This window comes from Flavobacterium poyangense (genome assembly GCF_011751075.1).
Lineage (GTDB): Bacteria > Bacteroidota > Bacteroidia > Flavobacteriales > Flavobacteriaceae > Flavobacterium > Flavobacterium poyangense.
Genome location: NZ_JAALLN010000008.1, coordinates 115,344 through 173,014, shown reverse-complemented (window position 1 = coordinate 173,014; position 57,671 = coordinate 115,344). Strand labels below are relative to the sequence as shown.

The 57,671-nt window shown below is 33.1% G+C and carries 53 protein-coding genes (2 of these 53 cut by a window edge); 43 read left to right on the top strand and 10 right to left on the bottom strand.

All coding sequences use genetic code 11. From position 1 onward, the window contains the following. Positions 1-6, top strand: the 3' portion of a protein-coding gene (locus G3A47_RS14310; protein WP_166923473.1) for a hypothetical protein. 291 nt of this gene lie to the left of the window's left edge; only the last 6 of its 297 coding nucleotides appear in the window; its start codon lies beyond the left edge, outside the window; it ends in the stop codon at positions 4-6. 126 nt (positions 7-132) lie between these two features. Then, positions 133-603, top strand: a complete 471-nt coding sequence (locus G3A47_RS14305) for a hypothetical protein (protein ID WP_166923471.1) — start codon at positions 133-135, stop codon at positions 601-603. A 160-nt stretch (positions 604-763) separates the two neighbouring features. On the opposite strand, the gene G3A47_RS14300 is transcribed toward G3A47_RS14305, so the two are convergent. Further along, positions 764-1,636, bottom strand: a complete 873-nt coding sequence (locus G3A47_RS14300) for a lysophospholipid acyltransferase family protein (RefSeq protein ID WP_166923469.1) — start codon at positions 1,634-1,636, stop codon at positions 764-766. Between the two features lie 139 nt (positions 1,637-1,775). On the opposite strand from G3A47_RS14300, the gene G3A47_RS14295 reads away from it, so the two are divergent. The 4 genes from G3A47_RS14295 (at position 1,776) to G3A47_RS14280 (ending at position 4,592) form a co-directional block, all read left to right on the top strand. Further along, complete coding sequence (locus G3A47_RS14295) at positions 1,776-2,414, top strand: rhomboid family intramembrane serine protease (RefSeq protein ID WP_166923467.1); 639 nt, start codon at positions 1,776-1,778, stop codon at positions 2,412-2,414. Between the two features lie 53 nt (positions 2,415-2,467). Continuing rightward, positions 2,468-3,160, top strand: a complete 693-nt coding sequence (locus G3A47_RS14290) for an SIMPL domain-containing protein (protein ID WP_166923465.1) — start codon at positions 2,468-2,470, stop codon at positions 3,158-3,160. A gap of 184 nt (positions 3,161-3,344) precedes the next feature. Beyond that, entirely contained in the window at positions 3,345-4,007 is a 663-nt protein-coding gene (gene ribB, locus G3A47_RS14285) for a 3,4-dihydroxy-2-butanone-4-phosphate synthase (protein ID WP_166923463.1), read from the top strand. Positions 4,008-4,010: 3 nt separating this feature from the next. Continuing rightward, a complete protein-coding gene (locus G3A47_RS14280; protein ID WP_166923461.1) occupies positions 4,011-4,592 on the top strand; it encodes a Crp/Fnr family transcriptional regulator in 582 nt (193 codons plus the stop codon). Positions 4,593-4,725: 133 nt separating this feature from the next. Here the strand turns inward: G3A47_RS14280 and G3A47_RS14275 are convergent, their stop codons facing one another. Continuing rightward, positions 4,726-5,256 (bottom strand): AidA/PixA family protein, encoded by a 531-nt coding sequence (locus tag G3A47_RS14275; RefSeq protein ID WP_166923459.1) that lies wholly within the window; start codon positions 5,254-5,256, stop codon positions 4,726-4,728. Positions 5,257-5,877: 621 nt separating this feature from the next. Here G3A47_RS14275 and G3A47_RS14270 point away from each other — a divergent pair. Genes G3A47_RS14270 through G3A47_RS14260 form a run of 3 tightly spaced genes read left to right on the top strand, consistent with a single transcriptional unit; the run spans position 5,878 to position 8,847 of the window. Beyond that, positions 5,878-6,330, top strand: coding sequence for a hypothetical protein (locus G3A47_RS14270; protein WP_166923457.1), 453 nt, complete (start codon positions 5,878-5,880; stop codon positions 6,328-6,330). Between the two features lie 21 nt (positions 6,331-6,351). Beyond that, complete coding sequence (locus G3A47_RS14265; RefSeq protein WP_166923455.1) at positions 6,352-8,187, top strand: tetratricopeptide repeat-containing sensor histidine kinase; 1,836 nt, start codon at positions 6,352-6,354, stop codon at positions 8,185-8,187. 27 nt (positions 8,188-8,214) lie between these two features. Then, positions 8,215-8,847, top strand: coding sequence for a response regulator (locus G3A47_RS14260; protein WP_166923453.1), 633 nt, complete (start codon positions 8,215-8,217; stop codon positions 8,845-8,847). A gap of 81 nt (positions 8,848-8,928) precedes the next feature. Here G3A47_RS14260 and G3A47_RS14255 read toward each other — a convergent pair whose 3' ends face one another. Next, complete coding sequence (locus G3A47_RS14255) at positions 8,929-9,936, bottom strand: bestrophin family protein (RefSeq protein ID WP_166923451.1); 1,008 nt, start codon at positions 9,934-9,936, stop codon at positions 8,929-8,931. Positions 9,937-10,374: 438 nt separating this feature from the next. Here G3A47_RS14255 and G3A47_RS14250 point away from each other — a divergent pair, with 438 nt between their 5' ends. The 19 genes from G3A47_RS14250 to G3A47_RS14160 all read left to right on the top strand — a co-directional run bounded on the left by G3A47_RS14250 (position 10,375) and on the right by G3A47_RS14160 (position 26,883). Then, positions 10,375-11,745, top strand: coding sequence for a hypothetical protein (locus tag G3A47_RS14250; RefSeq protein ID WP_166923449.1), 1,371 nt, complete (start codon positions 10,375-10,377; stop codon positions 11,743-11,745). Between the two features lie 166 nt (positions 11,746-11,911). Then, entirely contained in the window at positions 11,912-12,160 is a 249-nt protein-coding gene (locus G3A47_RS14245; protein ID WP_166923447.1) for a hypothetical protein, read from the top strand. Between the two features lie 97 nt (positions 12,161-12,257). Next, positions 12,258-13,664: a hypothetical protein gene (locus G3A47_RS14240; RefSeq protein ID WP_166923444.1), complete on the top strand. Its 1,407-nt coding sequence runs from the start codon at positions 12,258-12,260 to the stop codon at positions 13,662-13,664. Positions 13,665-13,834: 170 nt separating this feature from the next. Next, positions 13,835-14,770 (top strand): tetratricopeptide repeat protein, encoded by a 936-nt coding sequence (locus G3A47_RS14235; protein ID WP_166923442.1) that lies wholly within the window; start codon positions 13,835-13,837, stop codon positions 14,768-14,770. Between the two features lie 128 nt (positions 14,771-14,898). After that, positions 14,899-15,519 (top strand): VirB8/TrbF family protein, encoded by a 621-nt coding sequence (locus G3A47_RS14230; protein ID WP_166923440.1) that lies wholly within the window; start codon positions 14,899-14,901, stop codon positions 15,517-15,519. Further along, the gene (gene traM, locus G3A47_RS14225) at positions 15,506-16,705 is read left to right on the top strand and encodes a conjugative transposon protein TraM (RefSeq protein WP_166923438.1); all 1,200 of its coding nucleotides are present in this window, start codon (positions 15,506-15,508) and stop codon (positions 16,703-16,705) included. Before G3A47_RS14230 ends, traM begins: the two co-directional genes overlap by 14 nt. A 3-nt stretch (positions 16,706-16,708) precedes the next feature. Beyond that, complete coding sequence (locus G3A47_RS14220; protein ID WP_166923436.1) at positions 16,709-17,539, top strand: DUF4138 domain-containing protein; 831 nt, start codon at positions 16,709-16,711, stop codon at positions 17,537-17,539. Between the two features lie 81 nt (positions 17,540-17,620). Next, positions 17,621-18,082: a hypothetical protein gene (locus tag G3A47_RS14215; RefSeq protein WP_166923426.1), complete on the top strand. Its 462-nt coding sequence runs from the start codon at positions 17,621-17,623 to the stop codon at positions 18,080-18,082. Between the two features lies 1 nt (position 18,083). After that, positions 18,084-20,423: a TraG family conjugative transposon ATPase gene (locus G3A47_RS14210; RefSeq protein WP_166923424.1), complete on the top strand. Its 2,340-nt coding sequence runs from the start codon at positions 18,084-18,086 to the stop codon at positions 20,421-20,423. Positions 20,424-20,426: 3 nt separating this feature from the next. Then, the gene (locus tag G3A47_RS14205) at positions 20,427-20,900 is read left to right on the top strand and encodes a hypothetical protein (protein ID WP_166923422.1); all 474 of its coding nucleotides are present in this window, start codon (positions 20,427-20,429) and stop codon (positions 20,898-20,900) included. 12 nt (positions 20,901-20,912) lie between these two features. Then, positions 20,913-21,467: a hypothetical protein gene (locus G3A47_RS14200; protein WP_166923420.1), complete on the top strand. Its 555-nt coding sequence runs from the start codon at positions 20,913-20,915 to the stop codon at positions 21,465-21,467. A 3-nt stretch (positions 21,468-21,470) separates the two neighbouring features. After that, positions 21,471-22,079, top strand: a complete 609-nt coding sequence (locus tag G3A47_RS14195) for a hypothetical protein (RefSeq protein ID WP_166923418.1) — start codon at positions 21,471-21,473, stop codon at positions 22,077-22,079. Continuing rightward, positions 22,076-22,432, top strand: coding sequence for a hypothetical protein (locus G3A47_RS14190; RefSeq protein ID WP_166923416.1), 357 nt, complete (start codon positions 22,076-22,078; stop codon positions 22,430-22,432). The genes G3A47_RS14195 and G3A47_RS14190 overlap by 4 nt, the downstream gene beginning before the upstream one ends. Next, positions 22,432-22,608, top strand: a complete 177-nt coding sequence (locus G3A47_RS14185) for a hypothetical protein (protein WP_166923414.1) — start codon at positions 22,432-22,434, stop codon at positions 22,606-22,608. Before G3A47_RS14190 ends, G3A47_RS14185 begins: the two co-directional genes overlap by 1 nt. A gap of 9 nt (positions 22,609-22,617) precedes the next feature. Next, positions 22,618-23,118: a hypothetical protein gene (locus tag G3A47_RS14180; protein ID WP_166923412.1), complete on the top strand. Its 501-nt coding sequence runs from the start codon at positions 22,618-22,620 to the stop codon at positions 23,116-23,118. Positions 23,119-23,198: 80 nt separating this feature from the next. After that, positions 23,199-23,789: a hypothetical protein gene (locus tag G3A47_RS14175; RefSeq protein ID WP_166923410.1), complete on the top strand. Its 591-nt coding sequence runs from the start codon at positions 23,199-23,201 to the stop codon at positions 23,787-23,789. Next, positions 23,786-24,637: a hypothetical protein gene (locus G3A47_RS14170; RefSeq protein ID WP_166923408.1), complete on the top strand. Its 852-nt coding sequence runs from the start codon at positions 23,786-23,788 to the stop codon at positions 24,635-24,637. Before G3A47_RS14175 ends, G3A47_RS14170 begins: the two co-directional genes overlap by 4 nt. Before the next feature lie 7 nt (positions 24,638-24,644). Then, positions 24,645-24,968 (top strand): hypothetical protein, encoded by a 324-nt coding sequence (locus G3A47_RS14165; protein ID WP_166923406.1) that lies wholly within the window; start codon positions 24,645-24,647, stop codon positions 24,966-24,968. Then, positions 24,958-26,883 (top strand): type IV secretory system conjugative DNA transfer family protein, encoded by a 1,926-nt coding sequence (locus G3A47_RS14160; RefSeq protein ID WP_166923404.1) that lies wholly within the window; start codon positions 24,958-24,960, stop codon positions 26,881-26,883. The genes G3A47_RS14165 and G3A47_RS14160 overlap by 11 nt, the downstream gene beginning before the upstream one ends. 370 nt (positions 26,884-27,253) lie before the next feature. On the opposite strand, the gene G3A47_RS14155 is transcribed toward G3A47_RS14160, so the two are convergent. Both G3A47_RS14155 and G3A47_RS14150 read right to left on the bottom strand, forming a co-directional pair. Further along, complete coding sequence (locus G3A47_RS14155) at positions 27,254-27,889, bottom strand: response regulator (protein WP_166923402.1); 636 nt, start codon at positions 27,887-27,889, stop codon at positions 27,254-27,256. 382 nt (positions 27,890-28,271) lie between these two features. Next, positions 28,272-30,476 (bottom strand): leucine-rich repeat domain-containing protein, encoded by a 2,205-nt coding sequence (locus G3A47_RS14150; RefSeq protein ID WP_166923400.1) that lies wholly within the window; start codon positions 30,474-30,476, stop codon positions 28,272-28,274. Positions 30,477-30,957: 481 nt separating this feature from the next. Here G3A47_RS14150 and G3A47_RS14145 point away from each other — a divergent pair, with 481 nt between their 5' ends. From G3A47_RS14145 to G3A47_RS14115, 7 genes are all read left to right on the top strand, one after another. Beyond that, entirely contained in the window at positions 30,958-31,854 is an 897-nt protein-coding gene (locus tag G3A47_RS14145) for a helix-turn-helix domain-containing protein (protein WP_166923398.1), read from the top strand. A 116-nt stretch (positions 31,855-31,970) separates the two neighbouring features. Continuing rightward, positions 31,971-32,879, top strand: coding sequence for a DUF6268 family outer membrane beta-barrel protein (locus tag G3A47_RS14140; protein ID WP_243860468.1), 909 nt, complete (start codon positions 31,971-31,973; stop codon positions 32,877-32,879). A 56-nt stretch (positions 32,880-32,935) separates the two neighbouring features. Continuing rightward, positions 32,936-33,346: a DUF2141 domain-containing protein gene (locus G3A47_RS14135; protein WP_166923393.1), complete on the top strand. Its 411-nt coding sequence runs from the start codon at positions 32,936-32,938 to the stop codon at positions 33,344-33,346. Positions 33,347-33,849: 503 nt separating this feature from the next. Next, the gene (locus G3A47_RS14130) at positions 33,850-35,154 is read left to right on the top strand and encodes a sensor histidine kinase (RefSeq protein ID WP_166923391.1); all 1,305 of its coding nucleotides are present in this window, start codon (positions 33,850-33,852) and stop codon (positions 35,152-35,154) included. 17 nt (positions 35,155-35,171) lie between these two features. Beyond that, positions 35,172-35,606, top strand: a complete 435-nt coding sequence (locus G3A47_RS14125) for a response regulator (RefSeq protein WP_166923389.1) — start codon at positions 35,172-35,174, stop codon at positions 35,604-35,606. Between the two features lie 56 nt (positions 35,607-35,662). Then, entirely contained in the window at positions 35,663-36,484 is an 822-nt protein-coding gene (locus G3A47_RS14120) for a helix-turn-helix domain-containing protein (protein WP_166923387.1), read from the top strand. Between the two features lie 80 nt (positions 36,485-36,564). Next, a complete protein-coding gene (locus G3A47_RS14115) occupies positions 36,565-36,960 on the top strand; it encodes an MmpS family transport accessory protein (protein WP_166923385.1) in 396 nt (131 codons plus the stop codon). A 159-nt stretch (positions 36,961-37,119) separates the two neighbouring features. Here G3A47_RS14115 and G3A47_RS14110 read toward each other — a convergent pair whose 3' ends face one another. Beyond that, positions 37,120-37,800, bottom strand: coding sequence for a hypothetical protein (locus G3A47_RS14110; protein ID WP_166923383.1), 681 nt, complete (start codon positions 37,798-37,800; stop codon positions 37,120-37,122). 347 nt (positions 37,801-38,147) lie between these two features. Here G3A47_RS14110 and G3A47_RS14105 point away from each other — a divergent pair, with 347 nt between their 5' ends. Next, complete coding sequence (locus G3A47_RS14105) at positions 38,148-39,719, top strand: murein L,D-transpeptidase catalytic domain-containing protein (protein WP_166923382.1); 1,572 nt, start codon at positions 38,148-38,150, stop codon at positions 39,717-39,719. A gap of 208 nt (positions 39,720-39,927) precedes the next feature. Here the strand turns inward: G3A47_RS14105 and G3A47_RS14100 are convergent, their stop codons facing one another. Both G3A47_RS14100 and G3A47_RS14095 read right to left on the bottom strand, forming a co-directional pair. Then, positions 39,928-41,841, bottom strand: coding sequence for a leucine-rich repeat domain-containing protein (locus G3A47_RS14100; protein ID WP_166923380.1), 1,914 nt, complete (start codon positions 41,839-41,841; stop codon positions 39,928-39,930). Between the two features lie 80 nt (positions 41,842-41,921). Next, positions 41,922-43,496: a leucine-rich repeat domain-containing protein gene (locus G3A47_RS14095; RefSeq protein ID WP_166923377.1), complete on the bottom strand. Its 1,575-nt coding sequence runs from the start codon at positions 43,494-43,496 to the stop codon at positions 41,922-41,924. A 620-nt stretch (positions 43,497-44,116) separates the two neighbouring features. Here G3A47_RS14095 and G3A47_RS14090 point away from each other — a divergent pair. Beyond that, the gene (locus tag G3A47_RS14090; protein WP_166923375.1) at positions 44,117-45,202 is read left to right on the top strand and encodes a hypothetical protein; all 1,086 of its coding nucleotides are present in this window, start codon (positions 44,117-44,119) and stop codon (positions 45,200-45,202) included. Positions 45,203-45,361: 159 nt separating this feature from the next. On the opposite strand, the gene G3A47_RS14085 is transcribed toward G3A47_RS14090, so the two are convergent. Further along, positions 45,362-46,075 (bottom strand): LytR/AlgR family response regulator transcription factor, encoded by a 714-nt coding sequence (locus G3A47_RS14085; protein ID WP_166923373.1) that lies wholly within the window; start codon positions 46,073-46,075, stop codon positions 45,362-45,364. Positions 46,076-46,157: 82 nt separating this feature from the next. Further along, complete coding sequence (locus G3A47_RS14080) at positions 46,158-47,216, bottom strand: sensor histidine kinase (protein WP_166923371.1); 1,059 nt, start codon at positions 47,214-47,216, stop codon at positions 46,158-46,160. 486 nt (positions 47,217-47,702) lie between these two features. Between G3A47_RS14080 and G3A47_RS14075 the strand changes: the two genes are divergently transcribed. From G3A47_RS14075 to G3A47_RS14050, 6 genes are all read left to right on the top strand, one after another. After that, positions 47,703-49,580: a sodium:solute symporter family protein gene (locus G3A47_RS14075; protein WP_166923369.1), complete on the top strand. Its 1,878-nt coding sequence runs from the start codon at positions 47,703-47,705 to the stop codon at positions 49,578-49,580. Positions 49,581-49,885: 305 nt separating this feature from the next. Next, entirely contained in the window at positions 49,886-50,851 is a 966-nt protein-coding gene (locus tag G3A47_RS14070) for a glycoside hydrolase family 130 protein (RefSeq protein ID WP_166923367.1), read from the top strand. 6 nt (positions 50,852-50,857) lie between these two features. Beyond that, positions 50,858-51,925, top strand: a complete 1,068-nt coding sequence (locus G3A47_RS14065; RefSeq protein WP_166923365.1) for a carbohydrate-binding family 9-like protein — start codon at positions 50,858-50,860, stop codon at positions 51,923-51,925. Between the two features lie 6 nt (positions 51,926-51,931). Continuing rightward, positions 51,932-53,008: a putative glycoside hydrolase gene (locus G3A47_RS14060; RefSeq protein WP_166923363.1), complete on the top strand. Its 1,077-nt coding sequence runs from the start codon at positions 51,932-51,934 to the stop codon at positions 53,006-53,008. A 316-nt stretch (positions 53,009-53,324) separates the two neighbouring features. Next, positions 53,325-56,465 (top strand): glycoside hydrolase family 2 TIM barrel-domain containing protein, encoded by a 3,141-nt coding sequence (locus tag G3A47_RS14055; RefSeq protein WP_166923361.1) that lies wholly within the window; start codon positions 53,325-53,327, stop codon positions 56,463-56,465. Between the two features lie 5 nt (positions 56,466-56,470). Beyond that, positions 56,471-57,671, top strand: partial view of a glycoside hydrolase family 20 protein gene (locus G3A47_RS14050; protein WP_166923359.1) — the 5' portion only. 1,124 nt of this gene lie beyond the right edge of the window; only the first 1,201 of its 2,325 coding nucleotides appear in the window; the start codon lies at positions 56,471-56,473; its stop codon lies off the right edge, out of view.

Here is a 57,671-nt window from a genome sequence, read left to right as displayed (position 1 = left end):
AGATAATTATCAATGATGTAGTTTTAGTTTTTCTCGTCAGAAACGATTTATTTTGTATTGCAATTAACCAAATGGCAGAGGAATTAAACTTCATGGCAATTTCGAGTTTAAAGGATTTTTAGATTAATATATATGATAAATAAACTATTGGTTGACTTACTATTTAAAGGCAAATTATCGAAAATTGATTTTTCTTTCATCGATAAGATGTTAGAAAACAGTAGAGAAATTCGATTTAGTTATCCTGAAAATAGTAGTGCTTCGGATTATTCTGAAATTATAAAAATATTATATTCTAATGATTACGTAGATTTTGTAGTAACAACAGATGTTTTGAATAGTGATGGAATTAGAATTGAGAATGTTTTTATAAACATAGGAAAAGATAATGAAGAAGTAGAAGTATTACTTTTTTTTGACCTATTCGATATCGGATACAAAACGGCAACGGATAATTTTTTAATTTTAGATAATTGGGCAAAGAAAAATCAAGCGAACTATAATTTTGAGTTAATGATTTGTCAAATGGACAATGGGAATGAAAATGAATATTATTTTGATAGTAATGGTTTTGGGCCTCTTTGGGATAGTGTTTCAGAATAGATCGTGTTTCAAAATTTAGCGAAAAGAGAATACTCAATCGCTCGAATCAATAGACAAATATAGTATGGGGATTTTTTTCATCCCCGCAAAGAGAATCAAGAAAAGACATAGACATAAAAAAAACTCGCAGCAATGCGAGTTTTTTTATGTCTTAATTTACTTACGACACCCGATGTTTCCATCTCTTATGCGTCCATAAATAGTATTCAGGAGTTTCGTAAATTTGTTTTTCGACTTCTTTTAAGTACTTTTCTGTGATTTCGAAGTTCTCGTATTCGTTAGGATCATCTGCAAGAGATTCGAAAGTAGCTTCGTAGTACCCTCTTCCAACTTTTTTTACTTTTACAAAAATAACACTTAAATTGTATTTTTTAGCCAGCATTTCTGCACCCGTATGCACAGGGACTTGTATGCCCATAAATTGCATGGAGTGAAAAATTCGGTCCAGTTTAGGAGACTGATCACTTGCTAATCCGTACATGCTTAAAATTCCATCACGTTGATTTTGAGCCATGGTCGGAATAGCTTTTTTTGTTTCAACCAATTCCGTATCATATTTGGAACGTATTTTTCGCACTAACTTATCGAAATAAGGATTTGCAACCTTTTTGTAAACGGCAATTCCCTTAAAATCAATTTTTGGGTTAATGGTCAGAAGCCATTCATAACTCGCATAGTGCGAAGCTACAAGGATAACACTTTTATTCTTTTTTGCGTATTCATTTACAAGTTCAAGATTGGTAACACGAAACCTTTTATCCATCTCTTCCGGAGAAATACTCATTGTCTTGATGGTTTCGAGAAACATATCACACATATGCTGATAAAATTTCTTTTCGATTACTTTTCTTTCGGCATCACTTAAATGGGGAAGTGTAAGGGTTAGATTTTCACGAACCACTTTTCTTCTGTAGCCTAAAACATAATAGACCAGAAAGAATACAAAATCAGAGAACCAATAAAACAATCGAAATGGAAGTATAGAGATAAGCCAGAGAATAGGATAGGCTAATATATAAACGAGAAATTGCATGTATTTTTTTTTACAAATATAAAGTAAAAATGAATAACGACCGATATTTTGCTTTCTTACTCACTTGTATAAAAGAATGATTATATTTACATTTCACATTTTACAGTAAACATTTCACACTAAACATTAAACATTTTTTATGAATACCATTTTGATTGGGATAATAGTTGCCAACGTACTAATAAGTTACAAGGGTTTTAATGATTTTGCATTTTTTAGAAAATTCGAATTTCACGTTGGAAGTATTCGTTCCGGAGAGCAAATCAGAATGCTTTCATCAGGTTTTTTGCATGCCGATATGATGCATTTGATTTTTAACATGTTAACATTGTGGTTTTTTGCTCCTGTAGTTTTAAATTGGTTGGGTAATTTTTCTTTTATCTTAGTATATTTCGGAAGTTTAATTTTCGGTAGTTTGCTTACGATGTTGTTTCATAAAAACGATTACAGTTATCGTGCGGTTGGAGCCTCCGGAGCAGTAACGGGTGTGTTATATTCAGCCATTTTATTGCAGCCGGATATGATGTTGGGAATCTTTTTTGTGATTCCGATACCGGCCTATCTTTTTGGAATTTTATATTTATTATACTCTATTTATGGTATGAGAGCAAAAAACGATAACATAGGCCATACAGCACATTTTGGAGGCGCTGTAGGCGGTTATTTAATTACGTTGATAAAAGAGCCTACTTTATTTGTAGATCATACAGTAATGGTTATTCTGTTGGCGATTCCGATTATTGTACTTTTCGGAATGGCAAAATTAGGAAAGCTGTAAAGCTGGCACAACTTTTGAAAAGCAATCTTTTAAATAATTTAAATATCACGAAAATGAAGAAACTAGTATTATTATTAACAATTATGTTTATGACTATGTCTTACGGCCAGGAAAGCAAACAAATTCCTCAAATTAATGTAAATGGGGAAGGAAAAGTAAAAGTAGCACCCGATAAGGTTTGTATTTCAGCTACCGTTGAAACAAAGGGGAATAATGCTAAGGATGTCAAAAAGCAAAATGACGAAAAAATGGATGCTGTTTTAAAATTCATTAAAAAAATGAATGTTCCAACAGCTGATTTTAAAACAAAACAAGTGGCTCTTAATCCGCAATACGATTACGAGAAAAAGAAAACAAGTTACAATGCAACTCAGACTGTAGAAATTGTATTAAAAGATTTGTCTAAATACGATGAAGTAATGGAAGGTTTAGTTCAACAAGGAATTAATCGTTTAGATAATGTTTCTTTTGAATCTTCTAAATTAGCACAACTTGAGTCAGAAGCCAGAAAATTAGCGATTAAAGATGCTAAAGCAAAAGCAGAGGATTATGTGTCTGTTTTAGGACAAAAAGTAGGTAAGGCAATTAACATCTCTGATAACTCACAAATCTATCGTCCGCAACCCATGTATGCAGCGATGAGAATGAAAGAGTCTTCAGATGCAGCCGGAGCTTCAAACGAAACTTTAGCAATTGGTGAAATTGAGATTACGGCAAACGTTAGTGTTAGTTTTATCCTAGAATAAACTCAGGAAGAAATTCCAATATTTAAAATACCAGATTCCAAGTCTTAAATTTTAAATTCCAATAGTATCAAATTGGAATTTGGAATTTAAGGTTTGGAATTTTTTTATTGACTTAGATCAAACTTTGTGAGGTCAAACAATTTTAGATTTGCTAAATATAGAAATTTTAAAACTTTAGACTAAAATGATAGATATAGCAACACATCCATTAGAAAAATTTGGGGTAACCAGTAAGGAACGTGTCGAAAATGCATTAAAACAGCTTCAAAAGGGGAAAGGAATTATTTTAACGGATGATAAAGACAGAGAAAATGAAGGAGATATGATTTTTTCTGCCAATAGTCTAACCGTTAAAGATATGGCATTGATGATTAGGGAGGGTAGTGGTATTGTTTGTCTTTGTTTGACTAATGAAAAAGCAGATCAATTGGATTTGCCTTATATGGTAAAAGAAAATTCAAGTAGTTTTCAGACGCCATTCACTATTACTATCGAAGCAAAAGAAGGGGTAACAACAGGTGTTTCTGCAGCAGACAGAGTTAAAACGATACAAACAGCTTGTCATGATCAGGCAAAGGGCTCAGATTTGGCAAGACCGGGACATATTTTTCCACTGAGAGCAAAATCAAATGGGGTATTAGGCAGAAACGGACATACGGAAGGCAGTGTAGATTTGATGAAACTGGCTGGTCTAAAACCGGAGGCAGTACTGTGTGAATTAATGAATCCGGATGGGACTATGGCTAAAATAGATAAAATTATCAGCTTTGCAAACGAGCATGATTTAACGGTGCTATCAATAGAAGATATTATCTATTACCGTAAATTTGTGCAAGACTATAATTAAATCATGGCATACGAGGAACTTTGTAAGTATATAAAAAAAAATATTGATGTTACTGATGATGAATTGAAAATCATTGTTTCTTATTTCAAGACGATAAAAAATAATAAAAACGATATTTTGCTTTCACAAGGGCAAGTAAGTCAGTACAGTTATTTTGTAAGTAAAGGCTGCCTGAGATTTTTTTTTATAAATGATGAAGGAAAAGATATTACGCGATATATTGCTTTTGAAAATCAATTTGCAACAGCTCTTGTGAGTTACATTACGAAACAGCCGTCACAGGAAGTTATTCAGGTGGTAGAAAAGTCAGAACTTCTTTTTATTAGCCATGGTGACTTCGATCATTTAATGAAAATCATGCCTAAATGGCGAGAATTCTATTCCGTATATTTAGAAAAAGCATATGTTAATAATTCAAATAGGTTACTGTCTTTTACCACATTAGATGCGTTGGAAAGGTATAATCAATTACTAAAAGTAAATCCAAAAATAGTCAAGAGATTGCCAAACAAAATAGTGGCGTCCTATATTAATGTTTCGCAAGAGACATTAAGCAGAATTAAATCAAAAAAAATAATATTCTAAATTCCAATGTTATAAAATTGGAATTTGGAATTTAAAATATTAGACTTTTCACCTTCTGTTATAGTAAAAACTTCAATCGGCTTGAGCTAATTGAAGTTTTTTTGGTAGAATATTGGCATTGATTTTTTGTTTTTTATCCCGGATTTACATTGATGAATGGGTCCCATGAAAAATAACCTATAACATTCCCGTTAGCATTGTTTACCAACTGAAATGAAAGGGTGTACTGGATTTTTACTCCAACCTCTATAACTGTTCCCTGTGCAACATATACATTGTTGCTGTATTCTTGTATAGTACCGCTGTTGTTTGGAAGTTGTTCTGAAGTCTGCGTATTGAAATAAAGCAATCCGTTCGGAACGATCGCCCCCTGAGGACTAAAGGTTCCTGCATACAAGAATGCGGTATGATCTACGTTGTTTCCAAAAGTGGTCATCGCCCACTGGATGCTGTCACCGGAGTTTGCCGAAATAGTTAATTCAGATTGTCCTCCGTTATTTACAACATTGTTGTGTTGTGAAATCATTGCAATATACACGTCCGATTGTGACCATGCACCTAACGAAGTTGGTGAACTTTGAGTTCCTGGTTTGATACTACCATCAGCAACTTGTTGTGCCAGTTGAGTTCCGTCAACTGCTACTAAAATGTTAATTAATCCCATGATATTTAAATTTATATGATTTGTTTTCCTACTCTGTTTAAGGCTTTTCAGATTCCGCCTTGTCTTATAGTATAGCTATACGATTTGGAGACATGACAAAGTTGGGGAAGTTATGTTGTTGATTTATAGGTATAAAGAGTGATTTTTTTCGATACCCCATAATAGGTAGTGGGGTACTTAAGTGTTACTTTTTTAAAGTTTCAATTGTCAGTCTGGGTGAAGTTGAAAATCTAATGGGTTGATTATGTGATAGAAAAATAGTTCTCTTTTGTGCTTTTTTTCTGAAGTAAAGTTTATATTTTTCCTACTATGTTGTGGAGAAATTTTTTCAGACAGATTTATTCAGATCGGTTTTATTAGGAATCACAAAACAAATCTTTAGATATAATTTTGCGAACTCTATGCATTAAGTATAATTTTTATAAATTGCAATCAATAGCTTAGTAAATAGAGTAGTTGATCAGCTGCCTTGGACAATAGGACTATTTATTGCGCTAAAAAATGAAACAGAGCTTAACGGATAAGAAAGAGGTATTTTATCAAATACCTCTTTTGGGGTATTACGCCTAAGAAATTTCCAATTAGATTTGTTGAAAATAAAACCTACAAAACAAATCAACTATGAAAAAATCGAGAAACATTTTTGTCCAGGTCGATACCGATCGTGTTATTAAAGAATTAAAATTTGATTTGCGTACTCCGGTAAATGTAAGCATGAGTTCCTTTATTTACGATCAGGGATTAATGGCAATGGGACATGCAGAGAAAAGCTTTAATATAGAAATTGAAACGGGTGAAAATATTTTTTTTACAATTGTTCCTCTTCATCTTTATTCCTATCACAAAATATATTTTACTGAATTTAAGATCCTGAGCAATAGCAACGGAATTAGTGTGACGTCTTCATTGATTGGTAAACAGGTAAGTTTTGACGTGTATATTGATAAAGCGGATGAAGGTGGTATTATAAACTTTGATCTTATTGCTACTATTGAATTTTACGATGCTTTAGGTAGAACAGTAAATCTTCCGATACTGATTGATCCTGTCCTGAGAGCGAATCAGGGCAATTGATAATTTATAAATTTCGCACCTATGAGTAGAGGCAGGATAGCAGTTATCTTTTGTTTTTTATTGTTTGGCATTAGCTACAGAACCCTGGCGCAAAACCAGGCCAAAGCTGATAGCCTTAAATTGCTGTTGGTTAAAAACGATGCGATTTCCCCTCAGGCCAAAATGGGGATTTACGCTAAGATAGCTGCTCATTCCTCCTCGCCGGATGAGGTTTTGCTATACGCCAATAAATTATTGGAACTGGCTTCGAGTACTAAACAATCGACTTATATAATTGAAGCGTATCAGTCTAAAGGAGTAGCGTATCGACTAAAGGGCAATTTAAAAATGGCTTTAAAAAATCTTTTTAAAAGTGCTGATCTTGCTATCGAATATAAGAATGACAAGCTGTTAACAAGTGATTATCTCGAAATTGCCAATACCTATACGTCTAATAACGATTTCAAAAATGCAATTGTTTACAACAAGAAAGCCATTGCTGTTATAAGGCTGCATGGTAACAAAGAGCAATTGGCTATCAACCTCCTCAATACAGGATTTAGTTATTATAGGTTACATGAACTCGAGTCGGCTTTATCGCTTTACAACGAAGCAGCGCCCATTTTTGAGGAGATCGGTCTGGAAATCGGTAAAGCCTATACCATCGGAAATCGGGCATTGGTGTATTGGAAACAAGGAAAACATACCATAGCCGAACAAGATCTTCTGAAAGCGATTAAAATGCTTGATTTGCTTGGCGATACATTTGGCATGGCAGATTATCACAACCAGTTGGGACGGATCTATTCTGAACTGAGACAGACCGAGAAAGCGATTGATCATACACTCAAGGCACTCAACATGGCAAAAGTTCTTGACCTCAAAGAGCAGATAAGAGATGCTGCGCTGCTTTTATCTGAATTGTACGAGGTAGAGAAAGACTACCCAAAAGCATTCGTCTATCAATCTCAATATATTGCTTACAAAGACAGTATAGAAAATACCGAAGCGACCAAACAACTGGCCAACCTCCGCACAGATTTTGAGGTAAGTCAGAAAGAAAAAGAAATCGCACTTTTAGAAAAGAAACAGCTAAGCAACCGGATTTATATTATCGTTACTGTTTTTTTGTTGCTTTTTGCTGTATTGTTGTTACTGTATTTTCGACAACGGTTTAAAAATACCCGGCTTATGGCCCATAATGAGCGTAGCCGACATGATGAAAAAATAAAAAAACTACTAAACACACAAGAAACCAAAGCGCTCCAGTCTATGGTGCAGGGACAGGAAAATGAACGCAAACGAATCGCTCGGGAATTGCACAATCATTTCGGAAGTCTGCTGGCCACCATAAAAGTGAACCTAAATGCCATCGATGAAAAGACTATTTCCAATCATCATACATTGTCAATATTGGTAGATCAGGCCTGCACCGATATACGAAATTTGTCACATGAACTCAATATGGGGATATCGGATAATTTTGGGTTGGTACCGGCCTTAAAAGAACTGACATCACATTTGCAACAAGCCAATGAGCTGGAAATTGAGTTTACAGCTTCCATGTGTCAGGAACAGTTGAGTTCTGAAAATGAAATAATAGTATACCGCATTGTTCAGGAACTTGTGAGCAATGTATTGAAACATGCTGCAGCCACCAAACTATCCATATTACTGACCTGTTTTGATGATGAAAATCTGATGAATATAATTGTGCAGGACAATGGAAAAGGATTTAATGTAACCGAAAAATTAAAAAGTATTTCAGGTATGGGCCTTAAAACGCTGAGAGAAATAATTTTGGATTTGCAAGGTGATATTAAATTTGACAGCAATCCGGCAAGCGGAACCACTGTAAATATTGATTTACCTTTTTAGTAGTATCGAATTAAATAATTACTGATTATGATAAAAGTATTAATAGTAGACGACCACCATCTCTTTGCGGAAGGCGTAAAATCGATGTTCAAACCCGAAGACGGTATTGAAATTGTAGAACATACAAAAAACGGAAATGTCATTCCGTCTATTCTGGATACTACAGCAATTGACGCTATCCTTATGGATATTGATATGCCAATACTGGACGGAATTGCGAGCATGGAATTACTGAAAAGCAAAGGGTATGATGTGCCGATATTAATGCTGACCATGCACCAATCCATGAAACAAATCAAGAGCGCGCTTGAAAAAGGTGCACAAGGTTATATATTAAAAGACGCTTCAAAAGCCGAACTTGTACAGGCGATTATTGACACCAGTCAGCGCAAGAATTATTTTCACAGTAAAATCAACGAGCAGTTGTTTAATTATTTCCGCGGCAAGAACTTAAATAAAAACAACGTGCAGGAACTTTCGGAACGCGAAAAAGAAATCATTAAATGCGTTGCTGACGGGATGAACACTAAAGCCATATCCGGCATTCTTTTTATCAGCGAACACACTGTAAAAACGCATCGTAGAAATATCATGCACAAGTTACAGGTAAAAACATCACCCGAACTGATTAAACTTGCCATTGAAAAAGGAATTATTTGATAAGATTTTTTAATTACTCATTCCTTTTTTTGTTGGAATATGGGCTAAGATTGTCACAAGTTCTGGATGTCTCATTTATATTTAAAGTACAATATCGTTTATCGGTGTAATTGGATCCGGGAGATTAGATTCATCCAACATATCTTTCATATCAATTTCTATAGTACGACTAATTTGAGTGATGGGGATATCATTGGCGCTTCCTTCAAAAGGGTTTACTGAACTTTCTCCAATAACATCAAGAGTATGGAATGCCCAGGTGATAATAGCTGAGAACGGAATGTTAAACCAAATAGTATAACCTTCCAGAAATGTTCCGTCGCCCAATTTATCCAGTTCCTTTAGGAGTCCAAATGGAACCAGAACTACAAAAATAAAAATCAAATAGGTGGCAATAGAAGCAAAGTTTCTCGGATAAGGAAAATTTTTAATACGTTCCGATTTCCCCTGACTGTCTGTAAATTTTGATAGTGATTGTTGTAATAAAGTCCACTCAAAATCATCGATTTGACCTTTTCTTTTCAACTCTGTAATTTCTTCTGATTGTAATGCAGTGAGTTGTGTCGCTTTATTTTTTTTAGACAAAATATAGTCCAACTCCGTTTCCGACAAATAGTGTTGTAACTCTTCTTTTAAATTTTGCTTTCTTTCCGGAATAGCATAGTTTTTATTTCGATATTGCGTATCGCTCTTTTTGGTGGTATTTTCCCAACTTTTTGGTTCACGCAATTGAAACCTCAGTGCAGTCAGCCAGGCGATATGCCGATAGAAAATCCGTTTTACAGTTTCAGAGTTTTTGCCACCCAAACTATCTCTTACAGTATAGCCAAAACTCCTGCTATCGTTAATAATTGAACCATAAATTTGTCGGGCTTCCCATATTCTATTGTAGCTGGCATTGTTTTTAAATCCAATTACAAATGCCACTACAGTACCTACAATGGCAATTGGTGGCCAGGGTAGTCCTAAGAATTTCCATCCGAAATGATACAAAATAGTGGGTATTGCAGCTAAAAATAGTAAAACAAGTGTACTTCTAAATGTCCATTTAAAAAACTCAATTGGTTTATAACGATTTCCTGTATGCATAGTCTATGGTAAAAATTTTAATAATTTGAAACTATTCTGTTACTTCTAAAACTTGTTTTTTACATCTGGCGTTACTGCAATAGGAATCATTGCCGGATATAATTCTTTTAAAGGTAAAGAATATTTAGATGTATTATATGAGAGTTGAGAAAAATCATAAATACATTATCTAAAGCAGTTACTAATTAATGCCAAACATTATAGGAAGTGACAAATTATTGATATCGAATTAGTTTGATAAAAACGTAAAAATTAGTTCTACATATAAAACTTTTTTTGATTTTTATATTTGTAAGACAAGACTTATAATTTAAAGCTGTGGCGCATCTTTTTTAAGCGCATCTTTAAAGAAAGTACTTCCAAAAGATTAATTTATTCTATGGTTTAGAGTTGCATAATAGTAACAAAATATAAATTCTTTAATTTTAAAAATATAGTATGGGAACACTGAAGGTTTACGCATTCGCGCGAGTTTTAATGCAGGGTGGGGAAAATTTTGGCAAGCTAATAATTGAAGCAGTAAGAGAGGGTTCATATCCTAAAGGAGTTTCTGGTGGTAAAGGTCAAGCTTTTGATTTGCTTAAAGCAAAGTCTCTTGGAGAGGAAGCGAAAGAATGGGTAGATATGGTTTTTAGAAAAAAAGGAGTGAGTTTTACTAAATCCGAAGCATTTAGAGCTGCTCTTAATTATACACAAGATAATGAAGGTACTTCAATTATTGTTTCAGCTTCTCCGTTTGTAGGAGTGATTAATTACATGATTGAGAAAGAAGGTTTGACTGATTTTATTCCGCCGAAAAATGTTTTTACTGTAGATAATAATATGGATTTGATTCCTTCGTCAAAAGCCCATTGTATAAAACAGGCAGCTGAAGATTTTAAACACACAAATATTGTATTTCTGGATGATGATAAAAGAAATGTTGAAGAGGTTGCGAAATTAGACGGTAGTAGCACGGGGAAAGGACGATTGTTTGTCACGGCTATGAGAGTTAACCATAATAAGGGTATAGAAGATTCAGCTTTGCTTGAAAGGGCTAAGGCGAAAGAAATAGAGTATAATAAGTTCGGTATTTATAGTACTATAGGGGATTATAACGATAAAGAATCTATTTATGCGACTATATGTGAGGAACAACCTATTTATGTAGATAGGACCAATTTGGAGTCGGATAAAAAAAATGAAGCTACTACTGATGATTTGCTAAGTAAGAAATTTAATAAAACAAGTGGTGGCTTAGACTTTGCTAATAGTAGGGTAGTTGGAGAGAAATCGAATACACAGCGTGATAGAGTTACAGCGGTAAGAGGAACAAATGTGGAAGGCCCATCTGCCGTATCAGATTTAAGTAAATTTACTCAAGCATCGGTAGAATCAAGAAAAAGGACACCCGCTACTGATGCTATTACTGAGGTGCAGGATTCGATAAATAGGAAGGTAGAGAACTCTAAAATAAATCGTGATGACAGGTTGCAACCACCACCACTTCCTCGAAGAAGGAATCATAAAGATAAGTTGCAAAGAATAGTACCTACCGCCCCTCCACTTAGTCTTGAGGTACAGAATTGGGAAAAAGGGGGAGAAGAATTACAAGGAATAGTACCTACTGCTCCTCCGCTTAGTCTTGAGGTGCAGAATTGGGAAAATGGGAAAGAACTACAAAGAATAATAATACCTACTGCTCCTCCACTTAGTCTTGAGGTACAAAATTTAGAAAATAGGAGGGAAGTGAAACCTAAAATCAATCCTAAAGAGGAATTGCAACCACCATCTGTGGCATCTAAACCAACAGTTCCAAAATTTAGATAATAAAAGGAAGGTTGTGTTGTAAGTGTTTAATATTTAGTTATATAATGGGGGTTTAACAAGTAAATTTAGTGATGTCGAATTAGTTTTATAAAAACGCAAAAAATAATTCTACATATAATACCTTTTAGATACTAGATATTTGTAATATAAATTTTAAAACAAAAATATGATACATTTTTTATATCAGGCTACTATTGATTCTCAGTTGATTACTTGGGGTGCTTCTATCAGGAAAATTATAAATGTTGTTACAGCAATTTTTGCAATAGTCGGAGGGTTTTTGGTTTTCTTTCAGTACATGCAAGGAAATGATCAGGCACAAAAGAACTTTATCAAATTCATTATTGGTTTGGGTATTGTTGGTTTGGTAAATGTTATTGTTACCTTTTTTCTTCCTAATGCGGATGTTTTTTAGAAATAGAAATTTTTAATAAAAGTATTTCTGAATTAATAGTACGATGATGTAGTACTGTATAGAGATAGGTAATGTAAAATGTTTAATAAAAAATAGTATGGGAACGCTAAGAGTTTATGATTTTGATGGAGTGCTGATTCCGGATAAAAAAAATCATAATAATATTATAGTGATATCAATAAGGAGTGGAAAATACCCTGATGGAGTTTCTAATGCTGATGATGCTTATGCTTTACTTAAAGCAAATCCTCTTGGAAAGGAAGCAAGAGAATGGGTGGATATGGTTTTTAGTAATAATGGTGTGAGGTTTGTTAAGTCTGAGCCATTTAGATCTGCTCTTGAATACACATCACAGAATGGTGGTACTTCAATCATTGTTTCAGCTTCTTCGTTTGAAGGAGTGATTAATTATATGCTTGAGAAAGAAGGCTTAAGTCATATTATTCCGCCTGAAAATGTATTTACTGTGAGTAGTTTGAATCAAGCTCTTATTCCTGGTTTAAAAGCTGAACGTATAAAAGAGTTTGCTGAAATTTTGGAATATACAAATATTGTGTTTTTAGATGATAATAAAAATAATGTGCAAAAAGTTGAGCAATTAGATGGTGTTATAACAGAGAAGGGAAGATTGTTTGTTACGGCCGTAAAAGTTGATAACAAGCTAGGCTTGGAAGATAAAGATGTAGTTGAGATAGCCAGGGCAAAAGAAATGGAGTATAATGAAAGAGAAAACCATGTTTATGTAAATTCAGGTGTTGAAGAATCAATTAATACAGATGCAACTAGCGAAGAAGCAATTTATGAAGACCTAAATTATTCGAGTAATAGAGTTGAAGAAGCTTTAAATATTCAGCGTAATGAAGGTGCAGCGGCAAAAGAAGTTGATTTGTATGAAAAGGTGGAAAAGGCGGATGTAGGGATACAAGCGGAGCGAAAGGCAGTAAAAGAGCAAATAAAAATGCTTAAAGAAGTTTTGAAATCTGCTAAAAAAAAGGATAGGTCAGCAGATCCCGCTCTTAAGGATTATCTGGAAAATGTTACTAAAGTTCTTTCTGAGCTTAGATTTAAATTAGATAACGATTTGGAAGTTCAGAATGGCCCAAACTTTTTGCAGAAAGTTCGTAATGTTTTTAAAACTAAAAAGATACCGGAACAGGATCGCAGATTAGCTGATATAAAAAGAAGGGAGTCTTTAAAGATAATGAAAAGTAGGGAAGTGCGACCGGAAAGTAAATTTGCTGATTTGGTCACTCAATTGAGCTCGTCTGATTCGGATGATGCTATCAAAGTCGGCTTTGCTGATGGGGGATTAGATTTAAGTAAATTCACTAAATCATCAGTTGAATTAAGAAAAGGATCATCGGAATTACCGCCACCACTAGCTCCAAAAAAGAATCGTAAAGAGGAGCAGCTGCAAATACCTCCTTTACCACCAAAAAAGAATAATAGTAAAACATCACCACCAGCTGTGGCACCTAAAGCAACTGTTCCAAAGTTTAGATAATAAAGGAGGGAAAGTGTTTGATGTTTGAGGATATCACTAAGTTTTTCTTTTAATCAAAATCTAAAGTTCTAAAGCAGTAGGTTAAAGCTGTTTTATAAATTGTAAAATTTTAAGAATAATGGTGTTAGGCAGCATAAGCTTAAACTAAAAAACGCAAATTGATTAATATTTTGAAAAGTACTATTTGGATTTTTGCATTGTTTTTTTGTTTAAATACAGTAGGGCAAAATAATAATGAATTTTATCAAAAAGCGCTTAAGTATGCTTCAATTAATAATATTGAAGAAGCTTTGAGTACTATTGAAAAGGCAATAAATTTAGAAGGAGATAAGACTCCTGAATTGTTTTATTTTCATAAATACGAATATCTAGTTAAACTGCAAAAAATCGATTTAGGGCTTCAGACATTAAATCATGCGCTCTATAAATTACCGAATTCCGTTCTTTTACTAAATACGAGGGCTGAGCATTTTTTGGTTTTCAAAGTATATAAAAAAGCAGTTTTAGATTATCAAAAAATTACCACTCTTGTTAAGGGTAAAGATTTTGTTGGCTACAAATTAAAGTTAGCAAGTTGTAAGTTTTCAATTAGAGATTTTGAAGGTGTGGCTCTTGTACTTCAGGAAATTTTTAAAGAAGATCCATCAAATGTAGAGGCCCTAAATTTATTAGCCTCTTTGTATGTTGAACTTTTAAATTATACAAAGGCCGAACAAATTTTGTACAAACTTATCAATGAAAATAATTCGCAGATTTTTGCAATTATAAATTTAGGATATGTTTATCAAAAAAAAGGAAAACATCAGGAAGCTGTTTCTTGTTTTAATCGTGCCTTGAAATTAGATCCGAATAATCCTATTGCACTTTCAAATAGAGCTTACAGTGAATTAATAATGTCAAATATTGACGAAGCTTTTTTAGATATTAATAAGTCAATTGATTTACTTCCTTCCAATACCTATGCTTATATGATAAGAGGGAAAATTTATTTAAGTATAAATAATATCAGAGAAGCGTGTATGAATTTTGCCATCGCAAAACACTTGAATTTTTCGGAACAGTATGGAGGGGAAGTGAATGAATTAATAGTTAAAAATTGCCAATAACTTGGATCAATTCCTGCTTGAACACTGACTTTTGATTTATAAGTTAATTTCATGTTTAGGCGTTTTATACATAAATCACAAAGTGGTTAGATTAAAAGGTTCTATAATTTAAAATTTATAAAAAATCCGTGAGAACACTGCTAAAAATTGATGGTCTGTTGAAATTTTCAAAGATCATAACAATAGTTTCATTAAGTATTACACTTTGTTCAGTTATTGCAAGTCTGGCCTATTCTTTTTATTTAAATAAGACTTTAGTAAAAGAGAAAATTTATTTACTGAATGGAGCAAATGGAGAAGTGTATACAGCTAAGATCATAAAAGAAGAATTTACCTATAGGGAGCCTGAAATTTATAATCATTTGGTGAATTTTCATAAATATTTTTTTGATCTCGATCAGTATAATTATGAATTGAACACTGAAAAAGCATTAAATCTTATAGATGACAGTGGTAAAAATTATTATCAAACTTTAGTCAATGATGGATGGTATAATACATTGAAATTGAATAATCTGGTTCAGAAATTAGAGATTGATTCTATAAATATACAGTCAGACGTATATCCTTATAAAGCTTCAGTTTATGGAAAAACATTTGTTTATAGATTCGGTCAGGAAAGCGAAAAGGAAAAACAGGAAAAGAAAATACAGGCACATTGTATTCTTTTAGATGTTGGCAGAACCAGAGAGAATCCTCACGGATTAATAATTTCTAATTACAATATTGAGTATAGTGGAAAAAAATAAAAAAATATTAGTAATTGGCGCTTTTGTTGGCTGTATGGCATTACTAGCGGGTTCTGTTTATATGATTTTTTCTAAAGAAAAGGTAGAAAATGAAAAGCCTAAGGTTGAATTTGAAGTTCCTAAAGTGAATAAAAATGAAAAACCTGCTTCAAAATTTGATTATTACAATAAGCAGGTTGATCGAGAAAATAGTGAAGACGGCTTTTTATTGGAAAAAGAGGATTTGGAAAAAGAGAATGTAGATTTAGTACAGCAGGAAGGTTTTTACAAAGAAGAAGATTTTCAGAACCCGTACAAAAAAAAATATCAAAATGATTATTCGGAGAAAAGTTATAATAAAGTAGGAAATCAGGGAAATTTAAACAGGTTGTTAAATGTTATGGAATCAAACTCCAAATATTTGAATAATATTGAAAAGGAGCAACCCCCTTTTGATGCTTCTCAAGTTTTAAATAACCCCCAAGATTTGTTTTCAAAAACTATTGAAAGTGTATCTATAGGTAATAATAAGATTAAGGAAGCTATCGAAGAGAACACACCCGGAAATAAAGGAAATACTGAAACAAATGAAAATTCATCAGGTAGAGTAATATATAAAAAGATACCTAAAGAGGAAGATTTATCTATGCGCGCTTTTTTAGGGGTTTCAAAAAATAAGAATGTTTTCAGTGGAGTGGTTTCAGATAACAAGTCATTAAAAAAAGAATTAACTAAAGCTGAAATTTACACCAATCAGGTGATAGGGAATGGAGGACTTGTGATGATTAATTTATTGGAAGATTTAGTTTTTGAAGAAGATTTTGTTATCCCTAAAAGCACTGTTTTGTATGGAACTGTAAGATTTTCACCAACAAGAATGTTTATCAGCATAAGCCCAAATGTTTTCAAAAACGATAAAAGATTGTTGCGTCCTGTAATTGTATTTGATTTTGATGGATTAGAAGGTGTTTTTATTGAAACAAATTTATTGACTTCCATTCCAGTTGAAACCGCTCAAGAGCTTACAGAATTGGTAAAAGATAGTTATAAGAATGCTAATCCTCTTACAGGAAGTTCATCAGCTGTGCCTCTAAAAGAGGCCTCAATTATAATTGGTTCGGAGAAAATTTTGAAATATTTAAATCGATTAAAATTAAAAATTAATGGGGGGTATAAAATATGGATTTCAGTAGAAAAAGAAAAATAAGTTATGAGTTGTATTAGATTTTTATACGTTGTTGTTTTTAATACTTTTTTCATTAGTGTTTATTCACAAAATAAAATAATAGATAGTGTATCCTATGATTGTTCCTCTATCGATGTATCTGACAAGCTAACGACCCATTTAATCTTTAGCAATGAAGTTAATTATATAGATATTGGATCTGCCGCATTTTCTGTTGATAAAGTAAAGAACATTGTCAAAATAAAATGTACAGATTTATCAAAATGGAATGCGTGGGACAGAACAAATTTAACTGTGGTAACTAAAAATGGATACTATTATTCGTTATGGATTACTTATAATGAAAATCCACAGGTGAAAACTTATATGTACAAACCTTCAAACACTTTTAAAGTTAACTCTTTTGATATTATGGATAAAGAAAATTGCAATTTATTCTTATCAAGAACTCCTAACTTTTTAAGACAAAACTATAATCATAGAATGAAGTATGAAGTTAATGGAATATTTTATAATAATGATAAGATTATGGTGAGATTGAAAATTGCGAATGAATCTAACATAAATTTTACAACAGATTCAATACGATTTGTGCTTACAACAAAGAAAAAATTCAACATTTTTAAAATTTTCAAAACAAGGAGCGCTATTCAGTACAATGAAAAAAAAGCAGCGTTTGTTTGTAATAATACAAAGGATATTAATGCTAAATCTGATAATACTTATTTGTTTGGATTTGACAGGTTTGTTCCTACAGATGAGGAAGTGTTAGAAATAAATGTATCAGAAAATAATTCTGGTGGGAGGAGAGGGAAAATCATATTAAAAATAAAAGATTTTCTGTTGAAATATTGACAACTTTTTAGTTTTCAAAAAGAATACAGTATAGTTCGCTTTATTTATTTTTTAAGGAGTACAAGGTTTTAATTGATGATAATGAAGAACATTTTTTTTGCTTTTTTATTTTTTATAGGTATTACACCCAGATTGATGTCACAAACTTGGGATGTTAGTATTAGTTATATTACACGAGAAGTGCAAATTGCTTTAGCTAAAGGCTATAATAAAAAGCTTACTGAATCTACGAAGAAGATTACGGAATATTATGTACATAATGCTGTTTTTTATGAATCGACAAAAACGAGAGGGAATAGAGCAAGTTCTTTTAGGTATAGTTTTCCTTCCAGCCCCTGTAGTAATTATAAAAATTGGGGGCCTATTAAAAGGAGTAGATGTCAAAAGAAAATTGCGCTTTTAAGACAAGCCGATCAATTAATTAGAAGTATTCCTTTAGCAAGTACAAGTTATAGTGACGTAGGTGCAGTAAATAGTAGAATAACATTTAAAGCAAGTTCAATATTAAGGGATATAAACAAAGAATTACTAAACAATTACTAATATGATAGATTTTGCCTCTTTTTTTCCTGTTTTAACCATTGATGATGATATGATCATTTCAAAAAATGGAGATATTAGTCTTGCTTTTAAAGTAGGTTTGTCAGAGGTATTTTCGTTAGATAAAGTTAGTTTGGATTCTATTTCTGACAGTATAAGTAATGGTCTTGAAAATTTGCTTCCCGGAACTATTTTTCAAAAGCAGGATTATTTTTTTAAGAATGATAATAAAATTCCGGTTACAACAGCTGCTGAATATCTTCCAAGATCGGATAATAAGTTTTTCTATGAAAGTGCTATTTTAAAACATGAATGTTATCTAATTTTAACGTATAGCAGACTTAATATTTCAAATACAAAAAAGAAAGAATCATCAAAAGAAAGAGAAATAAAAGCTTTTATTAAAAGTGCTGAATCATTTGTAAACAAATTAAATTTTTCCAGTTTTTTTGAAGTTAAACGATTAGATGAAAATGAAATTATAGATTTATTGAACACTTATTTTTCTTTATGTACTACCGAATTATTTGAGGAGGAAGATTATGAGATTTCTTTTGATAAAGAATTTCGAATAAAGGATAATTTTGTAAAAATATTTTCATTAGAAAATTGTTCAGATTTACCCATTTCTTTTTCCAGATACGACAAGGACAAATCCTATTCTACTGACAGAACGGATTTTATGATACCTTTTACTCATAATTATGTTTTTGGACTTTCATGTAACCATCTTTACAATCAAGTTGTTTATATAGATGAATTTGAGGGTGTTAAAAAAGAGATTGAAAATAAGTCCAATAAATTTAAAAGTTTAAGAAGTCTTTCAAGATTTAATAAGATATCGAATGAGACGCTGGATGAGTATTTAAATGAGGGTGAAAAAAACAAAATAGCATATGCTAAAGCCAATTTTAGTATGTTTTTATGGGATTCTCAATATAAAGATTTAGAGAGTAATGTAGATTTGGCTCGAAAAGAATTTCAAAAGTCAAATTTACATCTAAATTATTTAACCGCTTCCTGTAAAGATTTTTTTCAGGCAAATTGCCCGGGAAATTGCTCAAATATCAATAAGGTTCATAGATTTATACTTCCAACAGAAGCAATAAGTACATTTTTAAATTTAGAAACAACAACTACAAAATCGACCAATGGTATATTATTTTGTGACACTGTACACGAAGAACCGGTAAGAGTAGATTTGTGGGATAGCCCATTAAAAAAAGGACTAATTGTGAACCGAAACAGGTTAATATTTGGCCCATCCGGCACCGGTAAATCTTTTTTGGTAAATCATATTGTGAGTCAATATTATGAGCAAGGACATCATATCATTATAATGGATATAGGAAACTCCTATAAAAAGCTTTGCTATCTTGTTGGAGGAGATTATCTGGAGTACGAAATAGATAATCCTTTAAGATTTAATCCTTTTGATTTTGAGGAATATAGCTTAGATAAAAAGGAGTTTTTAGTCTCTTTACTTCTGTTTTTATGGAAGGGATCAGATAACAAACCTACTAGAGAAGAAAAGAATGTTTTGTCAAAATATTTAGATGATTTTTTTCAAAAGATACAAGATGATGATACCATTAAACCGTGTTTTAATACTTTTTATGAATTTGTTTCAGAACATAATATAGAGGGAGGGAGTCTGTTCTTTAATAAAAAAAGCTTTCTTTTCTCTACAGCTGATTTTTATAAGGATGGAGATTATAATTTTATTTTAAATGCGGAAGTCAGAATGAATTTCTTGCATAAGAGATTTATTGTTTTTGAATTAGATAATATTAAAGATCATCCTATATTATTTCCACTTGTAATTATGCTCTTGATTGAAACTACAATGGATAAAATAAGAAATTTGCCGGGGATCAAAAAATCAATATTTATTGACGAGTGCTGGAAACCTCTTTCACAAGGTGAAATGGTTGGTTTTATTAAATATTTGTATAAAACGATTCGTAAGTTTTATGGCGAAATAGCAATTGCGACTCAGGATATTGATGATATTATTAGTACAGATGCCGGGCCGGCAATGATCAATAATACTGACACTTTTTTACTGCTTTCTCATAAAAAGAAATTGTCTCTTAAAGATAAATTTTATCAACACTTATCTTTTACGGAAGCTGATGTTTCTAAGCTATATGCTACAGATAAGGGAGAGGTTTTTATTAAAATGGGCAGTCTTTCTAACATTTATAAAGTAAAAGTATCCCCTCAAAGATATGCTTGTTATTCGTCTAACGGTGATGAGAATGAAACCATTTACAAGACTTATAAAAAAAATGGAAATATTAAAATGGCGTTTGAAGATTTTTTGGATAAGAGGGGGACTTAGTATATGGATAATTGGTTTAAAATAAAAGACGAAAAGGAGGTGATACTGATATTAACTAAATTAAAATCATGTCCAAGTCCCCAGGGAGGTATTTTAATATTTTTGTTGACTTTGCTTATTTTAGAAGATTATGAAAAGCAGGAAACTCTGGAATTAATTAATGCGATTCTCTTTCAGGACCATTTCAATTTTTCAGAAGAATGGGATTTATACATAGCATCATTTTGTTTGTTACTGAGTCGGATAAATCAAATGGAATCAAAAAAAGCAGATTCGTTTATCAATAATTTAAAAAGTGTACCTGCTTTTTTAGATAATAGAAAAGGCAATTATTTTTCTTTAGAAGAATGGCAGGATTTTATTAATAAATATGGTTTCGCAGTTTTTGAAAATGAAAAAAGAGATAAATTAAAAAAAATGCTTGGAACTACTTTAAATGACAAGGTAAACGATGTGAGTAAAAAATTAAAAAGCTAAAAATGAAAACAGATGAAAACAGATGAAACTCTAGAGCAAAAGCAAAATGATTTAAAAGGAGGTGAGAATCTTAATAAAAAAAAATCATTTGGCGGAAAATTAAAAGGAGCTTTAAAGGGAATAGCTCTTATAGCATTGTCTGCAGTATTATTGGCAATGGGAGGAATTGGAATACTATTAGGTATTGTAGCGTTGTTAGTCGCTGTTAGAAAGCCTATTTTAAAATTGACTAAAAAAGCTTATAAAAATATTGCAGATAAGATGAGACAAAGAAAAGATGATTCAAAAATGCAAAAGAGAGCCAAAACCAGTTCGCTGGAAATGGATGCAGCCTCCTTAAAACAATTAAAAACCAGATCAGATTCTGTTTCGAAAATTGATATTATACCGGTAGAAAGAGCAAAATCAACATCTAATGAATCTCAAAAAAATAATTTAAAATTTGATGGGCTTACCAAACCAATTATAAAATTAAGTGAAAGCGCAGTAAAATTAAGAAGAAGTAATTCTTCTCTCGCCAGAAGTAAATCTTTACCGAATTTAAAGAATGTTAGACCCAGTATGTGAAAGATGAAAAGCTATAAAAAAATGATATTTTTAGGTGTGTTTTTATTTGTTTCATTTAATGCATTTTCCCAATTTTTAGTAATTAATGTCCAAATAATAAATACAGATAAGGGTTTGTTAAAAATATTGGCTAAAAAAGAGGCCCACAATATCGCCATTTTAGCCGGACAAACGACTATATATGAAGGATTAAAGGATATAAAAGAAAGTAAAATACAGACGCGAATTAAGGAATTCGAAGAAAATAAGCATGACAGAAGTTTAAAAGTCCCTATAGGTGCAAATTTGTTTATAAATAATATTTTGTTAGGAGGTGCAACAGTAGCTCCGGTACCGTTTTACATGACAGCTGCAAAAAATGAATATTTTATTAGAGAATTGGCTATAAATAATGCGATTGCAGTTCAAATTGACTTAACTAGAAATGGCAATAGTAGAAATGCAAATACACAAGAATTGTATTCGCTGGATCGAAAAATGCTGGCTAAACTCAAAAAGACAAATGAGAATGCACACAGAAATGCAGCTTTTGTCATTTTGGCATCCTTATTGGCAAAAACAACAACTTTATCAACTGATAAAGTAAATGAAATAATAAGTTTAGATCTATGATTTTCAATTTAAAACATTTACTGTTTGTTGGTTTACTTTTAAATAGTACCACTAATTACAGCCAAATTATTGTTAGATTATGGGAAGCTGAAACTTCAGCTAGTGCTAATGTTGCTGTATTGGCTTTAATTAATACAGCCGAAACGAATGTAAAAAATGAAATGGTAAAATTAAATACAGAATTAAGAAAACAAATACCGTATTATGGTTTGATGGGAATTTTTGATGCTGCTTTTGAAAGAGATAACATTATTAAAGGTATTCGATTAAAATTATCTAGACTTGATGATATAAATAATAAAGTTCCTTTATTATTTAACAGGAAAAAAAAAAGAATAAACGTAAATGGATAATGTATAACAACTATTTAGATAGTATAGGTAAAGATGTAGGCAATGATTTTTCGAACAATGGAAACTTATTAAAAACAACTTTAGACATTGTTTCAGAATTAGAAAAAATAGAGAAAGAGTTGGATGATACTTTAGAAAATTTAACAATTGCACAGCGGGCTTTTAATTTATTTTAAGCTATGAAAATGAGTATATTTTTATATCTGATTTTTACCTGGAGCGTTAATTCGCAGATTGTTATAAACGTAGGTCCTTATAGTACTTATTTTCCGGATCCGTTGGCGCATTCACAAGAAAATAGAGCAGCTTCTGAAGATCTTAAAATGATTCCAAAAGTAAGTTTGATGGCCACTGAAGTTCAATTATCAAAAGATTTGGTCGTTGATTATGAAAAAAGTCTGGAAACCATTAGTTCGTCAATGAACTTGAGGCAAAAGGAGATTGATCATTTTTTGGATGAATGTATAGACTATATTGTAGCTAAGAGTTCCATTTCCGGAAACATACCGGGTTTGTCAAAAATAGCAACTAAGAGTCGATTAATTGCATTTACGCAAACCAATAAAATAAGAACCTTAAAAGCAGAATTAAAAACGGTCTTTAAGACTGATAATTATATGACGGAAGGGGAACGAAAAATTCTGCTATTAGATATTATTGATAGAGCATTATACCTCACAATTTAAAATTTATTTATGAAATATATATTTAATAAGTCATTCGAGTAGTTTTTTTTAAATAGTATTATCAAAACTCAGGAAAAATAATGAGAAGAAACATTTTGATTGTTTTATTTTTTACAGTTTGTTATCCGTCCAAAGGGCAACAAATAATTAATCATGTTTATGACCCAAGCGCAGCTGCAATTAGAGGGGTCGCTATACCGGGGAAGGTGGGAGCAGCTGTAGCTTTTAAAAATGAAGAGGCTAACGAGATAATTCCTGCTATTATTAAAGAAGAAAAAGACCGCCTTGGTAAATGGCGAAAATCTATAATTGGAAGTGTTAATAGCTTAAATACATTAGCAAGTGCCTCCAGAATGCTTATAGATAGAATCGATTCTAAAAGGGGGCTAATTTTGCCTGCCCATTATGCACCCGGTTTTAGACATGACTTAAGAGAGTTTGTAGCTATAAAAGAAAGAACCAAAAGATTAGAAAAAAGAGTTTTGACTTTGTTAGGGATTGGAACATTTTTTATAGATGGTGAGGGATATTATAGAGTGGCTTGCCAAAAATTAGCATTAGAATATCTTGAAGTTTATGCTGATTTAAGTAAAATAGATTTTAACATTACAAAATTATTAGCCTTTATCGGATTATTTTTTCAAATTGGTAAAAACACCTTAAAAACATGACTTTATTACAAGTATCTACAAACGATTTTATTCTTAAAATGAGAATGGATTTTATAGATCAATTTCAACTCTTAATTAATGAAATGCATATGTACTTGTCAACTTTTGCGGGTGTTTTGGTGTTGATTTTTGTTGTCTATAAAGTTGTATTAAGTATGATAAATCCTGAAAAAGGCTTAGACCCATATGTAATTGTGAGGCCTTGTTTAGTTTTAGCAGGTGTTGTTTTATACAACCCTCTTGTCGAATTTTTTATGTTAGTACCTATGAAGATTTTGTCTGATATTATTCAAAAATCTATTCTCGATTTGTCCGGTATGGATATAAATGGCTTTGATGGTAGGTTTAATTCTTCTATGACCCGAACAGATGACCGATTGTATGATGTATTACAAGTAAATCCTTTGATTGAGTTATTGCATTTGCTCATTTATTTTATAGGTAGCTTTATTGCTACGTATATGCTAATAAAACAAGCGTTAACAATTGCCATATATTATATTATGGGATATTTTTCAGTAATGTTCTCCCTTATACCCGGAAATGAAAAGTCTTTTATGAATTGGTCTTTATCTTTTTTAGCCATTCTTTTATGGGAACCCTTTATCTTTATTTTGAAATATCTAATAATTTTAACAAGGGTAGATTCTCAAAATTTTACCTCCTTTTTTGTTGTCGTCGCTGTTCAAATTTCCTCTATTTTTTTATTTTTTAAAGTACCTAGATTTTGCGAATTTTTAATTAATGGTGGAAGTCCATTAGGAAGTCCGCATTCGGGAGGAGCTGCGACTGCATTTTCGAAAATCTCAAATAAACTTTCTTCTATAAAATCATTTGTATCCAAATAAATTAATTATGGACTCTACAGACAATATTGCAAAAAAAGTAATAAGTATTCCTAAGTGTTTGGAATCTAATCCGGTAGTTTTTGGACTGAGTATACAAACGGCAGTAATTACGTTAGGTTTTGTATTATTGGCACTAATTATGATCGCGAAGTCATTATTGTTATCCTTCGTAGTAATTAGTTTGGCACTATTAAATTTGAGATTTGAAAAGAAATTCAAAAAAGAGGGTGGAGTTATAGCTTATTTATTGCTTCAAACGACTAAGCAAAAAAGTGTTAGAGTAAACAGTACAATCCGATCACTAATTAAAACAAATAAAAATGGCAAATAGTGGCGATAAATATTCGATGGATTCTTTAATTATCTTTGGTTTTTTAATTGGTTTTTTGTTGGTGGCTTTTGATGTTACAATGTATTTGGATATCCCGGAATTAAACGCAGGTCAAAAATTTATTTGCCAAAAAAGTGGTTTCTTATGTAGGAATAAAATTAATATTAAAATAATTTACCTATCCGTTTTTTTTCTGTGTTCAGCAGGAATTCATGTAAGAAAGATTGCAAAAGTATCCAAGTATAAACATTATAGTCTTTTAGTGGTATTACTTCTTTTAAGTCTCAATCTTGTAAGTTCTTGTTTTACAGAATTCCCTGTTTTGTATCTGATTCTAACTGTTTTTTCGGCTTTTCTGTTTATTACTTCGATTATAATCTTCAGACGCTATTTCTCCTATTTTGACAAGAGTAATCAGTTTAATGAAAATAATGAAATTTTTGCTCAGGAAAAAAAGAAGATGACTAATGAGTATTCGGTAAACCTAAAAATGAAAGAGGGGTGGATTAACATTATTAATCCGTTTAGAGGCTCTATTGTTATGGGAAATCCCGGTTCAGGTAAAACGTACTCGATTATAGAAGAATTTATAAGACAGCAAATGATAAAGAAATTTTCATTTATGATTTACGATTTTAAATTTCCTTCCTTAACGCAAGTGTCTTATGATTTTTATAAAGATGCTAAAAGTGAGTATGATTTTAAAATTATTAATTTTGATGATATTCAATATTCACATTTTGTTAACCCTATTGCCCCGGATTTAATCAGAAGAACAAGCGATGCTATTGAAGCTTCGCAAACGGTTCTTTTTAACCTAAATAAAGAATGGATTGAAAAGAAAGATTTCTTTGCACAGTCTGCTATATCTTATTTTGCGGCATGTATTTATTACCTGAAATTGTATGAGAGAGGTAAATTTTGTACCCTTCCGCATGCAATAGCATTGGCTTCGCAAAGCGATGAAAATGTTTTTAAGTTATTGGAGACTGAGCCTGAATTGGCTTTTTTTTTAACCCCATTTAAAGATGCACTTGAAAAAAAAGCATATGAGCAATTGTCCGGTCAAACCGCATCTGCTCGAATTCCATTATCACAAATTGCCACTAAAGAACTTTTTTGGGTGATGGGTAATAACGTTTATCCGGAAATGAATATTGATATTAACATTAACCTCCTCAATAAAGAGTCTATTCTGGTTCTTGCAAACGATCCAAAAACACAAAAAACAAATGCTCCTGCCTTAGGACTTATTGTTACACAATTAATGAAATTAATAAATGTACATAACAGATCACCATCCTCACTTATTTTAGATGAATTACCTACTTTATATTTTATGGGATTAGATAATTTAATGGCAACTGCAAGGTCTAATAAAGTATGTACAGTTCTTGGTTTTCAAGACTTAGAACAATTAAAAAGAGATTATGGAGATAAAGCTGCACAAACAATTTTTAATATTGCCGGAAACGTTTTTAGTGGAGCAGTAAAAAGTAATACGGCTAAGGAATTACAAGAAATTTTTGGTAAGTCAGTGCAAAATATCAAAAATATCTCTATGGATAGTAGTGTGACATCTGTAAGTATAAATGAGCAGTTTGAATATATCTTACCACAATCCAGAATCTCTCAGTTGTCACAAGGTGAGTTTGTAGGGTTGCTGGCTGATAACTTTGGACAGGAGTTAGATAGAAAAATATTTAGAGGAACTATTGTGCCTGATAAAGGGAGACAAAGCATCCAGAAAAAAGAGTTGCCTAAAAATCAACAACTCCCGGAAGATTTGGATTTGTACATTGGTTTAAACTTCAAGAGAATTACGGAAGAAATAAGTATCATTATTGACAATGAATTAGCTAAAATTGAGGGTGATGAAGTAATTGAAACGGATGAAAATTATAGCCTAAATTGATTTAAAAAAAATAATCGCAGTGGCAATATTAAATGATTTAGCAAATTTCTAAATAGTAAAAAATATGGATTGTGATAAGCTTTTTGTATAAACGACTACACAAGTTGCATTTTTCCAAATTCTTAATGATAGGATTTGGATTAGTGTGAAGCTATAATAATTAACAAACCTCTCTCAGGCTCTCCTTAGCCGAAAAGTGATTAAAAATCATGAAATTGCTCCCAAGAAGTGAAAAATTCTAACTGATTTAGACAAGTATTAAACTGTTAACTTGTCAAAAATGAGTTGCGGAAGAAATTGAACTTATGGAAAGAAAACAGATTTGTCCTGATTTATATCTGTAATTGATTTAAAAGAGTTTAGTTTGTTTTTAGATACTTATGTAAACATTATATAAATTAATCAAATCAGAAAGTGAGTTTATATCTAGTTTTTCAAAAATTCTATTCTTATAAGTACTGACAGTTGATTTTTTTAAACTTAGAACATCAGAAATAGAATTGTTGCCAAAGCCTTCCACGTATAATTTAGCAATTTCAATTTCTCTGTTAGATAATTGTTCAAATGGATTGGAGGGTTTCTTAAGAATAACTGCATTTAATATTTTATTCTGAATACTATTACTCATGTACCTACCAGAAATGAGCACTGCATCTATAGCTTGCTTTAATTCAGTTTCACTTCCCATTTTATTTAAATACCCACTAGCGCCTGCACTAATATAACGTACGGCAAATATGTTTTCATCAAAAGCGGAGTAAATTAAAATATTTATAGAGGGCTGAAGTCCCTTGATTATCGGTATAACGGAAAGACTCGTTTTATTTGAAAAATTTACGTCAAGAATAAGCAAATTCACTTTTTCAAAACTTACCAATTTTAAAATCTCCCCAAATGTGGACACCTTATTTATCGTTGAAGAGGGATAAAAACCTTTAATAAAAGCGGCTAACCCATTTCGAACTACTACATGATCATCTGCTACTATAAAATTATATTTTGACATTAATTTTTGGATTTAAATATTACAACCGTAAGAAAATGCACTTGTTTAAACTTGTGCTTTATTATATGCTATTAATTTTAAAATTTAATAGAGTTTGATCGTTTTAAACTGATCGGATATATTGGGTCAGTTTATTAAATTATTAAACTTTTAACTATTTTACTTAAATTAAGAGAATTCTAAGATAAATTAATCTATTTTGCTGACAAATATAGATTTGATTATTGTCCGTATTTGATTAATTATCGGTTGTTTTAGCCCTGAAATATCTGAAATAATGGATAAAACATAGCTATGGATTTACTACTGATTCATCCGCATTAAAAAAATGAATAAGCAGTTTAACTCTGGTTCAGCAAAAGCGGTGTTTTGTACTATTGCCTTATCTTCTCAGTGTTAAATGAGTTTCCTTGCTCTGCTTTTTATCTGATTGGTCGGGGCTTTTTGGTCGACGTTGGTGATCTTTTTCATTTATTGGCGCTGTAAACCTGTCCAGTTGTGGTTTTAGATTTTTCTTTTCGTTTAGAAATGTTAGGATTTCCGATTTTTTTTGAGATAAAAATTTTTCATACATTTCCTTTATATTCCCTTTTGCCAGCAGTTCCTTTAGTTGTTCTTTGTGAGTAGATGTATTCAGTAGATGTTCAGCCTCTTGATAGTACTCGGTGGCTAATTCCTTATTTTCTTTGATAAATTCAGTTATTTCCTGTGAGTACATATCCAGATGCTTCTTTATTTCTTTTTGTTGCCCGGTTTCAAATCCAAATTGTGCTATATATTGGTCTTTTATTTTTTTTATCTTGTTGTGATCTAAATGATACTTACCGTTATCGAGTATAGGTTGATTAGTTTCATTTGTTTGGCAGACCATAGCAACAAAACGTTCAATTAATTCGGAATTACTTTGTATTTGTTGAAAAGCAAATTCAGGATAGGGAGTTATAGAAGGCAACCGGATTCTTTGCCCAATAATCTGAAGATTTGGATTTTTTGGGTTTTCTTCTGCTTGGCTTAGGTAAATAGAATTTATCAAACCGTACGACTGTTCTATTTTTTCATTTGGTCGGTATCCTTTCAATTTACTTGTGACGTCTCTGATTGCTTCTCTTTCTATAACAGTCTGATTTATTTCCGACAATGATTCTTGCCCTATCAGGAGATGTTTAACGGCTTCTTGCATCAATGCCTCTCTTATTGGCGTAGGGCAGTCTCCCATGCGAGTGGTCATTATGGCCAGGTTGTTGGCTCTTTTTTCTTTGATGAAGCGTTTTTCGTTTAAGATGCTGTCTAAGGTGCTTTTAATCGGAGGGCCGTAAAACTCCAGGTCATGCTGACTATGAATAGACACGTTACTCAAAAATTCATTTATAATTTCTTTGGCAGGTTTTATCTGTGTTTGCGAACCGCCATAAATAACACTTACTGAATCCAGATCGCAGTTTTTAATTTTATCCATGACAGATTTCTGTTCGTCTGAGTCCGTGTACAGCATCTTTACTATTTCTTTAGCAGATTGATTATCGCTTTGGGCAGCCATATTATAAGTAACTATTCCTGGTGAAAAAGTATGATTGAGCCAAGTCATTGTTTCGTAGGAAAGAGGGCAATTAGTAAGGTCAATAGTTTGAAGATTTCGTAAACGACTTAAAGTTTCAGGCAGCTCTCTGATAGCTGAATGCGATAGATGTAATTCTTTAAGATTGTTTAGATTGCCTATTGATTGGGGTAAAGTCGTAAAACGATTTCCTGATACACCTAGTTCTGTAAGATTCTTTAGTTTGTCTTTGCACTCGGGAAAAGCCGTAAAATTGTTTCCAGAGAAACCTAGATAGGTAAGATTTGGCAGCATGAGTATAGAATCGGGTAAAGCTGTAAAATTGTTTCCTCTTATTTCTAGTTCTGTAAGATTGATCAGATTGTCTATGGACCTGGGAAAAGTCGTAAGATTGTTTCCTGAGATAACTAGGTGTGTAAGATTTGGTAAAGTGAATATAGAATCGGGTAAAGCAGTAAAACTGTTTCCTTTTATTCTTAGTTTGTTAAGATTTGTAAGATGGCCTATAGTCTCGGGTAAAGACTTAAGATTATTTCCATTTATTTCTAGTTTTTTAAGATTTTCTAGATTACCTATAGTCTTGGGTAAAGACTTAAGATTATTTCCTTTTATTTCTAGTTCTTTAAGATTTTTTAGATTACCTATAGAATTGGGTAAAGATTTAAGACTATATCCTTCTATTTCTAGTATGTTAAGGTTTCTAAGATTGCCTATAGACTTGGCTACAGCCTCAAGATTCCCCCAAAGAAACAGTTGTTTAAGATTTTTTAGTTTGCCTATGGATTTGGGTATAGTCTCAAAATCTCTTCCATTTATAGAAAGGAAAGTAAGCTTTTTTAGTTGGTCTACAGATTTAGGAAGATCCTGAAACGGATTGCGGTTTAGATACAATTTAGTAACATTCGTTTTTACTATATCGGGTATCAACCTTTTTATATCTTTCGAAGAGAGTTCTAATGAAGATAATATTAATGTATCTGAATTTTCAGATCTGGCAGTATTTATTTTTTTTTTGGCTTCTTCAATTCCCATGTTTTTATATATTCTAAGTTTACTAAAATGAAAATCTATTTTTGTATAAATAGTAAGTTTTAAAGTATATTAAAAGTAGTTGTTGTGAAAATAATACTACTTATTAAATAATTAAATAGAGGGTTTTATTTTATAAATGAAGTTACAAAACCATTGTGTAACGAGATTTTACAATTTTTTAGGAAAAAGCAAATCTTCTTTTTAGCGCGAATAGTTCTGTTGTTTATTTTCTAAAGTATGTGATTTTAGCAGGCAAAAATGATTGTGTCGATAAGGTCAGTACAATTTCAAAGTCAATATAGTTTCTAAAGAAAAAATGTTGATCTGACCTTATAATTGTATTCCTGGCAGAGACTTGGTCGGGTTAATTTTTGTGGAGTTGCTTTTTTTGTGTTTAATATTTGACTCTGATAACGACAAAAGAAGTTGTTAAAGAGTACTTTAGTTTTTAAGAATTCTATAATTAAATACTTATGTTTGTATGGTGAGTAAGAATATTAAAATCATATCATCAGAAGAATTTCCAAGACAATTTATGTCTGATGCTTCTTTAGATTTTGATTTCTTAAAAACGCCTTTGCAAATCTATGATTTGAATACTACAACAGAATACATACAAATTCCAACCCCACTTTTCAGACCGGATTACAATTTTATGGTTCATGTCACTAAGGGAAATGCGAAACAACAAGTAGACAATGAGCTAATAACAATAACAGAGCATGATGTTTTGTTTGTAAAACAAGGGCATATTACGGCAATGAAACACATTGATCCTACTATTACCGGTCATTTTATTTTGTTTGAAGAAAGTGTTCTCAATCACATTTTGTCGAAACATGAGTTGATACAGATTTTTGCTACTAATGCTGTTATCAAACTTTCAAAAGAAACAAGTTCATGGCTTAATTCCTTGTTTGACGTGTTAGGTCAGGAGTTCCGGGATGAAAATTCCAATATCGAAATTTGTTATTCGCTTATGCAAGCTGCCTTTCAGAAAATTATTGCTTCAGACAAAGAGCTTAATAAGAAGGTGCATCGTGGTAACGAAATCACTTTTTCTTTTAAGGAGCTGGTTTATAAATATCATAGTACCGATAAGTCGGTATCTTTTTATGCCGACAAATTAAAAATCTCTGTAAATTATCTCAATAGGTGTATTAAGCAAACGACCGGAATAGCACCAAAAGAATGGATCAATAATGTCAGTATACTGCAAAGCCAAATACTTCTTCAAGATCTCACGAAAGACATTTCAGAAATTGCTTTTGAATTGAATTATGAAGATCCTTCTTATTTTGGGCGACTTTTTAAAAAAGTAACGGGTACAACTCCTTCACAGTATCGCAGTTCTTTTATGCACGATTTGTCCGAATAACGGCAAACTAAATCCTAACAACAATTATTGTTTTAACCACATCTTTGCCCTAAGAAAATCTTAGAGGGCTTATACAGCTCGTGTGTTTAAATTTAATAAATGTTATTTTGAAAAAAGTGTACTCACTGGTTTTATTAACCTTGTTTATTGGTCTTCCAAATAAGTTTTACGCTCAATTAATAACCGACGGCGCCGGGATTGGCATTACTGTACACGGAAAAAGCGGCTTTAAGAACTTGCCTTACGGAAGCCTGTACGATGAAAATAAATTCAAATACAATACGTACGATTTTTGGTTGCCAATACCTTCTTTTAGAATTGGACAAACACGTGTTTTGGGGACTGTCAACTATCGTATTTTGGACTTTACATTTGATAAGAATATCACAGTTAGTCCGAATTATATCACCAAAATACAAGAGATTAAACCTACTATTGTAGTGCGACATCCTTACGGGAAAAGATGGGCCGCTTTTGGAGTTATAATACCTACCGTTGCTTCCGATTTTAAAAGTTCATTTTCATTGAATGATATGGTATTCGATGGCATTTTTGGGGTTTCGAGAAAGTTTGGAGAAAAATCAAATCTCGAAATCGGGATTGGCCCTCATGTTATGTATGCCTTTGGAAAGTTTTTGATAACCCCTGCCATCTCTCTCGATTATAAGAGTAACAACGGTAAATGGTTTGCTCAGGTATATTGGCCAAGAGTAAATGCTTTTCGAAATCTGGGTCCCAACACACAAGTTGGTGTGGCAGGATCGATAGATTGGACACTTCATAATTTACAAAACTACAAGAACGAGGAAGGCAAAGAGATTGATTATGCTCAGTTCTCAGCTATTCATGGTGGTTTGCAACTTAATCAACGGCTTTTTGATGGTTTTTGGCTTCAGCTGCAAGGCGGTATTGCATTTGCGAATAAATATACACTTTATGACTCTAAAAATGATACGATTAGTAACTATAGCACTAAGGAAATACCTTATGTAAAAATGATGCTGACGTATCGTTTTGGAAAATAAGGATGGTATTAAAATCTAAAGAATAAATTCAATAACAAATAAATTAAAAGAAGAAAATGAAAAAATCAGTTTTGGGAGCTCTAATATTAGGAGCATCGTTTACTAGTGCACAAGAGGTAAAAATGAATGTCAATGTGACTAATGTTCAAGAAGGGAAGGGGACAGTTGTTCTCAATGTTTATAACAAAAAAGAAAATTTCCTTAAAAGAGCCTATTTTACTAAGGTGCTACAGGCAAATCAAGGCACTGTAAAGTTTCAGATTGATTTGCCGAGAGGAATTTATGCGATTACCGTTTTTCAAGATCTGGACAATAGTGGCAGTCTGGCAAGTAACTGGTTGGGAATACCAAAAGAACCTTTAGGAAACAGTACAAATTTTAAACCGGAAGGAGGTGCACCAACATTCCGTGATTGCTCAATTTATGTTTTAAATAATGATTCTAAAATCACAATCGACCTCTATTAAGACTTTGAAACATTACGTTAAGGCATAACATAAAATCATGGAAGAAATTACTTCGAGAAGTAACGTTATTAGAGAAAAAAGAGCGGTTTGTAAGGAGTATCAAACCGGTGACATTCTAATTACAGCAGTAAGACTTGCAATAATTTGATTTTAAACTGGTGAACTTGCCCAAATAATTGGCTCTTTGGGTTCAGGAAAAACGAGATTGTTACTTGTAGTAGCCTGTTTTATAATCTGTTAAAAGGAGATGCTTTTGTAGGGGGGCAGTACGTATTTTGCATCTCGAGAGTTTTATAATTTATCATATGGATTATCCTAATAAAAGTTTTGAATTGTGTTATTTTTTGTATAATTTGGTGGGATGTTGTTAGTTATTTTTCTAAAAACATAAATTTTATATACTCTTAAAGCCAAAATTTTCAAAGCTTCTCAATTACTTAGGAGAGGTTATTTTCTTATAAGCCACAATTAAAAGAAAAAAGAACAACCCCAAATCTAAAAAAATGAGCCAAGTAATTGAGGAGTACGGACAAGCTGAGCATATTCAGGATTTTTTTTTAGTAATTAAGCGAAAATCAGATGATTTAATTAATTATTTTCTGATCGGTTTTTTTATTGTTGGCTTGCTCCTTGCTTTTTATTATGATACATGGCAAATTGCAATTGGAGTTGGAGGGTTATTATTGCTTGCGTACTATTCCACAAAAATAGCCATGCCTGAGTCCAATTTGTATCAGTATGTACTTAGTGTTGTATTAGGAATTTTCATGGCCCAGTTTATTTACCAGATGCATGGTCTGTTCGAAATGCATTTTATGGCTTTTATTGCAAGTGCTATATTAATTACGTATCAAAACTGGAAATTGCAAATACCACTTATGTTGGTTGTTGCTATCCATCATGGCCTGTTTGGCTATTTTCAATACATTGGTTATGATAAAATTTATTTTTCTCAGTTAGATTATATGTCGCTGCAAACCTTTATTATTCACATGATACTGGCAGGCGTTATTTTTTCTATTTGCGGGTTATGGGCGTATCAATTTAAGAAATACAGCGAGACTAATATAGAACTCATTTTTAATAAACGTGAAATTGAAAATCAGGAGTTACGAACCGCTAATTACGAACTGGATCGTTTTGTCTACAGTACATCTCATGATTTGCGTGCACCACTGAATTCAATGTTGGGCCTTATTGAAATTGCCAAAGAGGATACTAGCGAGGAATTAACACTGGAACATCTTAAAATGCTCAATGTAAGTGCAAAAAAACTGGATAGTTTTATTTGTGATATTCTTGATTACTCGAGAAATTCCCGTATGGAAGTTGCTATAGAAAAGATAAATTTTGCTGCTATTTTGAATGATGTGACGCAGAATTTAAAATTCATAGGCGACAACAACAGAATGGTAGATTTTAAAATTGAAATTACGGGTCAAAAGGTTATTTACTCGGATAAAAATCGTCTGATTACCATTTTTAACAATCTTGTGTCAAATGCTATTCGATATCAAAATCCAAAAACGGAAACCCCTTTTGTTCGTATTAAAGTAGATACAACGCAAACCGAAACCAGAATTGAAATTCAGGACAATGGTATAGGTATCGATAAAGAATTTCAAACGAAAATATTTAATATGTTTTATCGGGTATCACACAAATCGGTTGGCTCCGGATTAGGATTGTATATTGTAAAAGAGGCCGTTAGTAAACTCAATGGCGAGATCAATGTTCAATCTGAAATAGGTATCGGTACTACATTCACAATTAAAATCCCAAATCTCGAAACCAACACACCAAACTAATAAAGTAAAGCTTAACGATGGACCAAGAAACTACAAAACCGACCTTTAAAAAAATCCTGGTGATAGACGATAATCCCACAGATCGTTATATTGCAAAACGAATGGCCGAAAAATATCTTTTTGCCGAAGAAATAATTCTGCAAGAATCGGCCCTTGGGGGACTGGATTATATCAGATCATTAGAGAGTACACCCGAATTGCTTCCGGAGTTTATATTTTTAGACATCAACATGCCCGGAATGAACGGATATGAATTTCTGGAAGAGTATAAGGAACTTTCTGAGACCATCAGAACTAAATGCATTATTTTAATGATTACAACATCTATACATCCGGATGATTTTATACGCGCTGAGAATAATCCTTTTGTATTTCGATTCCTTAACAAACCGCTCGATAAAGAAAAGTTCAGATTTATTGTAGATGAATTTTCATTGAAAAGACATACTTGATAGCGGTCTGTTTTGCTTTTTTTTTAATTTTATAATCTCTTTTCAATGCAGCATCTATGATGAAATATACGACATACCCGGTACATGAAAAATTGAAAACTTGGATTCGTTATTTCTGGAGCTATGACGCATCGGTTGTAAAGAAAGAAGAATTGCATATTCGTTCTTTTGCCGATCAGTATCCGCGACTTATATTTCAGGATATCAGTACTTTTTCTCCAATCAGGGATGCGCAGGGAAATACGATGCCCTTATGTTATTTGAGCGGAGTAGATACCAGGCCTACAGAGGCTTTTTGGGAAAATCAATTTTCTCATTTTGGTGTTAGTTTTTATCCGCATGCCCTTCATGCATTTTTTCGGATTAATGCTGCAGAATTGACCAATGAGATGCCGGATATCCTTTTACTTGATACTACCGAAATTCCGTTTTTACTGTTAAATGCTAAAGATCATAGGGAAAGGGTTGCCATTCTGAGTAAGTATTTTTTTGAGAAAATAGACAATGGGAAAATAGATATAGCGCTAAGTGATCTAATTCATTCCCATAACTTCCAATGCTACAATGGTGAAAAAGATCAGAAGAAAATCGCACGTCATTATGGATTCTCAGAAAGACAATTGCAAAGACGGTTTAAAACAAATGTTGGAGTTTCTATGACTAAATTCAATAGGTTAGCCCGATTCGAAAAAGCTCTTAAAGTTTTGCCATCTGCAGTTTATGGAGAACTTACTACTTTAACATATGACCTTAATTACGCAGATCAGTCCCATCTTATTTCTGATTTTAAGGAGTTTTCAGATCTTTCGCCTTACCAGTTTATTAAGAAAGAAAGTCTGGGTGCCGAAAGTTCTTCGTTCATTTATTTAGTGGAATAGGAAAATTTAATGTCGTTCTCATACAATTTTGAAAATTGGATGTTTTATAATTTTGAATGAAATTAAAAAACGATAGAGACATGAAAAAAATACTATTTGCGCTGACAGGTTTATTGCTGCTTGTAACTTCTTGCAGTAATGATAATGATAAGAATCCCGATTCTGATAACTCCAGAAAAGTAAAGTATGAACTCACCGGTACATTTTCAAAAAAAATAAGGGTAACCTACATAAATGAAAGTGGTGGTAATGTAACAGAAGACAACGTAAGTATTCCATGGTCTAAGGAAGTAACTTTTGGCAAAGGTACTTTTGCTTTGGGAATAAGCGGTACTTCAGTAGTAGGGCAGGAAGGTACTCCGGGACAAACATTAACAGCCAAAATTTTTGTGAATGGTACAGAGAAAAAAGTACTCACGAATTCTGCCACAAACGAAGGAATTATTTCTTGTACCGTTGCTGATGTTTTGCAATAAGGAATAATTTTATGGCTTATAACGCAGTAAGCCTTTTTTGTTGGTAAAAACGCCTCTTTTAATGAATGTATTTAAAAGAGGTGTTTTTGTTATTCCTGTACAATGCTTGCTCGGTTGTGATAAATTAAATTTTTTGCTTGCTTTTTATATTTTAACTAATCACTTAAAAAGATAATTATACAGCAAGCCTTTTTCTAAAACGATATCCTTTTTTCGAGGAGTCATAATAAAAAGATATACTTCATTTTGGTGCTTGTATAATAATACTTCAGCATCCAAATCTTGTAAACCATAATATTCTATATCGCCATACAATACCTTATTATTGTCGTTGTTAACTTTGATTACAAATTTATTAAAATTGAGATTGAAACTCTTGATGCTGTCAGTATTGACTTGATACGTTATTTTTTTATCAGAGAAAAAATCAATCGTATTAATTTTTTCTTTTGCATCAAAAATTTTCGGACTCATTTTAACCTCATACAATCCTTCATTGACTATTGAAAAATAACCGGAAGTTGGATAATTTGGACTTTCGTAAGCGTTAAAAGTAAAATTTGAGGAACAGTTTTGTAGTTTGGTTACAATTAGCGAATATTTGGATTGAATTTCAAATTGTGATACCACGTATTCATTTTTTAGCGTATAACTTCCATTGCAAATGCTATTGTTCTTTTCGAGTGTCAAGTTGTTGATTTTCATAGTTTTTTCAGGAACAAAACTAAGGTCATCGTCAAAGGCGGGGATTGCCTGTTTTTTACAACTCAAAACACACACAATAAGCAATAGTATACAGATAGATTTCATAGCAGAATTTATAAATAAAGAGTATGTCATTTTGTTAATTTTAAGAAGGCAAGTTAATAAAATCGTATTTAATCATCGGTAAAACAAGTAATTGTACTCGTTTTTCTTTTCGATTTTTTTATTAACTTGTTAGGTATTTGATTGTCATTTAGACTTGTATGGACAAAGTACATACTTCTTGTTTTTTAATGGTTATTAGAAGACTGATAAAAAATATTGAGAATAAAAAAATGAACAATACCACCAAGGATATTAAGGAAAGTGAGACGTTATAAAGGAAACAATTCGGCTTTTTATCAATTGCAGTTTGGCTACCGTTTTTCTATTGGAGTCAGTAAATTAAAGCAATAACATATAGAATTTAAAAATCAAACATTATGGCAAAGAAAATGGCAATTAGTCCAAAATTTAAAGATAGAGGATTGCATGTAGAAACACTTCAAAACAGGCTGTTTGAATTAGGATATAATCCGAATGGAATAGACGGTATTTTTGGGGATGGTACCAAAATAGCGATTAAAAATTTTCAGCAGACAAATGGTTTATCCGGTACCGGAATTGTTGATGATACAACGCTGTTAAAACTTGGTTTAGAGATAAAAACGGAACTCGATAGTAATCCTGAAATTGCAATAACTGATATTGTAGGCAGAAAAGGCATTACCACAATAGATTGGGACAACAGAGGAAAGGCTGCGTGGGGGTATTATTATGGCATGGCACTTATGTTTGCGTCACTCTATTTCAGGTTAAAAAACGGAGATTCACTTGTAAAAGAGATGGCAAAAGTGCTTAATTCTGACAGAGACAGAGATGCATTAAAAAGATTCAATGAGGTTTTTGCATTGAATAAAATGTATAATGATAAAGGAGAGGAAGACAGGCTACGACACTTGTTTGTGCTCATGTTTGGACTTGGAGTTATGGAAAGCAATGGTAAACATTGCGAAGGCAAAGACGCAACTATGAATTTTGACCACGGAGACGATACGGAAGCCGGATTATTCCAAACAAGTTACAATGTCAGAAGTGTCGCAAAAGAAAAGCTCTCACGCGTATTTGAAACGTACAGAACATCAAAACCAAAGGGTTTTTTGCAATATTTTAAAAAAGGATTTACCTATTATGAAACGAAAAATTTCGGTACAGGAGATGCAAAAGAATTTCAGAAATTATCAAAAGAATGCCCGGCATTTTCTGTAGAATTTACCGCCATAGCATTAAGAAATGTTTCCAATCATTGGGCACCTGTAAAATTTATTAACGATACCGAAAAACAATTGCAAATAAAAACGGAATGTAACGAGCTCCTTAAGCAAATTCAAAAGTACGTGGACGATTACGGATTTAGTACAGCTGAAATAAATTTAGCTGAAAGGGCTACTGTCGAAACTCCTCCAATTATTGCCGATGTTGCAAACAATGATGTAAAAGAAATTGCGTTAATAAAAGCAGATGAATTAGGGCAAAAAAAGCAGCTAAAGCAACTATTTGACAGATATCCCGAAAGCAGGGCAAATTTTTGGGCTGTAGTAGATTTTAATAAACCGAGTTCTGAAAAGAGATTGTTCATTTTTAATCTTAGAAATAAAAGTTACAAAGCCTATTTGGTTGCTCATGGTAAGAATTCAGGAGAACTGTATGCTACAAAATTTTCTAACGAAATAGGTTCTAATAAATCGAGTATAGGTATATATGAAACAGCTGAAACTTATATTGGTAAACATGATCTTTCGTTAAGGATAGATGGAGAAGATCCTACAAATTCAAATGCTAGAGAAAGAGCTATTGTGATACACAAAGCAGATTATGTGGTGCCAAATTATAAAGGAACCGGTAGAGCGGGTCGTTCAGAAGGTTGTTTTGTAGTAAACCCAATTGATATTGATGAGGTTATAGAAAATTTAAAAAACGGATCGTACATTAATGCCTGGGTAAATAAGGCATAGAAAAAATAAAGTCATAAATAGAAGTAGATATAGCTATATTCTTTTAAGTTTTTTATAAAGTCCTGAATAAATTTCAGGACTTTTAGCTAGGAGGTCAGTTCATCCGCCACAAAACAATGAATTAGTAGTTTAATTTTGGTTAAGCAAAAGGCCATTTTCTGTGCTATTGCGTTATCTTTTTTGTGCTAAACGAGTTTCATTGGCTTTTTTATCTGATCGGTCTGTGCTTTTTGGTCGGGGGGGCGGCTTTTTCATTTACAGGTACTGTAAGCCTGTTTAAGATGGGTTTTTGATTCTTCTTTTCATTTGTAAATATTTCGATTTCCGATTTTTTTTGAGAGGAAAATTTCTCATACGCTTTATTACGATCTTCCTTTGTGTTTTGTTTTTCAGTTAGTTCCTGTGATTCTTTTGTGTGTGAAGTGATATCCAGTAAATTTTCAGCTCCTTGGGAGTGCTCGTTTACCAATGTCTCCTCTTTTTTATTGAAAAATTCGATCATTTTCTGTGGATAGATGTTCAGGGACCACTGTATTGCTCTTTGCTGTCTTGTTCTAGATATAAGTTCTGCTGAATAGTTGTCATTAATTTTTTTAATCTTGTTTATATCCAAACGATACGTACCGTTGTAGAGTACAGGTTGATTATGGGGATCTGTATGGCAGACCATGCAAGCGAAATTTTTGATTAATGTGGCATTATTTTGCACTAGTTGAAAAGCGAAGTCAGGATAGGCTGTTACAGAAGGAAGTCGGATTCTGTCTCCTATAATGCGAATATTTTGATTTCTTGGGTTTTCTTCTGCCCGGTCCAGATAAAGAGCATTTAGTAAGCCATTCAATTGTTCTATTTGGTCATTTGCTCTGTATCCTTCCAATTTGCTTAAGGCATTTTTGAACATTTCTCTTTCTATAACAGCTTGTTGATTTGTTTTGGGTAATGTACCTATACTTTTTGGATGCAGTTTAGCCGCTTCCTGTATCAATTCTTCTCTTATAGCTGTAGAGGAGTCTCCCATGCGAATGGTCAATGTGGCCAGATTATTGGTTCTTTCATCTCTGTTGAAGCGCTCTTGGTTTAAGATGCTGTCTAAGATACTTTTGATAGGAGAGCCGTAAACCTCCAGATCATTCCGATTGTGAATTTGCACCTTGTTCAAAAACTCTATTATAATCTCTTTGAGAGTTTTTAGCTGTGTTTGGGATCCTCCTCTATAAGTAATATTTCTGGAATCCAGATCAGAGTTTTCAAGATTTTCCATTACAGATGCCCGTTCATATAGATTTGTATACAGAAACTGTAAAACTTCTTTAGCAGATTGATAAGGACTACGGGTAGCTCTACTACTATATGTAACTATTCCTTCCGGAAAAGTACGATCAAGCCAGGTCATTGTTTCAACAAAAAGAGGGCAATTAATAAGCTTAATCTCTTGAATATTTTGTGAATGCGCTAAGGTTTCAGGGATTTCACTGATAGCCGAGTTTAGTATAATGAAACGTCTAAGATTAGGTAGATTGCCAATAGATTGGGGTATGTTTTCAAGACGTCCTCCAGATACAATTATTTCTGTAAGTTTGTTTAGCGTACCGATGCATTCGGGTAAAAACGGAAAATAGTCTCCGTATATACATAGTCTTTCAAGATTCTGTAATTTGCCTATCAACTTGGGGATAACCATAAAATTTTCTCCAATGACTTGTAGTTCTGTAAGGTTTTTTAGTTCGCCTGTGGACTCGGGTAAGGTCGTAAAGTTATGTCCTGATATATATAGTTCTGTAAGGTTTTTTAGTTCGCCTGTGGACTCAGGTAAGGTCGTAAAGTTATGCCCTGATACCTGTAGTTTTGTAAGGTTTTGTAGTTTGCCTGTGGATTTGGGTAAAGTTTTAAGTGTTTTTGATTCTATATGCAAGGACGTAAGTTTCTGTAGTTTTCCTATGGATTCAGGAAGATCATGAAGAGAATTGTTGTATAGAGCCAAGTTGGTAACATCTGTTTTCGCTATAAGTGGTATCAAAATCTCCAGATCATCTGTAGTGAGTTCTAAATAAGGAAGGAGTAATGTTTTTGATTTTTCTGATGCAGCAATATCTATTATTATTTTAGCCTCTTCAATTCCCATGTTTTATATATTTTAAGTTAGTCAAAAAAAGTGCTTTTAAGCTTAAGTTCTTAGGTGTATTTATTTGGGGCAAAATCGCGTTATCTTTTTGGTGTTAAACGAGTTTCATTGGTGTGCTTTGTACCCGATTGATCTGGGCTTTTTGGCCGGGGACTTTCCTTTTCATTTATAGGTATTGTAAATTTGTCCAGTTGTGGTTTGGGATTTTTCTTTTCATTTTGCTGCTCTGCCTCAGATTTAAACGATGCTATATATTGGTCTTTAATTTTTTTTATCTTGTTCAGATCCAAACAATACTTATCATCATGGCGTATAGGTTGATTATGATCATCTGTTTGGCAGACCATATCAACAAAACTTTTAATTAACTCGGAATTGCTTTGTATTTGTTGAAAAGCAAAGTCAGGATAGGGTGTTATAGAAGGCAACCGTATTCTTTCCCCCACAATCTGAAGATTTTGATTTTTTGGATTATTTTCTGCTCCGCTCAGGTAGATGGAATTAAGTAAGCCGGCTGCCTGTTCTATTTTTTCATTTGGCCAGTATCCTTCCAACCTGCTTATCGCATTTCTGAGCGCTTCTTTTTCTATAACAATCTGATTTATTTCAGGCAATGTATCTTCCTGTGTCAGGAACTGTTTAACCGTTTCTCGTACCAATGCCTCTCTTATTGGCGTAGAACAGTCTCCCATGCTAGTGGTCATTATTGCTAAATTATTGACCCTTTCCTCTTTGGTGAAGTGTTCTTTGTTTAAGATGCCGTCCAAGGTGCTTTTAATGGGAGGGCCGTAAAACTCCTGGTCATACTGACTATGAATTTGCACCTTGCTCAAGAATTCATTTATAATGTCCTTGGCGGGTTTCGATTGCGCTTGGGATGCTCCTCCATAATAAATATCTCCGGATTCCAGGTCACAGTTTTCAATATTATCTATTATGGATTTTTGTTCGTCTGGATTTGTATACACCAGTTGTAATACCTCTTCAGCAGTTTGATTTTGGTCATGGGCAGCCATATTATAAGCAACTACTTCTGGTCGGAAAATATGAGTGAGCCAGATCATTGTTTCATCGGAAAGAGGGTTATTTCTAAGGTCAATTATTTTGAGATTTTGTAGATGACGTAAATTTTCAGGCAGCATCCTAATAGCGGAATTTGGCAGACTTAAAGCTTCAAGATGGGGTAAATTACTAATGAACTCCGGTAAAACCGAAAAACGGCGACTTTCGACACCTAGTTGATAAAGTTTTTTTAGATTACCTATAGACTTGGGTAAAGTCTCAAAACGGTTTCCTGTTACATACAGTAATCCAAGATTTGTTAGGTCACTTATGGATTGGGGTAAAGATTCAATTGATTCTCCTTTTATAATTAGTTTGTTAAGTTTTGGTAAATTCCCTATGGATTCGGGCAAAATCTTAATTTTATCTGACCTTAAAATCAAGGAGTTAAGATTCTGTAATGCATCTATTGATTTAGGAAGCTCCTGAAGTGTATGGTCAATTAAAGTCAGTTCAGTAACATCCGTTTTCGCTATAAGCGGTATCAAAATTTCCAGATCCTCTGTAGTGAGCTCTAAATAAGGAAGGAGTAATGTTTCTGATTTTTCTGATGCAGCGATATTTATTATTCTTATAGCTTCTTCAATTCCCATGGTTTTATATGTTTTAAGATTGACTTAAAAAAAAAAATCAAGATTTGTAAGTATCTTAAAAATAGTAATTGTAGTTATAATATTGCATTTTTGAATTATTTATTGAAGGCATTTATTTGATAAGTGAAACTGCCAAATCGTTGTTTACTGTGATTTTGTAATTTTTAGAAAAGTGCAGAAGAACCAGAAGGGGAAAAACTTTGATATTCTACGCAATAACGATTAGCTTTTTGAACTATTCTGACAATAGAAGTACCAATGCTTCTATAGAATCTCCTTAATAATGGAAGAATAAAAACTTTCAGAAGTCAATTCAAAGGAGTTTTACTGTTTCTGTAGAATTAGTTGTATAATAAATAACATAATAATTCTACAAGCGGTATGTTTTTAAAATGGGAAATTTGTAGTATTAATTTTACTTTATTCTAAGATGATATTTTTTGGGAGCAATTATGGAACTTGTAATTAACAAATTGATCATGTAAATAGGAGCTTTTATTTGTTACTCATTTACTGCATTTGTATAGGTACTTATTTAAAGGTATTAGTTGATTTTATTGTGTCCTTAATTGGTAATCTTATTTTTTTCAAACGGATTAAAAATTATTAAAAAATAAATTATGAGAGAGTTTGTATTTGTATCTGATAATAAGACGATGGATTCTTTTTTGGAGACTTCAAAAGGCAATTTTACAGAAAATATAGTTAGTGACTCCAGAACAAATGGTTTTCTTAAAGATTTGGCTAAGAGTGATGGATTGCTTAGTAATAAAGATGCTAAGTCTGATACAGTGGGGGTGATCTTTTTTCCGGAAGATCCTAACAGTCATATCGAAGTATTAAATAACTTTAATGAAACGTTTAAAGTACTGCCGGATGTAAATGTGCAATTAATAACGATTGCCTATGATCGAATAAATAACCTTCCACAAGCATTAATGAGGTTTAACGGTGCTATTCTTGATTCTAAAGGTGAAGTACTTAATAAGCTGGAAAAACAACTTGATCAAATTTTGAAAGAAGATCCAGCTCTAAAATCAGAAAGAAGACAAGCTTTATATGATTATGCGGTTTTGAATGAATCTGCCCGATCATCACATAAAAGCAAAGATCGTGGAAAATGTGAGACATTTACCTATATCTCTGATCTTGAGAATATGGAAAAATTTCAAAAAAGGAGACAAGGTGAAGAGTTTGAAAGTAACAATGAGCTTGATGACAGTCTAAAAATGTTAGCTAAATGTGACGGATATGTTGATCCTCTAAGAATTGATGAAAATACATTGAGAGTTGTTCATTATCCCAAAGATCTAAATAAACGTGCAGAAGTATCAGAAGAGTTTGCTGCAGGAAGAGCAGTAATGCCCGATAAGTATATAGGAATACTTGCAATAACTCAAGGAGCCGAAATGGAACATAAGGATCTACCTTATTTACTTAAAGTATATCCGGTAATAACTATGGATTCTGGTACAGATAATGATTTATATAGTAATGATAGGCTTAACAATACTCTTGAGAAAGCAGTGGCAGGTTTTGAAAAGCCTAATTCTTTATCTAAAGAAAAGGGCGCAGCTGCAAATTTCAAAGATTTTAGTAAATCTATAAATAGGCGTACAAAAGCCGCGCAGGCAAGTAAACCAAAACCAAATGTAGAGAAAAAGGAAGGAGCAATGGCGTCAATAAAAAGGTTCTTCAAAAGGTAATATTTGATGTCATTTTATACTTAAATTCTAGTAAAAATGCCCCTATTTCGGTTCAAATTGACAATGTCTTTCCGGTTTAAAGGGATCACCTCAAAAAATCGCGTTTCCAGATTTTACTTGTTTCTAAAGCAAAATATATGATATTATAAGAATGTTTTTTTAATTGGAGGAATTTAAAATCCGTTGTTTTACCTGATCAATATACGATCGACCAATCACATATCTAATGCCTTCAATTTCAATTGTATTGCCTTCTATGGCTTCAATCTTATCAATGGCGACCGTATAAGATCGGTGTATTCTAATGAAATTTCTCTCTGGTAATGAATCGGTAAAATCAGATAAGGTGCTGTGTATGATATATTTGCCGGTTAAAGTGCTAATTTTTAAATAATCTTTGAGACTTTCGATCACCAAAATTTCATTTAAGAAAACCTTCTTCATTCTTTTTTTATCAATTTTTAAAAAGATAAAGGGACTTTCCGTACTGTTTTCCTGAAGCGGATTGTTTTTGTTCTCAAGTCTTTTGTCAGCCTTGTTCAGGGCTTTCATCAACCTTGGAAATTCAACAGGTTTTACTAAAAAGTCTAAAACATCGAGTTCATATGTCTCAATTGCAAATTCACTGTAAGCACTTGTAATAATAACCAATGGTGGGTTTTCGAGACTTTTCAGAAAATTAATTCCATCTAGGACAGGCATATTGATATCCAGAAAAAGCACATCGACTTTATTGTTCTTTAAGAAATTTAAACCTTCTATCGGATTTGTAAAAGTATTTATTACCTCATAATTTTCAATGGGCTCCAAATAGTTTTTAATCACATTAATTGCCAATGGTTCATCATCTATAATCAAACAATTTATTTTCATTTTTGCAATTATTATTTTTTGGAAAAAATTAAGGTAATAAAATCTAAAACATTAAAATCTAAGTTAATTACACCCAACAGGTTTACGTAACTTTAATTATAAGTTTTACAACAAAAATATTCTTTTTATTCTTAAAAGAAAGATGATAGTCTTTTTTATTATAATCCAATTCCAGTCTTTTTTGTACATTTTCGATCCCTATGCCACTTGAGGTGTTAAAGTTATCTTGATGCAGTGTAATTTCCGGTTGTGGATTGGCAATCGTAAAATGAAGAAAATCGCCTTTTACTTTGAAGCTAATATTGATGACTACTTTTCCGGTATTCTTGTTTACACCATGTTTAAAAGCATTTTCAATAAAGGTCAATAAGATGATCGGAGATATTTTTTTATCATGAATATCACCGGAAATTGACATGTTTATTTCTAACCGTTCGTCATTTCTAATCCGCTCCAGATCCAGATAATTTTGAATGCAAAGTATTTCGTTCTCTAAAGTTTGCTTTTGGCTCTTGGTATCATACAGCATATAACGCATCAATTCGGATAGTTTCAGAACAACTTTTGGCGTTTTGTTTGATTTTTCAACAGAGAGCGAATAGATGTTATTTAAGGTGTTAAAGAGGAAATGAGGAGAGATTTGAGATTTTAGAAAAAGCAGTTCTGTTTCTAATTGCGATTTTTCAAGATCGGCTACTCTTTTTTGTTCTTTCATAAAATCCAGCGTAATCTTAATTGCCGTAACGAAGGTGATTACATACAACTCACCAATCATCATATCGAGAGCATAATTGAGTGCCAGTTTATCGGTGGGTTGAGGCCCTTCCGGCCAAACATTATGGCTTATCAATAAATAAGTAAGGTTAAATTTAATGATGACCATTACAAATATCGACGATAAAACGGTCAGTATATAGAGAAAGTATTTTTTTCGATAAACTAAATAAGGCATAAAAATTAGAATATTCAAATAACATAAAGTCATGTGAATTGGAAACCCCAATAAATTAGTTTTGAAGGAATAACCGTAATCATTAAAATAAATGCCCCAACGAAAGGTGTTGAATAAAAAATAAGTAAGCCAAAAAAGGATATGATAATGCAAGGGGACACTATAGAGTTTGCCGGAATTGAAATTCATAATAATAGTATATTTTGTGACTTTTTTTGGTGTTTATCTAAGTTTATATGTCGTCTGTCTAAATTAGTGCTAATAAAATTGAAATTTGCTTAAGTTTAAAGCTAAAATAAGAATGTTTATACTGTGAATTTTTGAGGTTTTGTTTTACTTGTAATTCTGATCGCAAGTTGTAAAATAAAAAGGGATAAAAATAGGTAGGGTACAAGATTTTTTAGTTGTAATAAACTTCTTATAATAAATTTAATGCAAATCAAAATAGTTATGTTAACAAAAAAGCAATACCATATCATCAACAGGTTTTTCCTGAAAATTCTGAAATCCTTGTAGCATTAATTTCGTTACAAACGAATCGCTTTTTCATGAATAGATACCTGCAAAAAGTTAGAAGTAAGCATACATTATTGAACTTGACTTTGTTCTTAACCAAAACAAAGTGATAAAAACAGAGAGTACCATTTAACTAACCATAAACAACTATTAAAATTAATGAATATCATTGACGTATCAATCATCGTGGCCTATATTGTGCTATCAGTAGGAATAGGAATTTGGATTTCACGAAAAGCATCAAAAGGTTTAGACGATTATTTCCTTGGCGGAAAAACAATCAAATGGTATTTTTTAGGATTGAGCAACGGATCCGGAATGTTTGACGTTTCGGGTACTTCCTGGATGATTGGAATACTGTTTTTGTATGGCGTAAAAAGCTTTATGTTTATGTGGCTTTGGCCCATTTGGAATCAGATTTTTGTCATGATGTTCCTGGCCGTCTGGATTCGACGATCAAAAGTAATGACAGGCTCTGAGTGGATTTTGACTCGTTTTGGAAACGACAAAGCCGGAAAAGCATCCCATATTATAGTAGCCGTTTTTGCTATTATCTCTACAATTGGTTTTATCGCTTATTTTTTTGAAGGAATTGGAAAATTCATAACCATTATTCTTCCGTGGGATTTAGCCCTTCATTACGGAGATTTGGTTGTCCTTACCTCAGAGCGATCTTATGCTTTACTAATTATATTTTTAACTACAATTTATACGGTCAAAGGCGGTATGTTTTCAGTGGTGGCTACAGAAGTGGTGCAATACTTAATTATGATTGTGGCCAGCGTACTGATTGCCGGTTATGCTTTCGTAAATTATACAGATATTCAGATCAATTCTGTCATTAGTGAAGAGTGGAAAAATGTTTTCTTCGGATGGCAGTTTGAAACACAATGGAGTGAAAAATTCCAGACATTCAATGCGCTAATTGATTCAGAAGGGTATAAAATGTTCGGCGCTTTCATCGGAATGACCTTGTTTAAAGGGTTCTTTGCCAGTGTTGCAGGACCAACTCCAAGTTATGATTTACAAAGAATTCTTTCTACAAAATCAGTAAAGGAAGCTGCTTATATGAGTGGTTTTACCAACTTGATTTTATTTATTCCAAGGTATTTATTAATAACGGGGATTGTGGTAATCGCTTTGGTAAATTTAGCACCCGAGCTTAATGCAAATGCAGCTTTAAGCGGAGCCGATTTAGAATTATTAATGCCCAAAGTGGTCAATTTATATCTTCCTGTTGGAATAAAAGGACTTTTACTGGCCGGTTTACTTGCTGCTTTTATGTCCGGATTCTCGGCTTTCGTAAATGCAGGCCCGGCTTATATTGTAAATGATATTTATAAAAAATATTTCAAACCCGTTGCAACCAATGCACACTATATAAAAGTGAGCCAAATTTCTTCTTTCCTTGTGGTTGGTTTAGGTGTTTTTATGGGATTCTTCGCAGAGTCGATAAACTCCTTAACGTTATGGATCACAAGTGCTTTGTATGGTGGTTATGTGGCAGCCAATTTCTTAAAATGGATTTGGTGGCGTTTTAACGGTTGGGGATATTTCTGGGGAATGTTTGCCGGATTAATCGTGGCTTCCCTGCAATTTTTGTTAGGACAAAGCAAAGGGAATTTAGCTGAAGGTTCATTTTTGTATGAACTGGCACAAGTACAGGCCATTTATTTGTTTCCGATCATATTTGGTTTTTCTATATTGGGTTGTCTTTTAGGAACTTTCTTTAGTAAACCAACAGATATGGACGTCTTAAAATCATTTTATGCCAACGTAAGACCATGGGGTTGGTGGAAACCGGTTTGCAAGCTCTTAAAAGCGGAAGATCAAACTTTCGAAAAAAATAATGATTTCTGGAAAGATATGCTCAATTGTATAATCGGTATAGTGTGGCAGTCGAGTATGATTTTACTTCCCATTTATTTTGTGATCAGAGATTATCCAAAAGCAATTGCAGCATTAATCGTATTTTTAGTCACTACTGCGGTATTAAAATTCACCTGGTTAGACAAAGTTCGAAAGATTGCGGACTAAAGTAAAATGTTTTAACACATAGAGACATAGAATGAGGTATGAGAAAAAGAATATAAAAGAAACTAGTTTCCACACATAGCTATGTGTGTTAATATAAGAGAAAAGCCTAATGTGCAGTTTCAAAAACGAGGTTTCTCCTATGTTCGCAGTGAAATTTTTCACGCAGATTTATTCAGATTGTCTTTATCGAAATAGCAAAACAAAAATATCGGCTTAATCTGCCAAATCTGCGTGCAAAAGACTTTTAGTTTTTGTGTTAAGCATGACAAATTTTTTAAACAAACAATAAATAAAACAACAATAGAATGAACAGTATTCCTTGGCAAGACAGACCCGAAAACAGTAACGATGTAATGTGGAGATACTCTGAAAATCCAATTATTGAGCGATACGCCATACCGCCATCAAACAGTATTTTTAACAGCGCCGTAGTCCCTTTTGAAGATGGATTTGCAGGTGTTTTCAGATGTGATAATAAGGCTGTTCAAATGAATATTTTTGCCGGTTTTAGTAAAAACGGAATCGATTGGGACATTAACCACGAACCCATCGTAATGCAATCCGGAAATACCGAAATGATTGAATCTGCCTATAAATATGATCCTCGTGTTGTTTTTATAGAAGATCGATACTGGATTACCTGGTGCAATGGTTATAACGGCCCCACAATTGGTATTGGATACACTTTTGACTTTAAAGAATTTTTTCAATGCGAAAATGCCTTTTTACCTTTCAATAGAAATGGTGTTTTATTCCCACAGAAAATAAACGGTAAGTACGCCATGTTAAGTCGTCCGAGTGATAACGGTCATACGCCTTTTGGTGATATCTGGATCAGTTACAGTCCCGATATGAAATATTGGGGAGAACACCGTCTGGTAATGAAACCAACACCTTTTGAAGATAGTGCCTGGCAGTGTACTAAAATCGGAGCCGGACCAATTCCGATTTTGACAAACGATGGCTGGTTGATGATCTATCATGGTGTTATCAATACCTGCAACGGTTTCCGTTACGCAATGGGTTCAGCACTTTTAGATGTTGATTCGCCCGATCAGGTAAAATACAGAACTCAACCGTATTTATTAGGCCCGGCAGAACTTTATGAAATGGTTGGAGATGTGCCAAATGTAGTATTTCCATGCGCAGCTTTGCACGACACAGAGGAAGATAAACTGGCAGTTTATTACGGTGCGGCAGATACAGTTGTAGCGATAGCATTTGGTAAATTAAGTGAAGTAGTTCAGTTTACGAAAGATAATAGTTTATAAAAAAAGATGGTTGTAAAATTAAAATGGCTGACCGTTGCTTTAGGATTGATTTCGATAATGGGATATTCGCAATCAAAGAAATCAATTGTGCCCAAAACCTATGTTGCAGCAAAAACAACAGCACCAATCGTAATCGATGGAGACGATACCGATGCTTCATGGAGTAAAACAGAATGGACAGACCTTTTTGAAGATATCGAAAATGGTATAAAACCAAAGTATGCGACAAAAGTAAAAATGCTTTGGGACGAAACCAATTTCTACATTTTAGCAAAAATGGAAGAACCACATGTTTGGGCCAATCTAAAACAACGCGACACCATCATTTTTTACAATAATGATTTTGAAGTTTTTGTAGATCCGGACAGCGATACCTTTAATTATTACGAATTGGAAATAAACGCCTTAAATACCGCCTGGGATTTATTCCTGACAAAACCATACAGAGAAAGTGATATTGTAGTAGCAAACGATTGGAATATTCAGGGATTAAAATCAGCAGTCAAGGTCAACGGAACTCTAAACAATGCAAATGATACAGATGAAGGCTGGGTTTTAGAAATGGCAATTCCATGGGCGACTTACAAAACCAGTTTCTTTGATCAGAATGTTCCGGCAGATAAATTCTGGAGGATCAATTTTTCGAGGGTCAATTGGCAGCACAGTATCAAAAATGGAACTTATGAGCGCAAGAAAGATGCTCAGGGGAAGTTTTTACCTGAGTACAATTGGGTTTGGTCGCCAATGGGCGTAATCAATATGCATGAACCCGAAAAATGGGGGTATGTGTATTTCTCTTCCAAAGAAGGGAAAGATACTTTTACAATTCCGCAGGACGAAAAAGTAAGATGGGAGTTGTATTCTTTGTACCGTGCTCAAAAAAGGTATTTTGAAAAACATAAAACCTGGGCAAAGTCTATTGCAGCGCTTACCACAAAAAGCAGTACTATCGATGGTGAAATTTTAAAACCAACAATAGAAAACCATTCGTCAGGATATAATATTTTAGTAAAGAGTCCTTTCTCTAATACAACATTCATAATAAGGCAGGACGGAAAAATAACAACAAAATAAACCACTATGAAACTACCAAAACTATTACTTTTTTTATTAGCATTTAGTATTTTTTCATGTACTAAAAAAGAAGAACAAACCACTTTTAAATTTGGAGTATGGACTACTGCCGATGCCAAAAAATCGGATGCAGATTATACAAAAGAATTCAAAAAATACAAAGAGGGAGGAATTGATGAAGTACTCATAAACACAGCAACAGATCCAAAACTTTTAAAAAGATTAGTGCCTTTGGCGACCAAAGAAGGTCTAAAAGTACATGCCTGGATTATGGCAATGAACAGACCCGGTGACTCAGTTGCCTTGAAGCATCCGGAATGGTATCAGGTGAGCAAAGAAGGGAAATCTTGCTTTGATACGCGTCCGTACGTAGATTATTACCAATGGTTGTGTCCAACCAGAAAGGAATCCAGAGAACATGTACTGAAGTTAGTGGAAGAATTAGCGAAAGTAAACGGAATCGAGAGTGTGCACTTAGATTACATTCGTTTCCCCGACATCTTTTTGCCAATTAGTTTATTGCCAAAATACAACTTGGTTCAAGATGTAGAATTACCTCAATTCGATTTTTGTTATTGTGACGAATGTGTGAAAGCTTTCGAAAAAATCCATCATAAAAACCCAAAAGAAAGCCACAACACTTCGATCGATATGGAGTGGAAAAACTTTAGATTAAATGCGATTCAGGCAGTTGTAAACGATGCTTATGAAATTGTTCATAAACACAACAAAAATCTGACCGCAGCCGTATTTCCTTATCCGGAAATGGCAGATCATATGGTACGTCAACGTTGGGACAAATGGAATATCGACCAGGTGTACCCGATGATTTATAATAGTTTTTATGACGAAGAAATTGACTGGGTTGGTTACGCTACCAAACAAGGTGTTGCTGATTTAAAAGATAAGAAAACAAAAATCAATACCGGAATTTATGTTCCGGGTTTAAAGAGCGATAAAGAACTAAAAGATGCCATTTTATACGCAAAAGAAAATGGAGCAGCAGGAGTCTCGTTCTTTGATGGGAATGCACTGTCTGCAAGTAATTTAAAAACGATCAAAGAGACAAAAGCGAGTTGGTAGTTGTGAGATGTGAGATGTGAGATGTGAAATGTATAATGTATAATGTATAATGTAAACCGTAAGCTTGAAAGGTGTAACGTTTTGTTTAATTAGTATCTCTACTTCTAATATCGTTTTCATAAACGTTTGCTTACTATTAACAACACTTGCCGTATTCAACATCTCACATCTCACATCTTACATTATTTAAACCAGTAACTTTAATTGAAAAAATAATTCGTGAAAATTCGTGCAATTAGTGGCAAATGATATTTACTGCTAATTCCCAAGAAAGTTATATGTTTAGAAAACAAGTTAGTGTGTAAAACATCAAAGAATGAAAAAGACAATAACCGTATTATTATTAGTAATTACCTCGATTTTAGCTGTAAACGCACAGGAGAAAGTTCCGTTTTGGCAGAACGAAAAAAGCAATGAAGAGCATAGAGAACCCATGCACGCCGCTTACTATGTTTTTGAAAATGAAGTATTAGCCGATAAAAACGAATGGAGGCAATCTAAAAATTATGTGGACATTAACGGGGCATGGAAATTTAAATATGTTGACAGTCCAAATGTGCTTCCTGAAGATTTTGAGAAAACCAATTTTAATGACAAAGAGTGGGATAACTTTAGAATTCCGGCTAGTTGGGATGTAAACGGTTACGGATATCCGGTGTATGTAAACACCACTTACGATTTTGATTATTTAATGGCGCCAAATCCACCATTTGTGCCCACAAAATACAATCCAACGGGAGTTTACAGAAGAGAAGTAACGATCGATAAATCGTGGGAGGGAAAAGATATCTTTCTCCATATTGGTGCGGCAAAATCTAATCTTACTGTTTGGGTAAATGGTGTTTATGCAGGTTATGGTGAAGATGGAAAACTGCCCTCAGAATTCAACCTGACTAAGTATCTGAAAACCGGTAAAAACACCATTGTACTGCAGGTTATGAAATGGAATGATGGTTCATATCTGGAATGTCAGGACATGTGGCGAATGAGCGGAATTACAAGAGATTCTTATTTGGTTGCGAGAAATAAAACACATTTAAACGACTTCGAAATCATTCCGGATTTAGATGCAAATTATGTAAACGGAACTTTAAAAATCACAACTCAATTTTCCAATTTAGAGAAGAAAGACGGTTATACTTTAGACGTTCAGCTAAAAGAGGGCGATAAAATCGTAACCTCAAAAGTTATTTCTGTTTTAAGCGAAAAACAAACTTTCGAATTTGCGGTCAATAACCCAAAGAAATGGAGTGCAGAGATTCCGAATTTGTATCAAATCAGCTTTTTATTAAAAGATAAAAAAGGAAATGTTGTGGAAGTTATTCATCACAATGTTGGTTTTAGAAAAGTAGAAATAAAAGGCGGTCAGCTTTTGGTAAACGGAAAAGCAATTTATATAAAAGGAGTAAACCGTCATGAAGTTGATCCCATAACGGGACAGACGATTTCCAGAGAAAGAATGGAGCAGGATATTAAATTGATGAAAGAATTTAATATCAATGCCGTGAGAATGTCGCATTATCCAAACGACGAATATTTCTACGAATTATGCGATAAATACGGAATTTATGTGGTCGATGAAGCCAACATAGAATCACACGGAATGGGGTATGATATTACCAAAACACTCGGAAACAAACCGGATTGGGAATTGGCACATCTTCAACGTATGCAGCGCATGGTCGAAAGAGATAAAAATCATACTTCGATTATTATCTGGAGTATGGGTAATGAAGCCGGAAACGGTTACAACTTTTACAGAGGTTATTTATGGATAAAAAACCGTGATCAATCAAGACCAATCCAGTACGAAAGAGCAACTGCCGGTGGCTGGGACGGAAAAGATTTAAAATTTGATTGGGATTCTGATATTATCGATCCGATGTACAGCGCCCCTGATAAAATGGAGGAATATATCCTCGCAAACCCAAATCCGTCGCGACCTTACATTCAGTGTGAGTATGCGCATGCGATGGGAAATTCGATGGGAAATTTTAAAGATTATTGGGATGTGTATCGTAAATATCCAAACTTTCAGGGAGGATTTATTTGGGATATGATCGATCAATCGGTTTATAAAAAACTGCCGAACGGAATTACAATTTTAGCCTACGGAGGAGATTTTGGACCAAAGGACGTAAGAAGCGACAATAATTTTGTAAACAATGGTGTATTTACGGTAGACAGAAAACCAAATCCACACGCATTTGAAGTAAAAAATGTACAACAAAACATTTTGACCTCGTGGGAGAATCAGGAAGCGGCAACGATTAAAGTATACAATGAATTTTCATTTAAAGATTTAAGCAATGTGACTTTAAACTGGAAATTGATTTTAGACGGGGTTGTGCAGCAAACAGGTGTTATCGAAGATTTAGTGATCAGTTCAAATCAGTCCAAAAGTTATACTTTACCAATTAAATTAGGAGATAAAAAGTTTCAGGAAGCTTTCATTGACTTCAGTTATCAGTTAAAACAAGAAGAGCCGCTTTTACCAAAAGGTTTCGAAATTGCAACAGAACAATTGACATACAAAGGATCTTGGAAAAACGATATTAAAATCGAAGGCTCGGGAAAAATAACAGTAGAAAAAAGAACAAACAGCACCGTTTTTAAAAGTGATAAGGCCGAAATTATTTTCGATAAAAAAACAGGATTTATCAATGGCTACTCATTTAATAATTTGCCAATTATAAAAGAAGGCTATCAGTTACGTCCAAATCTTTGGAGAGCACCAAATGATAATGATTTTGGTGCTAGTTTTCAGAAAAATTTAGTTGCATGGAAAGAAGCTACAGAAAACCCGACCTTGGTTAACTGGTCATTTTTGGAAACCAAAGACCATAAAATTTTGGTAAAAGCCACTTACAATTTACCACAGGTTGCCGCGACTTTAGAGCTAAATTATGAGTTAAACGCTAATGGAGAATTACTTGTAAAAGAGCAACTAAATATTGATAAAACGAAGAAACAACCGATGTTGCCACGATTTGGTATGGAAGTAATTGTGTCAAGAGATTTTAGCAATATGACCTATTATGGCAGAGGTCCGCACGAAAATTACATCGACAGAAATTACTGCTCAAAAGTTGGATTGTACACACAAACCGTTTCAGAACAATACTATCCATACATTCGTCCACAAGAAACAGGAAATAAAACGGATATTCGTTTCTTAGACTTATCGGGAGATCAGTTGAAATTAACAGTTACTTCAGATAATTTGCTTTCAATCACGGCACTTCATTTTTTAAATGAGGATTTAGATGACGGTCCGGAAAAAGACCAGAGACACGCTGCCGAATTGAAAGAAAGAGATCTGACCAGTTTAAAAATCGATTACAAACAAATGGGAGTTGGCGGAATCGACAGCTGGCAGGCCTGGCCAATGGAAAAATATCTTTTAAAAGATAAAAGTTATCAGTATCAGTTTAAAATAACACCCTCTTTAAAATAATAATTATGAGAATAGTAAAACCATTTTTTGTCTTAATCTTCTTAGCCATTTTAAGTTCGGGTTATAGCCAGAAGAAAGTTTTTACAGAAAAAGACATTCAGATTATTCCGAAACCAAATCAATTAGTGATTCAGCCCGGAAGTTTTGAGTTTTCTAAAAATACTGTTTTTGTTGCCACTACAGCGTCTCAAAAAGAGATTTCGAATGCATTATTAAATAAATTCGGAGTTGCGGCAGGCTGGCGTCCGGTTTTGGGAGAAAAAGCACCACAGCGCAATTATGTTCAATTTAAAATAGATTCCAATTTTCATAAAGAAGCTTATAAAGTAGAAGTAAATTCTAATAGTGTTACTGTTACAGCAAACGGAAATGCAGGTTTTATCTATGGTTTAGAAACGATCAGACAATTGCTTCCTGAGGCCATTGAGAGCAAAAACACACTTACAACAGCAAAATGGGAAATTCCGAATGTGACCATTACAGATGAACCTCGTTTTCAATGGAGGGGATTGATGTTGGATTTATCGCGTCATTTTTTTGATAAAAATTACGTACTCGCAACCATAGATCGTTTGGCAATGTTGAAGATGAACGTTTTGCATTTGCACTTGGTAGATGATCAGGGCTGGAGAATTGAAATTAAAAAATATCCAAAACTAACGGAAGTTGGAGCCTGGAGAGTCGATCAGGAAAATGCAGCGTGGAATGCAAGACTGGTTACAAACCCTGATGAAAAAGGAACGTATGGAGGCTTTTTGACGCAAGAAGAATTAAAAGAAATTGTACAATATGCCGCTGCAAAAAACATCGAAATCATTCCGGAAATAGAAATGCCGGCACACGTAAGTTCTGCAATTGCGGCTTATCCTGAGTTGGCTTGCTTCAATCAAAGAATTGGAGTTCCGTCAGGCGGATTATGGCCCATAACCGATATCTATTGCGCAGGAAAAGAAACTACTTTTGAGTTTTTGCAAAATGTAATTGATGAGGTCGTAACCATTTTTCCTTCAAAATACATTCATATCGGTGGTGATGAAGCAACTAAAACCAATTGGGAGAAATGTCCGCATTGTCAAAAAAGAATGGTAGAGCAAGGTTTAAAAAATGTTCATGAGTTACAGAGTTATTTTGTTAAAAGAATGGAGAAATACATCAATTCTAAAGGCAGGAAAATAATTGGCTGGGACGAAATATTAGAAGGCGGTT

Coding starts and splice junctions, on each gene's coding strand:
- G3A47_RS14110 (WP_166923383.1), bottom strand. CDS start 37,800: ATGACATACTCTTTATTTATAAATTCTGCTATGAAATCTATCTGTATA.
- G3A47_RS14295 (WP_166923467.1), top strand. CDS start 1,776: ATGAATACCATTTTGATTGGGATAATAGTTGCCAACGTACTAATAAGT.
- G3A47_RS14290 (WP_166923465.1), top strand. CDS start 2,468: ATGAAGAAACTAGTATTATTATTAACAATTATGTTTATGACTATGTCT.
- G3A47_RS14265 (WP_166923455.1), top strand. CDS start 6,352: ATGAGTAGAGGCAGGATAGCAGTTATCTTTTGTTTTTTATTGTTTGGC.
- G3A47_RS14180 (WP_166923412.1), top strand. CDS start 22,618: ATGAGTATATTTTTATATCTGATTTTTACCTGGAGCGTTAATTCGCAG.
- G3A47_RS14095 (WP_166923377.1), bottom strand. CDS start 43,496: ATGGGAATTGAAGAAGCTATAAGAATAATAAATATCGCTGCATCAGAA.
- G3A47_RS14250 (WP_166923449.1), top strand. CDS start 10,375: ATGGGAACACTGAAGGTTTACGCATTCGCGCGAGTTTTAATGCAGGGT.
- G3A47_RS14075 (WP_166923369.1), top strand. CDS start 47,703: ATGAATATCATTGACGTATCAATCATCGTGGCCTATATTGTGCTATCA.
- G3A47_RS14130 (WP_166923391.1), top strand. CDS start 33,850: ATGAGCCAAGTAATTGAGGAGTACGGACAAGCTGAGCATATTCAGGAT.
- G3A47_RS14060 (WP_166923363.1), top strand. CDS start 51,932: ATGAAACTACCAAAACTATTACTTTTTTTATTAGCATTTAGTATTTTT.
- G3A47_RS14135 (WP_166923393.1), top strand. CDS start 32,936: ATGAAAAAATCAGTTTTGGGAGCTCTAATATTAGGAGCATCGTTTACT.
- G3A47_RS14255 (WP_166923451.1), bottom strand. CDS start 9,936: ATGCATACAGGAAATCGTTATAAACCAATTGAGTTTTTTAAATGGACA.
- G3A47_RS14070 (WP_166923367.1), top strand. CDS start 49,886: ATGAACAGTATTCCTTGGCAAGACAGACCCGAAAACAGTAACGATGTA.
- G3A47_RS14120 (WP_166923387.1), top strand. CDS start 35,663: ATGATGAAATATACGACATACCCGGTACATGAAAAATTGAAAACTTGG.
- G3A47_RS14260 (WP_166923453.1), top strand. CDS start 8,215: ATGATAAAAGTATTAATAGTAGACGACCACCATCTCTTTGCGGAAGGC.
- G3A47_RS14165 (WP_166923406.1), top strand. CDS start 24,645: ATGGACTCTACAGACAATATTGCAAAAAAAGTAATAAGTATTCCTAAG.
- G3A47_RS14245 (WP_166923447.1), top strand. CDS start 11,912: ATGATACATTTTTTATATCAGGCTACTATTGATTCTCAGTTGATTACT.
- G3A47_RS14275 (WP_166923459.1), bottom strand. CDS start 5,256: ATGGGATTAATTAACATTTTAGTAGCAGTTGACGGAACTCAACTGGCA.
- G3A47_RS14115 (WP_166923385.1), top strand. CDS start 36,565: ATGAAAAAAATACTATTTGCGCTGACAGGTTTATTGCTGCTTGTAACT.
- G3A47_RS14300 (WP_166923469.1), bottom strand. CDS start 1,636: ATGCAATTTCTCGTTTATATATTAGCCTATCCTATTCTCTGGCTTATC.
- G3A47_RS14105 (WP_166923382.1), top strand. CDS start 38,148: ATGGCAAAGAAAATGGCAATTAGTCCAAAATTTAAAGATAGAGGATTG.
- G3A47_RS14125 (WP_166923389.1), top strand. CDS start 35,172: ATGGACCAAGAAACTACAAAACCGACCTTTAAAAAAATCCTGGTGATA.
- G3A47_RS14090 (WP_166923375.1), top strand. CDS start 44,117: ATGAGAGAGTTTGTATTTGTATCTGATAATAAGACGATGGATTCTTTT.
- G3A47_RS14150 (WP_166923400.1), bottom strand. CDS start 30,476: ATGGGAATTGAAGAAGCCAAAAAAAAAATAAATACTGCCAGATCTGAA.
- G3A47_RS14215 (WP_166923426.1), top strand. CDS start 17,621: ATGAAGAACATTTTTTTTGCTTTTTTATTTTTTATAGGTATTACACCC.
- ribB (WP_166923463.1), top strand. CDS start 3,345: ATGATAGATATAGCAACACATCCATTAGAAAAATTTGGGGTAACCAGT.
- G3A47_RS14100 (WP_166923380.1), bottom strand. CDS start 41,841: ATGGGAATTGAAGAGGCTAAAATAATAATAGATATTGCTGCATCAGAA.
- G3A47_RS14190 (WP_166923416.1), top strand. CDS start 22,076: ATGATTTTCAATTTAAAACATTTACTGTTTGTTGGTTTACTTTTAAAT.
- G3A47_RS14080 (WP_166923371.1), bottom strand. CDS start 47,216: ATGAATTTCAATTCCGGCAAACTCTATAGTGTCCCCTTGCATTATCAT.
- G3A47_RS14145 (WP_166923398.1), top strand. CDS start 30,958: ATGGTGAGTAAGAATATTAAAATCATATCATCAGAAGAATTTCCAAGA.
- G3A47_RS14280 (WP_166923461.1), top strand. CDS start 4,011: ATGGCATACGAGGAACTTTGTAAGTATATAAAAAAAAATATTGATGTT.
- G3A47_RS14305 (WP_166923471.1), top strand. CDS start 133: ATGATAAATAAACTATTGGTTGACTTACTATTTAAAGGCAAATTATCG.
- G3A47_RS14155 (WP_166923402.1), bottom strand. CDS start 27,889: ATGTCAAAATATAATTTTATAGTAGCAGATGATCATGTAGTAGTTCGA.
- G3A47_RS14200 (WP_166923420.1), top strand. CDS start 20,913: ATGAAAACAGATGAAACTCTAGAGCAAAAGCAAAATGATTTAAAAGGA.
- G3A47_RS14205 (WP_166923422.1), top strand. CDS start 20,427: ATGGATAATTGGTTTAAAATAAAAGACGAAAAGGAGGTGATACTGATA.
- G3A47_RS14170 (WP_166923408.1), top strand. CDS start 23,786: ATGACTTTATTACAAGTATCTACAAACGATTTTATTCTTAAAATGAGA.
- G3A47_RS14175 (WP_166923410.1), top strand. CDS start 23,199: ATGAGAAGAAACATTTTGATTGTTTTATTTTTTACAGTTTGTTATCCG.
- G3A47_RS14240 (WP_166923444.1), top strand. CDS start 12,258: ATGGGAACGCTAAGAGTTTATGATTTTGATGGAGTGCTGATTCCGGAT.
- G3A47_RS14085 (WP_166923373.1), bottom strand. CDS start 46,075: ATGAAAATAAATTGTTTGATTATAGATGATGAACCATTGGCAATTAAT.
- G3A47_RS14055 (WP_166923361.1), top strand. CDS start 53,325: ATGAAAAAGACAATAACCGTATTATTATTAGTAATTACCTCGATTTTA.
- G3A47_RS14210 (WP_166923424.1), top strand. CDS start 18,084: ATGATAGATTTTGCCTCTTTTTTTCCTGTTTTAACCATTGATGATGAT.
- G3A47_RS14160 (WP_166923404.1), top strand. CDS start 24,958: ATGGCAAATAGTGGCGATAAATATTCGATGGATTCTTTAATTATCTTT.
- G3A47_RS14270 (WP_166923457.1), top strand. CDS start 5,878: ATGAAAAAATCGAGAAACATTTTTGTCCAGGTCGATACCGATCGTGTT.
- G3A47_RS14220 (WP_166923436.1), top strand. CDS start 16,709: ATGAGTTGTATTAGATTTTTATACGTTGTTGTTTTTAATACTTTTTTC.
- G3A47_RS14185 (WP_166923414.1), top strand. CDS start 22,432: ATGTATAACAACTATTTAGATAGTATAGGTAAAGATGTAGGCAATGAT.
- G3A47_RS14195 (WP_166923418.1), top strand. CDS start 21,471: ATGAAAAGCTATAAAAAAATGATATTTTTAGGTGTGTTTTTATTTGTT.
- G3A47_RS14065 (WP_166923365.1), top strand. CDS start 50,858: ATGGTTGTAAAATTAAAATGGCTGACCGTTGCTTTAGGATTGATTTCG.